The organism is Kitasatospora sp. NPDC058115 (assembly GCF_042884635.1).
GTDB lineage: Bacteria > Actinomycetota > Actinomycetes > Streptomycetales > Streptomycetaceae > Kitasatospora.
In genome coordinates this window covers 1-57671 of the sequence record NZ_JBHVTL010000014.1, presented here as the reverse complement: position 1 = coordinate 57671, position 57671 = coordinate 1, and the positions used below count along the sequence as shown (strand labels likewise).

The 57671-nt window shown below is 74.6% G+C and carries 48 protein-coding genes, 1 rRNA gene, 1 pseudogene and 2 riboswitches (1 of these 52 running past the window's edge); of the genes and pseudogenes, 19 read left to right on the top strand and 31 right to left on the bottom strand.

Features of this window, described 5'->3' with window-relative positions:
- The 3 genes from ACFVVL_RS16765 to ACFVVL_RS16755 all read right to left on the bottom strand — a co-directional run.
- Positions 1-480, bottom strand: the 5' portion of a protein-coding gene (locus ACFVVL_RS16765) for a response regulator (RefSeq protein ID WP_380287749.1). The gene continues 204 nt to the left of window position 1, outside the view; the window shows 480 of its 684 coding nt (coding positions 1-480); its start codon is at positions 478-480; its stop codon lies beyond the left edge, outside the window.
- A gap of 74 nt (positions 481-554) precedes the next feature.
- On the bottom strand, positions 555-1049 hold the full coding sequence (locus tag ACFVVL_RS16760) for a hypothetical protein (protein ID WP_387675711.1): 495 nt from the start codon (positions 1047-1049) through the stop codon (positions 555-557).
- Positions 1050-1174: 125 nt separating this feature from the next.
- The gene (locus ACFVVL_RS16755) at positions 1175-2515 is read right to left on the bottom strand and encodes a histidine kinase (protein WP_387675708.1); all 1341 of its coding nucleotides are present in this window, start codon (positions 2513-2515) and stop codon (positions 1175-1177) included.
- A gap of 180 nt (positions 2516-2695) precedes the next feature.
- On the opposite strand from ACFVVL_RS16755, the gene ACFVVL_RS16750 reads away from it, so the two are divergent.
- Positions 2696-3448 (top strand): (2Fe-2S)-binding protein, encoded by a 753-nt coding sequence (locus ACFVVL_RS16750; RefSeq protein WP_387675705.1) that lies wholly within the window; start codon positions 2696-2698, stop codon positions 3446-3448.
- Positions 3449-3754: 306 nt separating this feature from the next.
- On the opposite strand, the gene ACFVVL_RS16745 is transcribed toward ACFVVL_RS16750, so the two are convergent.
- The 6 genes from ACFVVL_RS16745 to ACFVVL_RS16720 all read right to left on the bottom strand — a co-directional run bounded on the left by ACFVVL_RS16745 (position 3755) and on the right by ACFVVL_RS16720 (position 12119).
- The gene (locus ACFVVL_RS16745; RefSeq protein ID WP_387675702.1) at positions 3755-4528 is read right to left on the bottom strand and encodes a hypothetical protein; all 774 of its coding nucleotides are present in this window, start codon (positions 4526-4528) and stop codon (positions 3755-3757) included.
- A 506-nt stretch (positions 4529-5034) separates the two neighbouring features.
- Complete coding sequence (locus ACFVVL_RS16740; protein ID WP_387675699.1) at positions 5035-6141, bottom strand: hypothetical protein; 1107 nt, start codon at positions 6139-6141, stop codon at positions 5035-5037.
- Positions 6142-6363: 222 nt separating this feature from the next.
- Positions 6364-7998 (bottom strand): alpha-amylase family glycosyl hydrolase, encoded by a 1635-nt coding sequence (locus ACFVVL_RS16735; protein ID WP_380287743.1) that lies wholly within the window; start codon positions 7996-7998, stop codon positions 6364-6366.
- Between the two features lie 265 nt (positions 7999-8263).
- Positions 8264-8947: a bifunctional 4-hydroxy-2-oxoglutarate aldolase/2-dehydro-3-deoxy-phosphogluconate aldolase gene (locus tag ACFVVL_RS16730; protein WP_380287742.1), complete on the bottom strand. Its 684-nt coding sequence runs from the start codon at positions 8945-8947 to the stop codon at positions 8264-8266.
- A 143-nt stretch (positions 8948-9090) separates the two neighbouring features.
- Complete coding sequence (locus tag ACFVVL_RS16725) at positions 9091-10758, bottom strand: amidohydrolase family protein (RefSeq protein ID WP_387675695.1); 1668 nt, start codon at positions 10756-10758, stop codon at positions 9091-9093.
- Positions 10758-12119: an amino acid deaminase gene (locus ACFVVL_RS16720; RefSeq protein ID WP_387675692.1), complete on the bottom strand. Its 1362-nt coding sequence runs from the start codon at positions 12117-12119 to the stop codon at positions 10758-10760. The genes ACFVVL_RS16725 and ACFVVL_RS16720 overlap by 1 nt, the downstream gene beginning before the upstream one ends.
- 181 nt (positions 12120-12300) lie before the next feature.
- Between ACFVVL_RS16720 and ACFVVL_RS16715 the strand changes: the two genes are divergently transcribed.
- From ACFVVL_RS16715 to ACFVVL_RS16700, 4 genes are all read left to right on the top strand, one after another.
- Positions 12301-13509: a sugar kinase gene (locus tag ACFVVL_RS16715; protein WP_380287739.1), complete on the top strand. Its 1209-nt coding sequence runs from the start codon at positions 12301-12303 to the stop codon at positions 13507-13509.
- Positions 13506-14258, top strand: coding sequence for an IclR family transcriptional regulator (locus ACFVVL_RS16710; RefSeq protein ID WP_380287738.1), 753 nt, complete (start codon positions 13506-13508; stop codon positions 14256-14258). Before ACFVVL_RS16715 ends, ACFVVL_RS16710 begins: the two co-directional genes overlap by 4 nt.
- A gap of 49 nt (positions 14259-14307) precedes the next feature.
- Positions 14308-14715 carry a RidA family protein gene (locus tag ACFVVL_RS16705; RefSeq protein ID WP_387675687.1) on the top strand — a complete coding sequence of 136 codons (408 nt, stop codon included), beginning with the start codon at positions 14308-14310 and terminating at the stop codon, positions 14713-14715.
- A gap of 147 nt (positions 14716-14862) precedes the next feature.
- Positions 14863-15591: a DUF2470 domain-containing protein gene (locus ACFVVL_RS16700; RefSeq protein ID WP_387675682.1), complete on the top strand. Its 729-nt coding sequence runs from the start codon at positions 14863-14865 to the stop codon at positions 15589-15591.
- A gap of 102 nt (positions 15592-15693) precedes the next feature.
- Here ACFVVL_RS16700 and ACFVVL_RS16695 read toward each other — a convergent pair whose 3' ends face one another.
- On the bottom strand, positions 15694-17292 hold the full coding sequence (locus tag ACFVVL_RS16695; RefSeq protein WP_387675679.1) for an APC family permease: 1599 nt from the start codon (positions 17290-17292) through the stop codon (positions 15694-15696).
- 357 nt (positions 17293-17649) lie between these two features.
- Positions 17650-18645 (bottom strand): peptidoglycan DD-metalloendopeptidase family protein, encoded by a 996-nt coding sequence (locus ACFVVL_RS16690; protein ID WP_387675676.1) that lies wholly within the window; start codon positions 18643-18645, stop codon positions 17650-17652.
- Positions 18646-18647: 2 nt separating this feature from the next.
- Positions 18648-18808: riboswitch (cyclic di-AMP (ydaO/yuaA leader) on the bottom strand.
- 210 nt (positions 18809-19018) lie between these two features.
- Between ACFVVL_RS16690 and ACFVVL_RS16685 the strand changes: the two genes are divergently transcribed.
- Entirely contained in the window at positions 19019-20647 is a 1629-nt protein-coding gene (locus tag ACFVVL_RS16685) for an MFS transporter (RefSeq protein WP_387675673.1), read from the top strand.
- A 67-nt stretch (positions 20648-20714) separates the two neighbouring features.
- Here ACFVVL_RS16685 and purB read toward each other — a convergent pair whose 3' ends face one another.
- Positions 20715-22145 carry an adenylosuccinate lyase gene (gene purB, locus ACFVVL_RS16680; protein WP_387675670.1) on the bottom strand — a complete coding sequence of 477 codons (1431 nt, stop codon included), beginning with the start codon at positions 22143-22145 and terminating at the stop codon, positions 20715-20717.
- A gap of 181 nt (positions 22146-22326) precedes the next feature.
- Between purB and ACFVVL_RS16675 the strand changes: the two genes are divergently transcribed.
- Positions 22327-24534, top strand: a complete 2208-nt coding sequence (locus tag ACFVVL_RS16675) for a HelD family protein (protein WP_387676002.1) — start codon at positions 22327-22329, stop codon at positions 24532-24534.
- Here ACFVVL_RS16675 and ACFVVL_RS16670 read toward each other — a convergent pair.
- The 3 genes from ACFVVL_RS16670 to ACFVVL_RS16660 form a co-directional block, all read right to left on the bottom strand.
- Positions 24528-24971, bottom strand: a complete 444-nt coding sequence (locus tag ACFVVL_RS16670) for a MarR family winged helix-turn-helix transcriptional regulator (protein ID WP_380287731.1) — start codon at positions 24969-24971, stop codon at positions 24528-24530. The genes ACFVVL_RS16675 and ACFVVL_RS16670 overlap by 7 nt on opposite strands.
- Before the next feature lie 93 nt (positions 24972-25064).
- Complete coding sequence (locus ACFVVL_RS16665) at positions 25065-25451, bottom strand: DUF3037 domain-containing protein (RefSeq protein ID WP_387675999.1); 387 nt, start codon at positions 25449-25451, stop codon at positions 25065-25067.
- 125 nt (positions 25452-25576) lie between these two features.
- Positions 25577-26332 carry a HipA family kinase gene (locus ACFVVL_RS16660; RefSeq protein ID WP_387675666.1) on the bottom strand — a complete coding sequence of 252 codons (756 nt, stop codon included), beginning with the start codon at positions 26330-26332 and terminating at the stop codon, positions 25577-25579.
- 205 nt (positions 26333-26537) lie between these two features.
- On the opposite strand from ACFVVL_RS16660, the gene ACFVVL_RS16655 reads away from it, so the two are divergent.
- The gene (locus ACFVVL_RS16655) at positions 26538-27896 is read left to right on the top strand and encodes an NAD(P)/FAD-dependent oxidoreductase (RefSeq protein WP_380287729.1); all 1359 of its coding nucleotides are present in this window, start codon (positions 26538-26540) and stop codon (positions 27894-27896) included.
- Between the two features lie 210 nt (positions 27897-28106).
- Here ACFVVL_RS16655 and ACFVVL_RS16650 read toward each other — a convergent pair whose 3' ends face one another.
- Complete coding sequence (locus tag ACFVVL_RS16650) at positions 28107-29471, bottom strand: aminotransferase class I/II-fold pyridoxal phosphate-dependent enzyme (RefSeq protein ID WP_387675662.1); 1365 nt, start codon at positions 29469-29471, stop codon at positions 28107-28109.
- A gap of 35 nt (positions 29472-29506) precedes the next feature.
- On the opposite strand from ACFVVL_RS16650, the gene ACFVVL_RS16645 reads away from it, so the two are divergent.
- From ACFVVL_RS16645 to ACFVVL_RS16620, 6 genes are all read left to right on the top strand, one after another.
- Positions 29507-30190, top strand: coding sequence for a pyridoxamine 5'-phosphate oxidase family protein (locus ACFVVL_RS16645; protein WP_387675659.1), 684 nt, complete (start codon positions 29507-29509; stop codon positions 30188-30190).
- Positions 30191-30202: 12 nt separating this feature from the next.
- A complete protein-coding gene (locus ACFVVL_RS16640; protein ID WP_387675656.1) occupies positions 30203-30856 on the top strand; it encodes an FMN-binding negative transcriptional regulator in 654 nt (217 codons plus the stop codon).
- 119 nt (positions 30857-30975) lie between these two features.
- On the top strand, positions 30976-32388 hold the full coding sequence (locus ACFVVL_RS16635; RefSeq protein ID WP_387675653.1) for a sugar porter family MFS transporter: 1413 nt from the start codon (positions 30976-30978) through the stop codon (positions 32386-32388).
- Between the two features lie 78 nt (positions 32389-32466).
- Positions 32467-33168, top strand: coding sequence for a dienelactone hydrolase family protein (locus tag ACFVVL_RS16630; RefSeq protein WP_387675650.1), 702 nt, complete (start codon positions 32467-32469; stop codon positions 33166-33168).
- An 84-nt stretch (positions 33169-33252) separates the two neighbouring features.
- Positions 33253-34530: an MFS transporter gene (locus tag ACFVVL_RS16625; protein WP_387675647.1), complete on the top strand. Its 1278-nt coding sequence runs from the start codon at positions 33253-33255 to the stop codon at positions 34528-34530.
- 109 nt (positions 34531-34639) lie between these two features.
- Complete coding sequence (locus tag ACFVVL_RS16620; RefSeq protein ID WP_387675644.1) at positions 34640-35170, top strand: HAD domain-containing protein; 531 nt, start codon at positions 34640-34642, stop codon at positions 35168-35170.
- Here ACFVVL_RS16620 and ACFVVL_RS16615 read toward each other — a convergent pair.
- A complete protein-coding gene (locus ACFVVL_RS16615) occupies positions 35148-35936 on the bottom strand; it encodes a CPBP family intramembrane glutamic endopeptidase (protein ID WP_387675641.1) in 789 nt (262 codons plus the stop codon). The two genes, ACFVVL_RS16620 and ACFVVL_RS16615, sit on opposite strands and share 23 nt — an antisense overlap.
- A 141-nt stretch (positions 35937-36077) precedes the next feature.
- Entirely contained in the window at positions 36078-37583 is a 1506-nt protein-coding gene (locus ACFVVL_RS16610) for a glutamate--cysteine ligase (RefSeq protein WP_380287720.1), read from the bottom strand.
- A gap of 365 nt (positions 37584-37948) precedes the next feature.
- Between ACFVVL_RS16610 and ACFVVL_RS16605 the strand changes: the two genes are divergently transcribed.
- Positions 37949-38563 (top strand): hypothetical protein, encoded by a 615-nt coding sequence (locus ACFVVL_RS16605; protein WP_380287719.1) that lies wholly within the window; start codon positions 37949-37951, stop codon positions 38561-38563.
- 341 nt (positions 38564-38904) lie between these two features.
- Complete coding sequence (locus ACFVVL_RS16600) at positions 38905-39096, top strand: DUF5999 family protein (protein ID WP_266273201.1); 192 nt, start codon at positions 38905-38907, stop codon at positions 39094-39096.
- Positions 39097-39199: 103 nt separating this feature from the next.
- Here ACFVVL_RS16600 and gcvP read toward each other — a convergent pair whose 3' ends face one another.
- On the bottom strand, positions 39200-42100 hold the full coding sequence (gcvP, locus tag ACFVVL_RS16595) for an aminomethyl-transferring glycine dehydrogenase (protein WP_387675636.1): 2901 nt from the start codon (positions 42098-42100) through the stop codon (positions 39200-39202).
- Between the two features lie 237 nt (positions 42101-42337).
- A riboswitch (glycine riboswitch) is annotated at positions 42338-42441 on the bottom strand.
- A 216-nt stretch (positions 42442-42657) separates the two neighbouring features.
- Between gcvP and ACFVVL_RS16590 the strand changes: the two are divergent.
- The 3 genes and pseudogenes from ACFVVL_RS16590 to ACFVVL_RS16580 form a co-directional block, all read left to right on the top strand.
- Positions 42658-43032 (top strand): annotated as a pseudogene (locus ACFVVL_RS16590) (PRC-barrel domain-containing protein); the annotation flags it as partial.
- Positions 43033-43368: 336 nt separating this feature from the next.
- Positions 43369-44013 (top strand): DUF2382 domain-containing protein, encoded by a 645-nt coding sequence (locus ACFVVL_RS16585; RefSeq protein WP_387675996.1) that lies wholly within the window; start codon positions 43369-43371, stop codon positions 44011-44013.
- A 140-nt stretch (positions 44014-44153) separates the two neighbouring features.
- Positions 44154-45647, top strand: coding sequence for an MFS transporter (locus ACFVVL_RS16580; protein ID WP_387675635.1), 1494 nt, complete (start codon positions 44154-44156; stop codon positions 45645-45647).
- A 144-nt stretch (positions 45648-45791) separates the two neighbouring features.
- Here the strand turns inward: ACFVVL_RS16580 and ACFVVL_RS16575 are convergent, their stop codons facing one another.
- The 12 genes from ACFVVL_RS16575 to rrf all read right to left on the bottom strand — a co-directional run.
- A complete protein-coding gene (locus tag ACFVVL_RS16575; RefSeq protein WP_387675632.1) occupies positions 45792-47255 on the bottom strand; it encodes a DNA polymerase IV in 1464 nt (487 codons plus the stop codon).
- A gap of 51 nt (positions 47256-47306) precedes the next feature.
- Positions 47307-48011, bottom strand: coding sequence for a vancomycin high temperature exclusion protein (locus ACFVVL_RS16570; protein WP_380422775.1), 705 nt, complete (start codon positions 48009-48011; stop codon positions 47307-47309).
- A gap of 138 nt (positions 48012-48149) precedes the next feature.
- Positions 48150-48812: a MerR family transcriptional regulator gene (locus ACFVVL_RS16565; RefSeq protein ID WP_380422774.1), complete on the bottom strand. Its 663-nt coding sequence runs from the start codon at positions 48810-48812 to the stop codon at positions 48150-48152.
- 261 nt (positions 48813-49073) lie between these two features.
- The gene (locus tag ACFVVL_RS16560; RefSeq protein ID WP_030062493.1) at positions 49074-49550 is read right to left on the bottom strand and encodes a bifunctional nuclease family protein; all 477 of its coding nucleotides are present in this window, start codon (positions 49548-49550) and stop codon (positions 49074-49076) included.
- A gap of 86 nt (positions 49551-49636) precedes the next feature.
- Complete coding sequence (locus ACFVVL_RS16555; RefSeq protein WP_380297167.1) at positions 49637-50332, bottom strand: MerR family transcriptional regulator; 696 nt, start codon at positions 50330-50332, stop codon at positions 49637-49639.
- Between the two features lie 179 nt (positions 50333-50511).
- Complete coding sequence (locus tag ACFVVL_RS16550; RefSeq protein ID WP_030303564.1) at positions 50512-51054, bottom strand: FHA domain-containing protein; 543 nt, start codon at positions 51052-51054, stop codon at positions 50512-50514.
- 451 nt (positions 51055-51505) lie between these two features.
- Positions 51506-52444 carry a DUF881 domain-containing protein gene (locus ACFVVL_RS16545; protein ID WP_387675993.1) on the bottom strand — a complete coding sequence of 313 codons (939 nt, stop codon included), beginning with the start codon at positions 52442-52444 and terminating at the stop codon, positions 51506-51508.
- 178 nt (positions 52445-52622) lie between these two features.
- Positions 52623-52955, bottom strand: a complete 333-nt coding sequence (locus ACFVVL_RS16540; protein WP_344340336.1) for a small basic family protein — start codon at positions 52953-52955, stop codon at positions 52623-52625.
- Positions 52952-54100, bottom strand: coding sequence for a DUF881 domain-containing protein (locus ACFVVL_RS16535; RefSeq protein ID WP_387675625.1), 1149 nt, complete (start codon positions 54098-54100; stop codon positions 52952-52954). The genes ACFVVL_RS16540 and ACFVVL_RS16535 overlap by 4 nt, the downstream gene beginning before the upstream one ends.
- A 141-nt stretch (positions 54101-54241) precedes the next feature.
- On the bottom strand, positions 54242-56737 hold the full coding sequence (locus ACFVVL_RS16530) for a sugar phosphate nucleotidyltransferase (protein WP_387675622.1): 2496 nt from the start codon (positions 56735-56737) through the stop codon (positions 54242-54244).
- A gap of 124 nt (positions 56738-56861) precedes the next feature.
- Positions 56862-57482 carry a CDP-alcohol phosphatidyltransferase family protein gene (locus tag ACFVVL_RS16525; RefSeq protein WP_380297159.1) on the bottom strand — a complete coding sequence of 207 codons (621 nt, stop codon included), beginning with the start codon at positions 57480-57482 and terminating at the stop codon, positions 56862-56864.
- Positions 57483-57579: 97 nt separating this feature from the next.
- A 5S ribosomal RNA gene (gene rrf / locus ACFVVL_RS16520) occupies positions 57580-57671 on the bottom strand; the annotation flags it as partial.

Sequence of the window (57671 nt, the reverse complement as noted above, 5' to 3'; positions counted from 1 at the left end):
CGACGCCGGGGCCGACCGGCGGTCCACCCGCCGGGGCGCGTTCACGTGCTGCAGCAGCCGCACGGTGACCGACGGGCTGATCAGACTCTCGCCGCCCGCCGCCGCCCGGACCGCCTCGGCCAGCAGCGCCGGGCCGGACCGCTTCAGCAGGAACCCGGAGGCCCCGTGCCGCAGCGCCGGGTAGACGTACTCGTCGAGGTCGAAGGTGGTCAGCACCACCACCCGCACCGGCGTCGCCGCCCCGGGCGCGGCCAGCCGCCTGGTCAGCTCCAGCCCGTCCATCCGGGGCATCCGGATGTCCACCAGCGCGACGTCCGGGCGCAGTTCCGCCGCGAGTTCGAGCGCGGCGACCCCGTCCGCCGCCTCGCCGACCACCGTGATGTCCGGCTGGGCCTCCAGGATCCGCCGCACGCTCCGGCGCACGGCCTCCTGGTCGTCGGCGATCAGGGTGCGGATGGGCTCCGGGTTCGGACTCGTCACGCACGGCAGTCTCGCACGACGCCGAGGGCGGGCCGCACTCGGGCGGGACCGGGCACTCGGCCGCGCCCGGGCGCTCAGGCGGGCCCGGCGCCCTTGAGGTCGGTCGCCCGGCCGTCGCGCAGCACGGTTATGTGCGGCGGCACCTCGACGCGGAACCGCGCGTCACAGTTGGCGAAGCCCGAGCAACTCGCCTCCAGGGTCAGCGTGTCGCCCTCCAGCTCCCACCCGGTCCGCTCCCTGCCGATCCCGTCCGCCTTGAACCAACGCGTCACCTTGACGTCCTGACGGTCCGTCGCGACGAGATCGGTCGGCACGTGGTGCCTGGTCACCACGTTCAACGTGCTGCCGCTGTAGCCGAACACCGTCGATTCGGGCGTGGCGTCGGCGGCCTTGGCGCAGCCGACCACGGTGGCCGGCAGGACGGCCAGGGCCAGGGCCGCGACGGCGGCGGGCATCCGGCCCCGGGGCCGCCGCGGGACACCGGGCGCGGCGCGTGCGGCGAGATCGACGGGTACGGCGAGTTCGGCAGGTACGGCGAGTTCGGCGGGTACGACGGATACGGCGGCCATGGCGGCTCCTCCTTCGACGGGCGCGTCGGTCACGGCTATGAGCATCGCCTCCCGCCACCCCGGTGCCATCTGCCGATCGGCAGATCTTCGGCGCCGGATTCCGCCCGCCACCCCTGCCGATCGGCCTACCGCACGGGCAGTTCGCAACCGACCCGCCACCCCGCCGGGCGCAGCGGCCCCGCCTCCAGCGCGCCGCCGTGCGCGGCGAGCCGTTCGGCGAGCGCCACCAGCCCGGTGCCGCCGCTGCCCGCACGGCGCCGGAGCAGCCCCCGGACGCCGGATCCGCCGCCGTCGTCGCTCACCGACACGACCACCACGTCCGGCCCCGCCACAACCCGCCCCGCCACGGCCGCCGCCCCCGGCCGCACCTCCACCCGCACCACCACCTCGGCGGCACCCGGAGCGTGCCGCCGCACATTGGTGAGCGCCTCCAGCACGGCCGCGTACGCGGTGGCCCCGGCCTCCCCGCCGAGCAGCCCGACGGCCTCCGGCGCCGCCTCCAGCCGGGCACGGGTCGGCCCGGTCCCGCTGAACCGGCCCACCAGCTCCGGCAGATCCGCCAGCCCGTACACCCGGGTGGCACCGACGGCACCAGTGACACCAGTGGCATCAACGGCGTTGGCGGCACCGGCGGCACCCCCCGGAGAATCCGCCCCGTCCCCCTCCTCGCGCGGCTCCCGCAGCGCGCCCACCATGGCGTCCATCGAGTCCAGCGCGCGCAGCCCGGCCTCCTCCAGCCGGCGCAGCAGCGCTGCCGTCTCCTCCGGTTCCTGGCCCGGCAGTTGCCCGGCCTGCGCCTCCAGCACGATGCCGGTGATCTCGTGCGCGACGAAGTCGTGCAGCCCGCGCGCCACCTCCAGCCGCTGCTCGCGCCGGGCCCGGGCGACGGCGCGCTCGCGCCGGGCGTCCAGCACCCGCAGATAGAGTCCGGCGCCGACGACCACCGCCAGCGGCACCAGCGAGAGCAGCACGACGATGGCCGAGCCCGTCCAACTCCCCTGCGGCGTCCGGAGGGTGAACCGCAGCGGCACGGCCGGAACCGCCAGGACCGTCAGCACGCCGGCCGGACCCGCCCAGCGACCCCGGGCGCGCCGGGCCGCCCGCCCCGCCAGCACCAGCAACGCCGTCCACTCGAACGGCAGCCAGAACGCGGCCAGCCGGTACGGGCCCGCGTAGCCGAGGTCGAGCAGCAGCGAGAGTGCGGCCACTCCCCCGGCCGCCTGTGCGAGCGTCGCCCGCCGCCAGGGCCACGGCACCACGGCCACCAGGACCGTCAGGGCGGCCTGCGCCGCCAGGAGCAGCGCGGCCAGGTGCTGCCCCGAGTGCGCCAGCACGACGGGCAGGAGGACGACCAGCGCCGCCACCACCCCCACCGGCCGACGGAACCGCGCACGGAACCGCGCGCCGGTACCGGAGGACGCGCCGGACGGGGAGGGCACCGGACCGGGGCCGGACTCGACAGGCATGCCCCGAGCCTACGGTCCGGCCGTCCCCCGCCCTCCCGGGGTCCTTCCCGTCCCGCAGGGGCCGGGATGCCTGCGACCGCCGTGCCGCGCCGACGCCGCCGCACGGTAGCGTTCGTCCGGCCGGCACCGACGCCCCCGCCCCGCCGCCGCAGCACGGAGACGACAGAACCGGAGGACCCGATGAGCGACGCGCCGCCGCCCGACCACCGCCGGCTCGCCGCCCTCGGCCCGTACTTCGCCCTGGACGCCGCCACCACGCCCGGCGAGGTCCCGCCGCCGGGCTTCCGGCCGCTGCGGGAGTTCTACGACCCGGCCCCGGACGGCGCGTTGGCGCGGCGCGTGCGGGGGGTGGCCCGGCGGCTGGGCACCGCCGAGCCCCGGGTCGCGGCCTCCGTCCTGCACCTCGGCCTGGCCGCCCGGTTCTGCTCGGTCGGCCTCGGCGCGGCCGTTCTGCTCGGCGAGGTGCCCGACCTGCACCCGGACCGGGCCTGGATCCGGGTCCCCGAACAGGGGCCGGTCGGCCTGTGGCTGCCGTACCCGAACCCGGGCGGGCCCGCGCGGCCCGACCGGGCCCCGCTCCCGGACCGCTTCCGGCGGACCGTCGTCGAGGGACAGTTGGCGGATCTGGCGGCAGCGGTCCGGTCCGTGGTCCCGCTCGCGGACGGACTGCTGCGCGGCAACGCCGCCTCCGCCCTGGCGGGCGCACTGCGCGTGCTGGACGCGCAGACCGCGCACGCCGCCCCGCACGGCACCGCCCGCGCCCTCGTCGCCGAAGTGCTCGGCCACCCGCCGCTGGCCGGGACCGGAACGCTCACCGCGACGCCGGCCGGCACGGCGTTCCGGCGCACCAGTTGCTGTCTGTACTACCGGCTCGGCCCGCAGGCGGGCGTCTGCGGCGACTGCTGCTTCACCCGCGCCCCGGCCCGCCGCTGAACCGGCCGAGCCCTCGAACCGCCCACGCGGCAGTGTCCGCGGCACGGAGCGGCCCCTGACGGGCCTGCGTGCGGCCGACAGGCAGGGGCGCACGACCCGGCTGAAGAGCGTGAGCACCCCGACCAGACCACCCCCGGCCCCGGACGAACGCGACCCGGACTCCCACCGAACCCGCGAAACCGTCCAGCGGACCGCGACGCGCCACAGACACGCCACGCGCCCCCACCGCCCACCGCCTACCGCCCACCGCCCACCGCCCACCGCCCACCGCCCACCGCCCACCGCCCACCGCCCACCGCCTACCGCCTACCGCGCCAGCGTCGCGGCCAGCAGGTTCGGATCGGTCAGGGTGAAGAACGCGGCACTCGGCACGTACACGGTGTCCCCGCCGATCGCGACGGAGGTGGGGTTGGAGAGCCCGTCCGCCGCGTCGAGGACGGTGTGCCAGGTGCCGTCCGGACCGACGTGGACGACCCGGCTTGAGGGGTTGAGCGCCGCGAGCAGGTCGTCTCCGGCCCCGACGAAGGCGAAGTCGTCGAGCCCCTCCAGGCCCTCGGCACGAACCTCCGCCTGACCCGCGGAACCGTCCGGGCGGACCGGGATGCGCAGCAGGGACGCCGTGTCGGTGTTGCCGACCCACACCGAGCCCCGGTGCACCTTGAGGCCGTTGGCGCCGAAGGCGCCGACCGGCTTGAGCCGGGCGTCGTCCGACCAGACCGCCGGGGCGCCGCCGTGCAGCGGGACGACCCGGATCAGGCCGAGCGCCGAGTCGGCGGAGTAGAGCACGCCCGCGTGCTCGTCCAGCGCGAGGCCGTTGGGCAGGCTGTCGGCGGGGAACGCGGCGATCCGCTCGGGCGCGCCGCCCGGGCAGAGCCGCCAGATGCCGGTGAGGTCCTCGGTGCCGGTGGCGTAGGCGAAGTACAGGGTGCCGTCGTGGGCGCGGACCAGGCCGGAGACGACGGCCCGGCCGAGCAGCGGGGTCGCCGGGTGCGCGGGCGCGGGCATGGTGGCCAGCACGATGAGCCGGCCGTCGGTGGCGACCCGGCCGACCTGGCGGGCGTTGGAGAAGGTGAGGTCCACCGCGCGCCGTCGGGCTCCAGGGCGATGTTCTCGGGCTGGAGGCCCTGGGAGACGTCGAAGTGGGCGACGATCCGGGGGTCGGAGAGCGGTGGCGCCACGGCCACGGCGGGACTGCCGGCGAGCAGCGCCAGCGCGAGGACGGCGACGGCCGGGGCACCGGAGCGCAGGGCGGCGGGGGCCGGACGACGGGCGGGGCGGCGGAACGGTCGGGGCACGGCGGCACTCCTCGGAGGACGGCGGACGGCGGGTGGCGGCCCCCGTCAGCAGAGCACGCCGTGCAGCCGCCCCGGCGGTGCCGCTCGGCGCCGCCGCGAGGATCCCCCGGTCGGCCGCGCCGACCGCCGCGCCACGCACCTCCACGCACCTCCGCGCACCACCGCACACCGCCGGGCATCGGCAGCGCGGCCCGCGACCGGCTTGTCCGGGGCCGGTCGCGGGCCGCCGATCCCCACCCGGCGCCGATGCCCCCGGCACCCGGTGAAGCAGTCCCCCGAGTCGACGGCCGGTCAGACCGCGACCGCCGACTCCTCCATCTCCTCCTCGGCCCCGGAACCGGCCCCGGAACCGGCCGCGGAACCGGCCTCGGCGCCCGGCCCGGAACCGACCCCGGCCGCCGCCACCCGGCCACGCTTCTCGTACAGCGCCGCGGCGGTGACCAGCGCACCCGCGGCCACCAGCCAGAGCACCAGCACCAGCAGGTTCCCGCCGAACCCCGCCCCGCCGTCGAAGTACAGCAGGCTGCGCGCGCCCTCCAGGAAGCCGGCACCGGTCCAGAAGGAGTGCAGGCCGCCGAAGAAGCCGTTCTGCAGATCCGGCCGGTAGACCCCGCCCGAGCTGGTGAAGTTCAGCATCACGAACAGCACCATCATGGCCAGCGTGGTCCACCGCTTGAGGAAGCTGTGCAGGCCGATGCCGATGCCGATCACCCCCGCCGAGTACAGCCAGCCGAGCGCCCAGACCGCGGCGAGGTCGTGATCCACGACGTGGAAGACCGGCCCCGCGGTGACGATCCCGATCAGGCTCACCGCGAGCGACACGGCGAGGCCGGTCAGCACCCGGATCCGCATGCTCATCGCCGCACCGGCCGCGCCGATCACCGCGACGCTGCCGTAGGAGCCGATGCTGAGCGCGACCAGCAGGAAGAACAGGCCCTGCCCCGTCGGGTCGCCCGTGCTCGGGGTGGTGAGGTCGGTGACGGCCAGCGGCACGCCCTGCTCCGTGGCGACGCGCTGGAACACCCTCTCGGCCGCCATCGCCGAGGTGTCCGAGTCGGCCTTCGCGACGAGCAGCTCCGGGCGGCCGGCGGCCGGCACGAACGCGCCGACCAGCTCGCGGTCGAGCAGCCGCTGCTCGGCGGCCGCGCGGTCGGGCAGCGTCGCGACGTCCAGCGCGTCGCCCGCCGCGCCCTGCACGGCCGTGGCCAGCTCCCGCGCCTGCGCGGTGGTGCCGACGACGGCGACCTTCAGGTGGTGCGGTTCGGGCTGGTGGAAGGCGCCCTGGTAGGCGAGCGCCATGCCCAGGCACATCAGCAGCGGGGTGAGCAGGTGGAGCGCCAGGTGCTTGAGCGCGTGCCCCGACGGGGGCGCTGCGACGGTGGTCCGGGGTGTGCTCATGGGGGAGTTCGGTCCGTCCTCCGACGAGGTTGCCCAGGATCGATCGGCTCGATCAACTCGATCGGCCGGAGCGGCTCGATCAAGCTCGACCGGATCGACCACCGGGCGACAGTCGGGTGGTAAATGCAACTATCTGGATGCAGTCTACAACCACTTCGGGGGCGGACCGAAGTCCGCCCCCGGTGACCGAGGCCTCACACCTTCCGCGCGCCCCCGACGGCGCTACCCGAGCTCGAACACGCCGTACGAGAACCCGTCCGCCCGCAGCTCACCCTCCGCGCCGATGCGCACGCCCTGGACGTCCAGCGGCCGCGCCCGACCCGACCCGCCGGGCCCACCGGAGCCTCCCGTCCCGCCCGGCCCGCCGAACGCCACGTCCGCCGGGACGACCGCCGGCTCCCGCCGCGGGTTGACCACCACCAGGTAGCGCCCGGACCGGGTGTACACCAGCGGGTACCCGGCGTGCCGCACCTCCACCGAGCCCCGCGCGCCCAGGCCGCGGTGCGCCCGGCGCAGCGCGATCAGCCGCCGCACGGTGTGCAGCAGCGAGGTCGGATCGGCCCGCTGGGTGGCGACGTCCGGGCGGTGCGGGTCCGGGTCGACCGGCAGGTAGAGCCGGTCGGCGGGCGCGGTGGAGAAGCCCGCGTTCACTCCGGGCGCCCACTGCATCGGGGTGCGCGAGCCGGCCCGGTTGTACGTCGCGCCGAGCCCGCTGCCCTCGGTGTCCGGCAGGTCCGGCACGAAGCGCATGCCGATCTCGTCGCCGTAGTAGACCGCCGGCAGGGTCGGCCAGGTGAGCAGCAGGGCGAAGGCCGGGGCGAGCTGGTCGGCGGTGCGCGGCCCGGTGGCCAGCCGGGAGAAGTCGTGGTTGGCGGTGGGCAGGGCGATGTGCCCGGCGCCCTCGGTCAGTTCGGCCGCCGAGCGCCAGGCGTCCAGGAACACCTGCGGGGTGCCGCGCCCCTCGGCCTCGAAGTAGCACGGGCCCTGCTTCCAGTACTCCTTCACCGTCCCCGCGTTGTTGTTCCACAGCGAGCGCAGCGGCAGGCCGTCGCCCGGTCCGCCGAACTGGAGGAAGAAGTCGGCGTGGAAGCCGGCCGTGACGGCGGCGGCCGGGTCGCCCCACTCGGCGAACAGGGCGGCCTGCGGATGGTCGCGGTCGAGCCAGTCGCGCAGTTCGGTCCAGAGCTTGCCGGTCTCGACGAAGCCCGGGTCGTCCTTGACCAGCGAGGACGCCATGTCGACCCGGAAGCCCGCCACGCCGAGGCCGAGCCAGTGGGCCATGACGGCCTTCAGCGCGGCGCGGTTGGCGCGCGGGCCCTCGGCGTCCACCGGCTGGCGCCAGGGCTCGTCCGGGTTCTCGCGCGCGTAGCCGAAGTTGAGCGCCGGCTGGCAGTCGAAGAAGTTCGGCCGGTACCAGCCGGCCCGGCTGCCCGGGGAGGCGACGAAGCCCTCCAGCGGCTGTTCCGACCAGATGTAGCGGTGGTCGGAGGGGTCCTGCGCCGACGCCCGGAACCAGGGGTGCTGGTCGGAGGTGTGGCCGGCGACCAGGTCCAGCAGGATCCGGATGCCCCGCCGTCGCGCCGCGTCGACGAGGGCGGCGAGGTCGCCGGCGGTGCCGTAGCGCGGGGCGGGGGTGAAGTAGTCGGCGACGTCGTACCCCGCGTCGCGGAACGGCGAGGCGAAGCACGGGTTCAGCCAGACCGTGTCCACGCCCAGCCAGGCGAGGTGGTCGAGGTGCTCGGTGATGCCCGCGAAGTCGCCGATGCCGTCGCCGTCGGAGTCGGCGAAGGTCTGGGGGTATATCTGGTAGAGCACGGCGTCGGTCAGCCACTCGGGGCCGGGGCGGGTCGAGGTCATGGGTGGATCCTCCTGCCGGGTGCCGGGGGGCTACCGATTCTCGTCGAATCCCGGCCGCCCCAACAGCCCGGCCCGGCCACTCCCGGTGCCTCGCGACGCGGTTCCCGGAAGCAGCCCCGGGCCGTGCCGCGCGCCCTCCCGAGCCCCTTCCGCTCCCCCGCGCCCCTGGCGCCCTCCCTCTCCCCTCCCGGCCCGAGCCGGCCGGGAGGGCCGGAAGGACCGGGAAAGGAGAGGACCTGACCGGAGCCGGGCCCGGCAGCGACCGCTACCGGGCCGCGCAGGCCTCGGTGAACGCCCGTGCCCGCCGGGTGATCTCGGCCCAGTCGCCCGCCGCGACCACCTCGGGCGCCACCACGTCCGTCCCGGCGCAGACCGCGAGCGCGCCGTGCGCCAGGAACTCCGCCGCGTTGCCCGCGTTGACACCGCCGGAGGCGACCAGCGGGACGTCCGGGTACGGTCCGCGCAGGTCCTTGAAGTAGCCGGGGCCGAAGGCCCGGGCGGGGAAGATCTTCACCGCGGCGGCGCCGAGGTCGACGGCCTGGGCCACCTCGGTCGCGGTGAGCGCGCCGAGCACCACCGGGACCCGGGCCGCGTGCGCGGCGTCCGCCACCTCGGGGCGCAGACCGGGGGTGACCAGGAACGACGCGCCGACGGCGAGCCCGCTCTCGGCCTGTTCGGCGGTGAGCACGGTGCCGACCCCCACGCGGTGGCCGGCCTGCGCCGCCTTGCGCAGATGGGTCGTCACATCGGGCGTGGTGAAGGTGAATTCGGTCCAGGTGATGCCGCCCTCGGCCAGTGCCGCGCAGAGCGCGGCGGCGTCCGGTATCCGCGGGGCGCGGACGACCGCGATCACCGGCTCGGCGGCGAGCGCGGCCCGCGCCGACGCCGCCACGGCCTCGGCGGACGCCTTCCGGTTCACCGGGCGCGCGTTCGCAGGGTTGGGGTTCACAGGGCATTCATCCATTCACTCGGAACTACGGGAGCGGGCACGAACACAGGCCCGGGGGACGAGGACGAGGACGGGGACGAGGACGGGGGCAGGAACAGCACCAGCACCAGCACCGGAGACGACCGCAGGACCGGCCCCGCGCCTCACCCGGCCTCCACCCCCCGCCCGGTCCGGCGCAGCGCCCGGCCGGGCCGCGCACCGGTGACACGGCCGTGCTCGACGACGGCGGTGCCGTTCACCACGACGTGCTCGATGCCCGTGGCCGGCTGCCTGGGCTGCTCGAAGGTGGCGGTGTCCTGGACGCGTTCGGGGTCGAACAGGACGAGGTCGGCGTGATACCCGGCGGCGATCCGCCCGCGCCGGTGCAGCCGCAGCCGGGCGGCCGGGCGGCCGGTCATCCGGGCGATCGCCTCCTCCAGCGTCAGCACGCCCAACTCCCGGACGTAGCGGGCAAGGTAGCGCGGGAAGGTGCCCCAGGCGCGCGGGTGCGGCCGGGCGCCGACGAGCAGCCCGTCGCTGCCGACGGTGTGCGCGCGGTGGCGCATGATCGCCCGGACGTTCTCCTCGTGGCCGACGTGCTGGAGGATGGTGGTGGCCAGCCCGTCCCGGATCAGCAGGTCGAGGAAGACCTCGGTGCCGCTGCGGCCCTCGGCGGCGGCGAGTTCGGCGACGGTGCGGCCGACCGCGTCGGCGAGCTCGGGCGAGCCGACGCCGGAGAGCTGGATGGTGGCCCAGTCGGTGACCACGCCGTGGCAGCCGTCGCTGCCCTTCTCCTCCACCTCGTAGCGGATCCGCTCGCGCGCCGCCGGGTCGCCGAGCCGGGCCAGGGTGGCCTGCGGGCCGCCCTCGGTGGCCCAACTGGGCAGCAGGGCGGCCAGGGTGGTGGAGCCGGGCAGGTAGGGGTAGCTGTCCAGGGTGAGGTCGACGCCGTCGTCGAGCGCCCGGTCGACGAGGTCCAGCAGCTCGCCGGCCCGGCCCTGGTTGACGCCGAAGTTCATGGTGGCGTGGGTGAGGTGGAGCGGGCAGCCGGACCGCCGGGCGATCTCGACCATCTCCGCGTACCCCTCCAGCGCGCCCGCGCCGTAGGAACGCTGGTGCGGCGCGTGGAAGCCGCCGTACCCGGCGACGACCCGGCAGAGCTCGACCAGCTCCTCGGTCCCGGCGTACATCCCGGGGGTGTAGGTCAGGCCGCTGGACATGCCGACCGCGCCCTCGGCCAGGCCCTGCGCCAACAGCTCGCGCATCCGGTCGAGTTCGTCCTCGCTCGGGGCCCGGTTCTCCCAGCCCATGGCGAGCATCCGCAGCGAGCCGTGCGGCACCAGGTAGCAGGCGTTGACGGCGGGGCCGGTGCGGTCCAGCCGGTCCAGGTAGCCGCCGACGGTCCGCCAGTCCCAGTCGAAGCCGTCCGGGTCGCCGTTCCAGCCGGCGATCTGGCGGCGCAGCGCGGGCAGCGTGGTGTCGTCGACGGGCGCGTAGGACAGGCCGTCCTGGCCGAGCACCTCGCAGGTCACGCCCTGGGTGACCTTGGCCGGGTGCTCGGGTTCGCGCAGCAGGGCGAGGTCGGAGTGGGCGTGCATGTCGATGAAGCCGGGGGCGAGCACCAGCCCGTCGGCGTCCACCGTGCGGGCCGCGCCGCCCGCCGCGGCGCCCGGGTCGGCGACCTCGACGATCACCCCGTCGGCGACCCGGACGTCCGCCCGGTACCGCCCGGCGCCGGTGCCGTCGACGACCGTCGCGCCCCGGAAGACCGTGCCCCGGCCCGCCGCGGCCGGACTCGCCGCGCCCCTGCCGTCGGTCCGTGCACCGCTCATCAGAAGAACGTCCTGACCAGTCCGGTGACCTTCGGCTCGGCGGCCGAGGCGTCGTCCAGCACCGGGATCAGCGCCCACTTGTCGAAGGCGGTGCAGGGGTGCGAGATGCCGAGCCGCAGCACGGCGCCGACCGGGGCGAGGTCGCCCGCGTCGCGCAGGAAGGCGTGCTGGTCGTTGAGCGCCGTGATCCGCGCCGCCGTCCCGGCGAACTCCGCGACGCCCGCACCACCCGGCTCCGCGCCGTCCGGCCCCGCGCCGTCCGGCCCCGCACCGCCCCGCACGAGCTGCGGCTCCGGCAGCCCCTCGTCGAACGGCAGATCGCGCTTGCCCGCGTCCAGCAGCGCCAACTGAGGCTCCGGCCGGGACACCACCCTGGCCCAGCCGTGCAGCGCCGCCCGCAGGGCGCCCCGCTCGCGCCCGGCCCCGCGGCCGAGCGGCGAGATGCCCCGGTAGAAGCCGTCGTCGTGCGCGATGTACGCGCCCGAGCGCAGCACCACGAACGCCTCCGGCAGCGCGGCCAGCTCCTCGGCCACCAGGTCGAAGTAGGCGCTGCCGCCGGCCGTCACCACCGGCGCCGCCCCGTCCGCGTACCGGCCGGCGAGCCGCCCGTGCAGGTCGGCCAGCGAGCGCAGGTAGCCGCGCACCGCGCCGAGGCCGCCCTCGCTCGCGTCGTGCGCCAGCGCGCCCTCGTAGCCGCCGATGCCGGCCAGCCGGAGGGTCGGCGCGCTGCGGACGGCGTCGGCGATCTCCACCGCCGCGTCGACGGTGCGCGCCCCGGTGCGCCCGCCCGGGCCGCCGAGCTCGACCAGCATCTCGACCGGGCGCTCGGCACCGGCCGCGCGCAGCGCCCGGTCCATCAGCCGGACGCTCTCGACGGAGTCCACCCAGGAGGCGAACGCGAAGTCCGGGTCGGCGGCCAGCTCGCCCGCCAGCCAGCGCAGGCCGGCCGGGTCGAGCAGCGCGTTGGCGAGCAGCAGCCGCCGCACGCCGAAGGCCCGGGCGACCCGCAGCTGCGGCAGGTTGGCGAGGGTGATGCCGTGGCTGCCGGCCTCCAGCTGCGCCTGCCAGAGCGCGGGCGCCATGGTGGTCTTGCCATGCGGCGCGAGCGCCACGCCCGCGTCGGCGCACCAGCGGGCCATGGTGCGCAGGTTGTGGTCCAGCGCACCCGCGTCGAGGGTGAGCAGCGGGGTGCCGAGGTCGGCGAGGGCGGGCCCGGTGGCCAGGTACTGGCTGACGGTCAGGCCCGCGGCGGCCGGCGGCAGCGCTTTGAACCGCCAGTCGAGCACCTCCTCGGCCAGGGCCGCCACCGCCCGGGTGTCGAGGCCCGGGCCGGTGCCACTGCTTGCGAAGGTCTGGTCCACCGTCTTCCTCCATCTGCCATGTTGCAACATGCGCAATGAGGGTTGCACATGCTGGCAACACGGTTCTAGCATCGGCGCCGGACGAAGGTCAACGACAGCCGCCCGCCGCACGGCGGGTCAGGCAGGCTCGCCACAGCACCCCCCACCCGGCCGGGCCGCAGCACTCCGAGGAGCCCAGCAGATGCCACGCCAGGACGCCGCCGTGAGCCCGGGCACCCCACCGCCCGGCCGTCCGGCGGCCGCCCCGCCCGCCCCCGGCCCGACGCCCGCCGCCCCGGTCGCCGTCTGCGTGGGCGAGTCGATGGCCGTCCTCCTGCCGGACCGGCCCGGGCCGCTGGAGTCGGTGGAGAGCTTCCGGCTCTCGGTCGGCGGCGCCGAGTCCAACGTGGCCGGCGCGCTCGCCGCCCTGGGGGTGCCGAGCGCCTGGCTCAGCCGGGTCGGCGACGACGGCTTCGGCCGCCGCCTGCTCGGCGAACTGAGCGCCCGCGGGGTGGACGTCTCCGCGGTCGCCGTCGACCCGCACCGCCCGACCGGCCTCTACCTCAAGGAGGTCGGCGGCACCACCGGCGACCGCCACGACCTCGGCCCGGGGCGCAGCCGGCTGCACTACCACCGGCGCGGCTCGGCCGCCGCCGCCCTCTCCCCGGCCCTGCTGACGGACCCGGCCGCCGCCCGGCTGCTGGCCGGGGCCCGGCTGCTGCACCTGTCCGGCATCACCGCCGCGCTGTCCGACGACTGCCTCGCGCTGCTGCGCGCCCTGCTCGCCGACCGCCGCCCCGGCCGGCTGGTCAGCTTCGACCTCAACTGGCGCCCCGCGCTCTGGCGCGAGCGCGACCCCTCGGTGCTGCCGCCGCTGCTGGACGCCGCCGATCTGCTGCTGCTCGGCGCCGACGAGGCGGAGACCGCCTTCGGCACCGGCGACCCGCAGGAGCTGCGCCGGCGCTTCCCCTCCCCCGCGACCCTGGTGGTCAAGGACGCCGCCCGGCTGGTCACCGCGGTCGGGCGCGACGGCAGCACGGTCGGCGAACCGGCGCTGGCCGTCGAGGTGGTCGAGGCGACCGGCGCGGGGGACGCCTTCGCCGCCGGCTACCTGGCCGGCACCGTCCGCGGCCTCGACCAGCGCCGCCGCCTGCGGCTGGGCCACCTGAGCGCGGCCTGCGCGCTGACCGCCCACGGCGACCAGGCCGAGCTGCCGCCGGCCGCGGTGGTCACGGCCCTGCTCGACGCCTCGCCCGAGGACTGGGCGGCCACCCGGGTCTCGGCGGATGGCATCGTGTCTCCTGTCCTGTCCGCACCGGCCGCCCCCGCGCCCACCGCGGAGACCGCCGCCCCCGGGGGCGGTGCCGCCGACCCTCGACCGGCCGCCGCCAAGGCCCTTGGAGCACCATGAGCCAGACCGTGACCCGCGCCCTGCGCATCCTCGCCGAGCTCGGCGAGGGCGAACGTTCCCTGGACCAGCTGGCCGAGGTGCTCGGCGTGCACAAGACGACCGTGCTGCGGCTGCTCCAGTCCCTCGAAGAGGAACGATTCGTCTACCGGGACGCCGGCTACCGCTACCACCTGGGCGCCGGCCTGTTCGCCCTCTCCGGGCTGGCCCTGGAGCAGCGCGGGGTGCGCCGGATCGCCGCCCCGCACCTCGCCGAGCTCAACTCCGCCACCGGCCAGACCGTGCACCTGGCCGCGTACGAGGGCGGCGAGGTGGTCTACATCGACAAGTACGACTCCCGCCACCCGGTGCGGATGTACTCGCGGATCGGCCTGCGGGCCGCCCTGCACAGCGCCGCCGTCTCCAAGGTGCTGCTCGCCGACCTGCCCGCCCCGGAGCGGCGCCGGGTGGTGGCCGGGATCGACTTCGTCCCGCACACCCCGCGCACCCTGGCCACGCCCGAGGCGCTGCTCGCGGAGCTGGAGAAGGTCGCCGCCCAGGGCTGGGCGCAGGACCACGCCGAGCACGAGGCGTTCATCAACTGCGTGGCCGCGCCGATCCGGGACGCCAGCGGCCGGGTGGTGGCCGCCGCCTCGATCTCCGTCCCCGACGTCGTCCTGCCGTACGAGCAGGTGCTGGAACTGCTGCCGCAGCTCCTCGCCACCACCAGGGCGGTCTCCGCCGACTGCGGCCAGGTCCCGCACCACCCCTGAAGCCGATCCCCCGACCCCCGACCGCACCCCACCGAGGAAGCGAAACCGCATGAGCGACAAGACCGAGATCCGCACCGACGGCGCCCCCGCCCCGGCCTGGATGTTCTCCCAGGGCGTCCGCAAGGGCCCGATCCTCCAGGTCTCCGGCCAGGGCCCGCAGGATCCGGCCACCGGCGAGTACCTGTACCACGGCGACGTGAAGGCGCAGACCCGGCGCACCCTGGAGAACGTCAAGGCGATCGTCGAGGCGGGCGGCGCCACCATCGAGGACGTGGTGATGTTCCGCGTGTACCTCACCAAGCGCGCCGACTTCCCGCTGATGAGCGAGGTCTACGCCGCTTTCATCGAGGAGAACATCAAGCCGGGCGGCGTGAAGCCGTGCCGCACGACGATCTTCGTCGAGCTGCCGCAGGAGCCGATGCTGGTGGAGATCGACGCCCAGGCCGTCGTCGCCTGACCTCCCCCGGCACGACCCGAAGGGCCCGGACCGCGCGTCCGGGCCCTTTCGCATCCGTCCCGAAGGCGCCTTGCCCTCCCTCCCACAACTCATTAGGTTAGGCTCACCTAACCAACAGGCAGGCAGCCCGCCGGAGGTCCCGCACCCATGAGCCCGCACCCCCACGACGCCGAGACCGCCGTGCCCTCGGAGCCGAGCGCCGCCGAGCGGATCGCCGGTGTGCTCACCGCCGCCTCCTCGGTGGTCGTCCGCGCCCTCGGCGAACAGCACGAACTGACCACCCCCGTCTCGGTGCACGGCTCCCGGCTGCGGCTGCGCGCCCCGCTCGACGCCCCGCTGACCGTCGCCGCCGCCCACGGGCCGGACGGCCTCGCGGTCGTGCTCGACCTCACCGACATCGCCCCGGTGGCCGTCCGCGACCGGGTCCGCGGCCGCCTCACCCTGGCCGGCCGGCTCGACCTCGCCCACCTCGCCGACGACGGCCTCAGCGTCCACCTCCGCCTGGACGTCGCCCACGCGGTGCTCTCCACCCCGTACGGCACCACCGCGATCACCGGCGCCGACCTCGCGGCCGCCGCGCCCGATCCGCTGGCCCGCTACGAGGCCGGCCTGCTCACCCACCTCGCCGACGACCACCGGGACGCGCTCACCGTGCTCACCCGGCTGCTCGACCCGGCGCTGCTCGCCGCCCGCCCCGCCGTCCGCCCGCTCGCCCTGGACCGGTACGGCCTGGTGCTCCGCCTGGACCACCCGCACGGCCACCGCGACGTCCGCCTGGTCTTCCCCGAACCGGCCCGCGACGCCGACGAGTTCGGGCACCGGATGCACCAGCTGCTGACCGCCGCCGAGCAGGAGCTGCCCGCCGCCCGCCCCTGAACCGCCCGCCCTGACGGCCCGCCGCCGAGCCACCCGTCCCGGAACCGCCGCCGCCGAACCGCCCGTCCCTGTACCACCGCCGCCGAACCGCCCGGCGGGCCGTCAGGCACCCACCGGCTCGGCCTCCCCGGAGCGCTCCGCCGCGTCCTCCAGGACGATCCGCCCCATCCGGGCGTACCGGTCCGGCCGGCGGGCGCGCATCCACAGCGCCAGCCCGAGGCCCCCCAGGAAGGTGCCGGTCACCAGGTACGGCATCAGCCGGAAGAGCAGCGTGCCGGCGGCCGCGCCGGCCGCCGCGTCCCGGTGGACCACCAGCAGGGCCACCACCCCCGCCATGCCCACCCCGCCGGCCAGCGGCGCCACCAGCGTCCGGAACCAGTGCCGGGTCCCCGGATGGCGGCCCTGCACGTGGAACCAGCCGACCACGGCGAACGAGCAGAGCGTCTGCACGATCAGGATCGCCATCGTCCCGAGCAGCGCCAGCAGCGTGTACAGGTGCGCGTAGGGGTCCATCCCGGCCAGCAGGAACCCGGCCACCAGCGCCGCCGCGACCACCGACTGGGCCGCCGAGGCGACGTGCGGCGAGCCGTGCCGCGGATGGGTGCGCCCCAGCGCCGGGTGGACGAACCCCTCGCGCCCGATCGCGTACAGGTACCGGGCCGCGCACTGGTGGAAGGCCATCGCGCAGGCGAAGGAGCCGCTCACCACCAGCCACTGGAAGACCGTGACCGCCCAGCCGCCGAGGTGCGCGCCCAGCGGGTCGAAGAACAGGCTGTTGCCGTCCTTGCCGGGGACCGCGCCGCGGGCCACCTCCACCGCGTGCCGCGCGCCGTTGCCGGAGACGATCATCCAGGACACGAAGACGTAGAACAGCCCGACCCCGACCACCGAGATCAGCGTCGCCCTCGGCACCACCCGCTTCGGGTCGCGGGACTCCTCGCCGTACATCGCGGTGGACTCGAAGCCGACCCAGGAGCAGAACGCGAAGAACAGCCCCAGCCCCGCGCCCGCCCCTCCGCCGTCCCCGCCGTCCCCGCCGGCGCCGCCGACGCCGCGGAAGGCGTTCAGCGGATCGAGCGCCTCCCCGGCCACCAGCCCGTCCGGCCCGCCGCCGGTGACCAGCACGGCCAGCGACACGGCGCCCAGCACCGCGACCTCCAGCACCAGCGCCACCCCGAGCACCCGCGCGGTCAGGTGCAGGTCGAACCAGGCCATCACCGCGATCACCAGCAACCCGAGCCCCGCGTACCAGCCCCACGGCAGCACCACCCCCAGCTGCGCCGCGACCAGCGCGCGCAGCGCGTACGCGAAGAAGCCGAGGACGGCCGCCTCGAAGACGACGTACGCGAGCAGCGCCAGCAGCCCCGAGGCCATCCCGACCACCCGGCCCAGCCCGTGCGAGATGTAGCCGTAGAACGCCCCGGCCGCGGTGATGTGACGGGCCATCGCCACGTAGCCGACCGAGAAGACGGTGAGCACCAGGGTCGCGAACACGTAGGCGGCGGGCGCCCCGGCGCCGTTGCCCTGGCCGATGACGATCGGGAGGTTGCCGGTCATCGCGGTGATCGGCGCCGCCGTGGCGACCGCCATGAACACCACGCCCGGCAGGCCGACCGAGTCCGCCTTCAGCCGGTCCACCCCGTCCCGCCGCCCCGCGCCCGCGGTCACGTCCCCGGTCGCGTCCCCGCGCTGGATGGCCATCCGGCCCCCTTCACCTGCCGTGGCTGCGCCGCCCGCCGGAGCGGACGGGCGATGACAAGCCGACAGCATCGGCGGGCCGCACCCGGGCCCGCAAAGCGGGGTGACCCGGCGTCAGCACCGCCGGGTTGACGCCCTGTTCGAGCCGCGGGCCGGCCCGTTCGACCGGGGGACGACGACGGCCGGCCCGGATCGCGAGGGAGGTCTCGCGAACCGGGCCGGCCGGACGGGCGTGTCCCGCGCCCGTCGATCCGCTGGAGGTGCGGTGCTCACCCGGTCGAGCGGTCACCCGACATGACCATCCCGGGGGAGCCGTCTCGCCCCGCACCCAGCGGTGGCGGAGGTGATCCGACCGGAGGGTCAGATCGCGACGCCGTGCGCCCGCAGGTAGGCGATCGGGTCGATGTCCGAGCCGTACTCCGAGCCGGTGCGGATCTCGAAGTGGAGGTGCGGGCCGGTCACGTTGCCGGTCGCACCGGAGAGGCCGATCTGCTGGCCGGCGGTGACGGTCTGGCCGACCTTCACGCCGATCGAGGACAGGTGCGCGTACTGGGCGTACTTGCCGTCGGCGAGCTTGATCTCGACCTCGTTGCCGTAGGCGCCGCCGTTGCCGGCCTTCACCACGGTGCCGTTGGCGACGGCGCGCAGCGGGGTGCCGGTGGAGGCGACGAAGTCGGCGCCGGTGTGGTGGCCGGAGGACCACATCGAGCCGGCCACGCCGTAGGCGGTGCCGAGCTTCGGGTTGGCCAGCGGGGCGACGTAGCCGGAGGTGGCGGCGACGACCGGGGTCGCGGTCACCGGGGCGACGGTGGTCTGCACGGCGGGCTTGGCGGCCGGGGCGGCCGGCTTGGTCGCCGGGGCGGCCGGCTTCGCGGCCGGGGCGGCGGGCTTGGTCGCCGGGGCGGCGGGCTTGGTCGCCGGGGCGGCCGGCTTCGCGGCCTGCTTGGCGGCGGGCGCGGCCTGCTTGGCCGCCGGGGCGGCGGGCTTGGCGGCCGGGGCGGCCTTGGTGCCGAGCGCGAGCTGCTGGCCCGGGAAGATCAGGTTCGGGTTGGCGCCGACGACCGAGCGGTTGTGCTCGTACAGCGCCTGCCAGCCACCGGTGACGTTCTTGGCGTCGGCGATCTTCGACAGGGTGTCCCCGCCGACGACCTTGTAGCTCTCCTCGGCCTGGGCGGCGGGAGCGGCGGCCTGAGCGGCCGGCGCGGCCTGGGCGGCGGGCTTGGCGGCCGGAACCTCGTGCGCCTGGGCGGAGACGGTGGTCACCAGCGGGAGGGCGAAGGCGGCACCGGTGACAGCGGTGGCGATGCCGATGCGGGCGGCGCGGGGCAGGGCGATACGACGAGCCTGTGCGGGCATGGAAATGTCCTCTCCGACGCCTGCGAGGTGAGCTGTCGGGTTCGGGCTGGAGTTGCCCGGCCGCAAAAGGCGGCTTCACCCCTAGCCGGACCGCGAATTCGGGTCCGGCGACTTACCTGTGGGTCCCCCGCTCCTGCCGTACAGAGTTCGTTGCGTACCACCGGGCAGCGGCAGGACTAGGCGTTCCACCCGGTGGCCACCCGGGCTGACGCCGGGCGGTCGCTGAACTAAAACTCATCCGTTCGGGTGAAGCAATGTCGATCTCCGCGGCCCGGGACCAAAGTCCGCCCCACCGTGACGCTGCGCAGAAAAGGCATGCACAGTACGCACACAATCCATTCACCGCGCGCACGTGATCCGCAACCCTGCGCCAATGCCGGAACCAGTGCGTACACGATCACTCACGGAAAGGACATCCCCCGACACACCCCCGGTGACCCTTGTCACGTGGGCCCCGCCGGACCGACCATGGGCCGTGGCCACCTCCGAGGCCGGCACCCTGCGGTTGGGCACCGCGCAGGGTCGCTGGGTACTACTGGCGACGGTGCTCGGCTCCAGCATGGCGATGCTCGACGGGACCGTCGTGAACGTCGCGCTGCCCAGGATCGGCGCCGACCTCGGCGCCCAACTCGACGCCCTGCAATGGACACTCAACGCCTATCTGCTCACCCTGGCGGGCCTGATCCTGCTCGGCGGAGCGCTCGGCGACCGGTACGGCCGGCGCCGGGTCTTCCTGCTCGGCGTGGTCTGGTTCGCCGCCGCCTCCGCGGCCTGCGCCGCCGCGCCCACCGTCGAGGTGCTGATCGTCGCGCGCGCCGTCCAGGGCGTCGGCGGCGCGCTGCTCACCCCGGGCTCGCTGGCGATGCTCCAGGCCGTCTTCCACCCGGAGGACCGCTCGGCGGCGGTCGGACTCTGGTCCGGCCTCGGCGGGGTCTCGGCGGCGGTCGGCCCGCTGCTCGGCGGCTGGCTGGTGGACGGCCCGGGCTGGCGCTGGATCTTCCTGCTGAACCTGCCGCTGGCGGCGCTGGTGGTAGCGGTCTCCGCCCGGCACGTGCCGGAGAGCCGCGACGAGTCCGCGACCGGCCGCTTCGACGTGCTCGGCGCGGCGCTGGCCGCCCTGGCGCTGGGCGCCGTCACCTATGCGCTGACCGCCGCCGGGAAGGGCCTGTCCCCCGCGGTCTGGGTCACCGGGGCGGCGGGCCTGCTGCTCGGCGCCGCCTTCGTGGCGGTCGAGCGCCGCACCCCGGAGCCGATGCTGCCGCTGGGCCTGTTCTCCTCCCGGCTGTTCACCGCCGTCAACCTGGTCACCCTGACCGTCTACGCGGCGTTCAGCGGCGTCTTCTTCCTGCTGGTGGTGCAGCTGCAGATCGTCTCCGGGTTCTCCCCGCTGGTCTCCGGGCTGGCCCTGGTGCCGATCACCGTGATCATGCTGGTGCTGTCGGCCCGGGCGGGCCGGCTCGGCAAGCGGATCGGCCCGCGGCTGCCGCTGACCGTCGGCCCGCTGCTCTGCGCGGCGGGCGTCCTGCTGATGCTGCGGATCGGCCCCGGCGCCTCGTACTGGACGGACGTGCTGCCCGCCGTCGCCGTGATGGGCAGCGGCATGGTGCTGCTGGTCGCGCCGCTGACCGCCACCGTGCTGGCGGCGGTGGAGGTGCGTCACGCGGGCATCGCCAGCGGGGTCAACAACGCCGCCGCCCGGGCGGCCGGGCTGCTGGCGGTCGCGGCGCTGCCCGCACTGTCGGGGCTGAGCGGCGACGCCTACCAGGTGCCGGACGCGGTCGACTCCGCCTTCCGCACCTCGATGCTGATCTGTGCCGGGCTGCTGGTGGCCGGCGGGCTGACCGCGCTGGTGGCCGTCCACGGCAATGTGCTGGCCCCCGAGGACGCGCACCCGGTGGCGGAGCCGGACTGCCGCTACGCCTGCGCGACCAACGGCCCGCCGCTCGACCCCGGCCACCCGGCCCCGGTCGCGGCCGAACGCCGCGAGGGCCCCGCCGCCTGACCGGCGACGGGGCTGCGACCCGGCCGTCCGCCCGCCGGAGCGGCGGGCGGACGGGTGTGACGTTCCGTCAGAGAATGTCGCCCGGCGCGTACTTGGCGGCCTCCGGGTACGCGGCCGCGACGGCCTCGACCTGGCGGACGACCTCGGCGACCTGCGCCCCGGCCGCACCGGTGAAGGACAGCTTGTCGGCCAGCAGCGCGTCCAGCGCGGCCCGGTCCAGCGGGATCCGCTCGTCGTTCGCCAGCCGGTCCAGCAGCTCGTTCTCCCGGGCGCCGGCCCGCATCGCGAGCGCGGAGGCGACGGCGTGCTCCTTGATGACCTCGTGACCGGTCTCCCGGCCGACGCCCGCCCGCACCGCGCCCATCAGCACCTTGGTGGTGGCCAGGAACGGCAGGTAGCGGTCCAGCTCGGCCTCGATCACGGCCGGGAAGGCGCCGAACTCGTCGAGGACGGTCAGGAAGGTCTCCAGCAGGCCGTCGAAGGCGAAGAAGGCGTCCGGCAGCGCGACCCGGCGGACCACCGAGCAGGAGACGTCGCCCTCGTTCCACTGGTCGCCGGCCAGCTCGCCGGTCATCGACGCGTAGCCGCGCAGGATGACGGCCAGGCCGTTGACGCGCTCGCACGAGCGGGTGTTCATCTTGTGCGGCATCGCCGAGGAGCCGACCTGGCCCTCCTTGAAGCCCTCGGTCACCAGCTCGTGGCCGGCCATCAGGCGGATGGTCTTGGCCAGGCTGGACGGCGCGGCGGCCAGCTGGACGAGCGCGGTCAGCACCTCGAAGTCCAGCGAGCGCGGGTAGACCTGGCCCACGCTGATGAGCACGTTCTCGAAACCGAGGTGCGCGGCGACCCGGCGCTCCAGCTCGGCGAGCTTGTCGGTGTCGCCGCCGAGCAGGTCGAGCATGTCCTGCGCGGTGCCGACCGGGCCCTTGATCCCGCGCAGCGGGTAGCGGGCGATCAGCTCCTCCAGGCGGCGGAAGGCGACCAGCAGCTCGTCGGTGATCGACGCGAAGCGCTTGCCCAGGGTGGTGGCCTGCGCGGCCACGTTGTGCGAACGGCCGGCCATGACCAGCTCGGCGTGCTCGGCCGAGAGCCGGCCCAGGCGCACCAGCACGGCGACGGTGCGGTCGCGCACGTGCTCCAGCGACTGGCGGATCTGCAGCTGCTCGACGTTCTCGGTCAGATCCCGGGAGGTCATGCCCTTGTGGATCTGCTCGTGGCCGGCGAGGTCGCTGAACTCCTCGATGCGGGCCTTGACGTCGTGCCGGGTGACCCGCTCGCGGGCGGCGATGGAGGCGAGGTCGACCTGGTCGATCACCCGCTCGTAGTCGGCGACGGCGGTGGCGGGCACCTCGACACCGAGGTCCTGCTGGGCCTTCAGGACGGCGAGCCAGAGGTGGCGCTCAAGCACCACCTTGTGCTCGGGGGACCACAGCTGGGCCAGGGTCGCCGAGGCGTACCGGGAGGCCAGGACATTGGGGATCTGGGGCTTCGCGCTCACGCTTCGCAAGCCTAACAGCCGAGGTCAGCCGGAACGGCCCGGGCTCGGGTAGGCTGGGACACTTGAGCAGTCAAGGCAACGAGTCCAATAAACTCCTCACCGCAAGGATACCACACCCGTGAACGGATCTCCAGCGGTTCCCCCTCCTCCGACCGGACCGGACGCCTCCCTGGCCGAGGCCCTGCGCACCGAACAGGCCCACCTGACCAGCCTCTACGCCCAGTTGGACGCCGCCCGCGAACGCGCCCGCCGGACCCTCGCGGCGGCCGGCCGCGAAGCCGGCCCCGGCGGCACCCACCAGGCCCGGCTGGAGCGCGAGCTGCACGCCGCCGAGGCCGTCCGCCGCGCCGCCCGGCTGGAGGCCGTCGAGCGCGGACTCTGCTTCGGCCGCCTCGACCACCGCGACGGCACGGTCCGCCACATCGGCCGGATCGGCCTCACCGACGAAACGGCCGGGACGTACGAGCCGGTGCTGATCGACTGGCGCGCGCCGGCCGCCCGCCCGTTCTACACCGCCACCCCGGCCGACCCGGGCGACCTCCTCCGCCGCCGCCACCTGCGCACCAGCGGCCGCACCCTGACCGGACTGGACGACGAGGCGCTCGACCTGGCCGGCCTGGACGAGGGCGGCCGGCGCGGCCTCGTCGGCGAGGCGGCGCTGCTGGCCGCCCTCGACCGCGAGCGGACCGGCCGGATGGCCACCGTGGTCGCCACCATCCAGGCCGAGCAGGACCGGGTGATCCGCGCCCCGCTGCCCGGCGCACTGGTCGTCCAGGGCGGCCCCGGCACCGGGAAGACGGTCACCGCGCTGCACCGCGCCGCCTACCTGCTGTACACCCACCGCGCGGTCCTGGAGCGGCGCGGCGTCCTGGTGGTCGGCCCCAACCCGGCGTTCCTGCGCTACATCGACCAGGTGCTGCCCGCGCTCGGCGAGAGCGAGGTGGTGCTGAGCACCGTCGGCGAACTGTTCCCCGGCGTCCGGACCGCCGTCGAGGACGCGCCCGCCGCCGCGGTGGTCAAGGGCGGCCCGTGGATGGCGGACGCGGTGCGGCGCGCCGTCGAGGCCCACCAGCCACTGCCCGCCGGCGACCTCCTGCTCGGCGAGCACCTGCGGCTGCCGCACCGGGCCTGCGCCGAGGCCAGGACGGCCGCGCGCGGCCTGCGCCTGCCGCACAACCGGGCCCGCGGGTTCTTCCTGCGCACCCTGCTGGACGCCCTCGCGGTGGCGCAGGCGCTCTCCCTCGGCCGTCCGTACGACGAGGAGGAGGCCCGCTACGCCCCGGGCGAACTCTGGGCGCAGCCCGGGGTCCGCGCCGCACTGGACGCCCTCTGGCCGGTCCTGACACCGGGCCGGTTGATCGACCGGCTGCTCTCCGACCCCGCCCTGCTGGCGACCGCGGCCCCCGGCCTCTCCCCCGCCGAACGCTCCGCCGTGCTGCGCCCGGCCGGCACGCCGTGGACCACCGGGGACGTCCCGCTGCTGGACGAGGCCGCCGAGCTCCTCGGCGAGGACGGCGCCGCGGTCCGGGCCCGCTCCCGCGCCGCCGCACGGGCGCTGGACGAGGAACGGGCCTACGCCGAGGGCGTGCTCACCGTCACGGACCAGCACGCCGCCCTGGACGCCGGGCTGCTCGCCGAGCGCTTCCGCGACACCGGCCCGGAGCGCACCACCGCCGAGCGCGCCGCCGCCGACCGCACGTGGGCCTACGGGCACGTGGTGGTCGACGAGGCGCAGGAACTGTCCGCGATGGCCTGGCGCACCGTGCTGCGCCGGGTGCCGACCCGCTCGCTGACCATCGTCGGCGACCTCGCCCAGACCGGTTCGCCGGCCGGGGCCCGGGCGTCCTGGGCGGAGGTGCTGGACCGCGAACTGCCGGGCCGCTGGCGCGAGGAGAAGCTCACCGTCAACTACCGGACGCCGGCCGCGATCATGGCGCCGGCGGCGGCGGTGCTGCGCGCCCACGCCCCCGGCCAGGAGCCGCCGCGGGCCGTCCGGGAGACCCCAGCGCGCCCGCGGCCGGTGCCCGTTCCGGACGGCGACTACGCCGCGGCCCTGGCCGCCCTGCCCACCGGCCCCGGCACCCGCGGGGTGATCGCCCCGGACGCCCTCGCCGCCGCGCTGGGGGCGCTGACCGTCCGGGAGGCCAAGGGCCTGGAGTACGACGAGGTCGCGCTGGTCGACCCGGCCGCGCTGCTCGCCCAGGGGCCGGCGGACCTCTACGTCGCCCTCACCCGCGCGACCCGGCGCCTCACCCTGCTCCACCACACCCCGCTGCCGCCCGCCGTCGCATCGGCCCTGACGGTCCGCGGTGGTCCCGGACCGGCGGACCCGGCGGACCCGGCGGACCGGGCGGACCGGGCGGGCGGTCCCGGCGACCGGGCCTACTGACGCCCGCTGAGCACCGGCAGCACGTGCAGGCAGATCGAGTGCAGCGCGGCGCGCTGCTCGCCGCTGAGGCTCTCGAAGGCCTGGTGGGTGCGGCCCATCTCGCCGCGGATCAGCGCCAGGATCTCCCGGCCCTGCTCGCTGATGACGACGATCTTGACCCGCCGGTCGCCCGCCGAGGCCTCCCGGCGGGCCAGGCCCAGCGCCTCCAGCCGGTCGACGATGCCGGTCACGTTGGAGGCGTCACAGCCGAGCCGCCCGGCCAGCGCGCGCATCGGCACCGGCTCCTGGACGGCGCCGAGCGCCTTGGCCTGCGAGGAGGAGAGACCGTGCCGGGCGGCGGCGGCCGCGAAGTCCTGGAAGTACGCACCGCCGACGGCGGCCAGCGCCTCCATCAGCTCGGCGTTGGTCGGTACGGTCGTGGTCGTCGTCGAACCCATGGGGTCAGCCTACGACCGACTGCTTCACTTACTCAAGATTTGAGGACGGCAAAGGTCCGGCGGCCAAACCGCCGGACCCGGGAAGCCCCGTGCTCAGAGCACCAGCTGGTCGAACAGCCGCCGCAGCTCCGCCTCCGGATCGGCGGTCAGCCCGGTGTGCACCGGCCCCGGCTGCACCACCGCGCTGCGCGGGGCGGTGAGCCAGCGGAACCGCTGCCCGGGGGCGTCCGCCGCGGCCGGACCGGCCTGCGGACCGCCCGCGCAGACCAGCTCGATCCCGTGCAGCGCCCGGCGCACCGCCGACACGTCGGCGACCGGGTCCAGCGCCAGCAGCCGCGCCTGGTCCAGATGGGTCCGCGCGGCCAGGTGGGAGCCCTGCCGGCAGTACAGCAGCACGCCCACGTTGACGCACTCGCCGCGCTCCACCCGGGGCACCGCCCGGATCACCGCGTACTCGTACTCGCGCAGCTCGGCCCGCAGCGGCGTCGCCGAGCGCGCCGACTCTCCCGTCCGGAGCTCGGCCGGCCCGGTGTCCGCCGCCCAGGACAGGCGGGACCCGGACAGACGGGACTCCGACAGCCCGAACTCCTCGAAGCCCGACTCGCTCATGCGGACACCTCCGGCAGCCAGTCACGCGGACCGGCCAGTCGCGCGGACAGCTGGGCGCGGTACGCCTCGCGCACCGCCCCGGGCGAGTCGAACCCCGGCTCGTCCGCCAGCCAGACGTCGGGGATCTGCGCCACCGCCTCCGCGATCGCCGCCTCGGCGAGCGGTGCGAGCGCCTTGTCGGCCGCCGCCAGGTCCGGCCCCGCGCCCAGCAGCGCGTGGTCGGAGGCGTCGTAGGGACGGCGGGTCCAGCCGGCCGCGCCCGCCCAGTTGTGGTGGAAGATCAGGCTCGCGCCGTGGTCGATCAGCCGCAGGCCGCCGGTGGCGACCAGCAGGTTGGGGTTGCGCCAGGAGCGGTCGACGTTGCCGATCAGCGCGTCGAACCAGAGCACCTGCCCGGCCAGCCCGGCGTCCACCTCGAAGCAGACCGGGTCGAAGTTGAGCGCGCCGCTGACGAAGGCCATGCCCAGGTTGAGCCCGCCGCTGGCGCGCATCTGGTCCTGGATCTGCGGCTCCGGCTCGCTGCGGGCCAGCACCGGGTCCAGATCGACGGTCACCAGCGCGGGCACCGGCAGGCCGAGCCGCCGGCCGAGCTCGCCGGCCAGCACCTCGGCCACCAGCGCCTTGCGGCCCTGGGCCGCGCCGACCCACTTCAGGGCGTACAGACGCCGGTCGTCGGCCTCGACCAGGCCCGGCATCGAGCCGCCTTCTCGCAGTGGCGTCACATAACGGACCGCCGTCACCTCGGGGAGCACGGCGGACAGCCTATCGGGCATATGCACGGGGCGGGTGTCGCTCGGCACGCTCGCCCGCCCGGGTCGTCTCCGGTGGCAGCCCCGGCTGCTCCGTGCGAGTGTGGCGGACAGTGATCGGGGCACCCGACGACCACGACCCGCGGCACGCCGGCCGCGCCGTGGGGCAACCGCCCGCACCGGTACCGACTGCACTGTGAGGGACGCGATGGAACGAGCCCGGATCCTGATCGTGGGCGGCGGCTTCGCCGGACTGGAGTGCGCGCGCCGCCTGGAGCGCAGGCTCTCCCCCGCGGAGGCGGAGATCTCCCTGGTCACCCCGTTCAGCTACCAGCTCTACCTGCCGCTGCTGCCGCACGTGGCGGCCGGCGTGCTCACCCCCCAGTCGGTGGCCGTCTCGCTGCGCCGCTCGCTGCGCCGCACCCACATCGTCCCCGGCGGCGCGATCGGCGTGGACCCGGCCTCCAAGGTCTGTGTGGTCCGCAAGATCACCGACGAGGTGGTGGCACAGAAGTACGACTACCTGGTGCTGGCCCCCGGCAGCGTCACCCGCACCTTCGACATCCCCGGCCTGACCGACTACGCGCGCGGCATGAAGACCCTCGCCGAGGCGGCCTATGTCCGCGACCACGTGATCGCCCAGCTCGACCTCGCCTCCGCCAGCCCGGACCAGAAGGAGCGCGAGTCGCGGCTCCAGTTCGTGGTGGTCGGCGGCGGCTACGCGGGCACCGAGACCGCCGCCTGCCTGCAGCGGCTCACCACCGCGGCCGCCCACCGCTACCCGCGGCTGGACGCCCGGCAGATCAAGTGGCACCTCATCGACATCGCGCCGAAGCTGATGCCCGAGCTGGGCGACGCCCTCGGCACCGCCGCCCTGGAGGTGCTGCGCGAGCGGGGCGTCGAGGTGTCGCTGGGCGTCTCGGTGGCCGAGGTCGGCGCCGAGTCGGTCAAGTTCACCGACGGCCGGGTACTGCCCTGCCGGACGCTGATCTGGACGGCCGGCGTCGCGGCGAGCCCGCTGATCGCCACCCTGGACGCCGAGACGGTGCGCGGACGGATCGCGGTCACGGCGGAGATGCGGGTGCCGCAGTACGAGGGCGTCTTCGCGCTCGGCGACGCCGCCGCCGTGCCGGACCTCGCCAAGGGCGACGGCGCGGTCTGCCCGCCGACCGCCCAGCACTCGGCCCGCCAGGGCCGGGCGGTGGCCGGCAACGTCATCGCGGCGCTGCGCAACCAGCCGCTGGAGCCGTACTACCACAAGGACCTGGGCCTGGTCGTGGACCTCGGCGGCAAGGACGCCGTCTCCAAGCCGGTCGGGGTGGAGCTGCGCGGGGTGCCCGCCCAGCTGGTGGCTCGCGGCTACCACCTGATGGCGATGCGCACCAACGTCGCGAAGTTCCGGGTGGGCGCCAACTGGATGCTCAACGCCACCGCCGGCGACGACTTCGTGCGCACCGGCTTCCTCGCCCGCCAGCCCGCCCGGCTGCGCGACTTCGAGTACACCGACGCCTATCTGACCAAGGACCAGGTCAGGGAGCACGCCCAGGCGCTGCTCGCCAAGGGCTGAGCGGCCGCGGCCGGCGCGCCACCCCCCCCCCCCCGGGGGGGCGCCCGCCCTCCCGCCGCCCAAGAGAGACCCGCCCGGGCCCCCCGCCCAGCGCCCCCCCCCCCGCGGGCCCCCCCCCCCCCCCCCCCGCCCGGCCCGGGGGGGGGGGGCGCGGGCGCGGCCCCCCCCCCCCGCGGGGGGGCGGCCCCCCCGGCCGTCCGGCGGCCTTCGTCAGACCGGCCGGGACGCCGCGCCCTGCGCCCCCGGCCCGGCGGTCCCCTCCGCCCCGCCGAGCACCGCGGCGAGGTCCCCCGCCAGCCGCCGGGCGTCCGCCGGGTCGAGCCGGGCGACGGTGATCCGCAGCCCGGGCGGCGACTGCAGCCGGAAGCGCGCCCCGGGCGCCGCCACCCAGCCCCGCTGGAGCAGCGCGGCGAGCGCGACGGCCTCGTCCGCCACCGGCACCCAGACGTTCAGCCCGCTCGCGCCGTGCGCCGCGATCCCCCGCTCGGCCAGCGCGCCGATCAGCGCCTCCCGGCGCTCCCGGTAGGCGCCGGCCACCCGGTCGGCCGGCGCCGCGTCGGTGCGCCACAGCTCGGCCACCGTGTGCTGGAGCAGGTGGCTGACCCAGCCCGTCCCCAGCCGCTGGCGCCCGAGCACCCGGCCGACGGTGTCCGCGTCCCCGACCGCGACCGACAGCCGCAGGTCCGGCCCGTACGCCTTAGCCGCCGAGCGCACCACCGCCCAGTGCGCCGCCCCCGCCCCGGCCAGCGGGTGGTAGGGCAGGTCGACGATGCCGTGGCCGTGGTCGTCCTCGATCAGCAGCACGTCCGGGTGCCCGGCCAGCACCGCGCGCAGCTCGGCGGCCCGCCCGGCGGTGAGCGCGGCACCGGTCGGGTTCTGCGCCCGGCTGGTGACGATCACCGCCCGCGCGCCGGCCTCCAGCGCCCCGGCGAGAGCCTCCGGCAGCGGGCCCGCGTCGTCGAGCCGGACCGGCACGGTGCGCAGGCCGAGCGCCGGCAGCAGGTCGAGCAGGCTGCCCCAGCCCGGGTCCTCGACGGCGACGGCGTCGCCGGGGCGCAGCCGGGTGACCAGGATCCGCTCGATGGTGTCCAGCGAGCCGGAGGCGACGGCGACCGGCCCGGACGGCAGGCCGTCGGCGGCGAAGCCCGCGCCGGCCAGCGCGAGCAGGCCCGGGTCGGCGGCCGGGTCGCCGTAGCGGACCGGGGTGCGGCGGGCGGCCTCGGCGGCGGCGGCCAGGGCCGGGGTGAGGTCGGGCAGCAGCGCCGGGTCGGGGTTGCCGTCGGAGAGGTCGCGGGCGTGCGGCGGGACGGGCAGGCGGATCTGGTCGCGCGGGGTGTGGGCGGGGCGCGGGCGGATCCGGCTGCCCTTGCGGCCGGCGGTCTCGATCACGCCGCGGTCGCGGAGCAGCCGGTAGGCGGCGGCCACCGTGTTGGGGTTGACGCCGAGGTCGGCGGCGAGGTCGCGCAGCGGCGGCAGCGGGGTTCCGGGGGCGAGCCGGCCGTCGCTGACGCCCCGCTCGACCTCGGCCGCGATCTCGCTGGCACGCCGACCGGTGATCCGATAGTCTCCTAGCACAAAAGAGATTATGCACTAGTACATAGAGGTTTGTCATGTCGACCACGCCGGACAGCGACACGTCCTACCCCCGCACCCCGCGCACCACCCCCACCCGCTACAAGGAGCGCGCCACCTGGGAGCGCGAGGCGATCCACGCGATCCTGGACGCCACCTACCTCTGCCACCTCGGCTTCGTCGCCGACGGGGCGCCGGTCGTGCTGCCCACCATCCACGCCCGGGTCGGCGACCGCCTCTACGTGCACGGCTCCACCGGCAGCCGCCCGCTGCGCGGCACCAGGGGCGGGCAGGGCCTGCCGGTCTGCGTCACCGTCACCCTGGTGGACGCCCTGGTGCTGACCAAGTCGGCCTTCAACCACTCGGTCAACTTCCGCTCGGTGGTCGCCCACGGCACCGCGCACCAGGTGACCGACCCCGAGGAGCTGACGGTCGCGCTGGACGCGCTGGTCGACCAGGTGGTCCCGGGCCGCTCCGCCGAGGTCCGCCCGGCCAACGCCAAGGAGCTCGCCGCCACCGCGGTGATCCGCCTCGACCTCGACGAGGTCTCCGCCAAGACCCGGGCCGACCTCGCCGACGACGACCCCGAGGACCTCGCCCTGCCGTACTGGGCCGGCGTCGTCCCGGTCACCACCGGCTACGGCGCCCCCGAGCCGGACGCCTCCACCACGGTGCCGCTGCCCGCCAACCTCGCCGCCCTCACCGCCCCGCGCGCCGTCTGACCGGAGACCCCGATGCTGATCCGATCCTGGGACCGCGGCGACGAGGACGAATGGCGCGCCTGGCTCGCCGAGGGCCGCGACTTCGGGCTGCTCGCCGCCAACGGCGGGCCCGGCCACGGCCCGGTCCTGGTGCCCACCCACTTCCTGCTGGACGCCGACCGGGGCGAGATCCTGCTCCACCTGGCCGCCCCCAACCCGCTGCTCGGGGCCGTCCGGGCGGATCCGGAGGTCACCCTCGCGGTCACCGACGACTACGCCTTCGCCCCCGGCCACTGGCGCGGCGAACCCGGCACCCCGACCAGCTTCTACGCCTCGGTGCAGTTCCACGCCACCGCCGTGCCGGTCGAGGACGCGGCCGGCAAGGCGGAGATCCTCAACCGGCAGCTGGCCCACTTCCAGCCGGAGAGCCCGCAGCTGCGGGTCGCCCCCGGCGAGGGCGAGCTCGGCCGGCTGCTCCCCGGCCTGACCGGGCTGCGGCTGACGATCCGCGAGGTGCGGGCCAAGTTCAAGTACGACGACAAGAAGCCGGCCGCCGAGCAGTACGCGCTGGCCGAGCGGCTCGCCGGGCGCGCCCGCCCGCTGGACGCCGGCGCCCGCACCCAGCTGCTGCGCCGCAACGCCCGCCGGACGGCACCCGCCGTGCCGGGGAACCGCGCGCCGAGCTGACGCCCCGTCACCCGTTCGGCCCAGCCGCCGCGACGCGAGGCCCCCCGCGCTGATCGAATGTGAGACGAACCCTGCCCGCCCGGCCGTGCGGGCGGGACCGTCGACCCCGGGGAGCGCGCGTGTCCAGGACCCACACCCATCCGGCTTCCGGCGAGGCGCACCTCGGGCACGTGGTGTTCATCTCGGCCGCCGCCGCGATGGGCGGTTTCCTGTTCGGCTACGACAGCGCGGTGATCAACGGCGCGGTGACGGGCATCCAGAAGCACTTCCAGGTGGGCAACGGCACCACCGCGTTCGTGGTGGCCATCGCCCTGCTCGGCTCGGCCGCCGGGGCGGTCGTGGCCGGACGGCTCGCCGACCACCTGGGCCGGGTGCGCACCATGCTGCTGGCCGCGTTCCTCTTCGCGGTCAGCGGCATCGGCTCGATGTTCCCGCCGAACATCGAGGTGCTGGCCACCTGGCGGGTGGTCGGCGGCGTGGCGATCGGCATCGCCTCGGTGATCGCCCCGACCTACATCGCCGAGGTCGCCCCGACCGCCTACCGGGGCCGGCTGGCCTCCTTCCAGCAGATGGCGATCGTGCTCGGCATCACCGTCTCCCAGCTCGCCAACTGGGCGCTCAACCAGGCCGCCGGCGGGGAGTCCACCGGCCACCTGGGCGGCGTCCAGGCCTGGCAGTGGATGCTCGGCGTGGAGGCGATCCCGGCCCTGGTCTACGGTCTGATGGCGCTGGCCATCCCGGAGTCCCCGCGCTACCTGATCGCCGACCACCGGGAGGCGCAGGCGCGCCGGGTGCTGCGGGAGGTCGAGGGCGAGGACGTCGACCTCGACGCGCGGGTGGCCGAGATCCGCGCGGTGCTGGAGTCCGCCCGCAAACCCCGTCTCAAGGACCTGCTCGGCGGCCGGTTCGGCCTGCTGCCGATCGTCTGGGTCGGCATCGGCGCCTCGGCGTTCCAGCAGTTCGTCGGCATCAACGTGATCTTCTACTACTCCTCCTTCCTGTGGCAGTCGGTCGGCATCAACGAGTCCAACTCGCTGCTGATCAGCCTCTCCACCTCGATCATCAACGTGATCGGCACGGTGATCGCGATGGCCCTGGTCGACCGGATCGGCCGCAAGCCGCTGGCACTGGCCGGCTCGGCCGGCATGGCCGCCGCGCTGGGCACCGCCGCCTGGGCCTTCTCCTACCGGGAGGGCACCGGCGACGCCGCGACCCTGGACAACACCCACGCCACGGTCGCGCTGATCGCCGCGCACGTCTTCGTGCTCTGCTTCGCCTTCTCCTGGGGCGTGGTGGTCTGGGTGCTGCTCGGCGAGATGTTCCCGAACCGGATCCGCGCGCTCGCGCTGTCCGTGGCCGCCTCCGCCCAGTGGATCGCCAACTGGGCGATCACGGTCAGCTTCCCCGACCTCGCCGACTGGAACCTGTCGGCGACCTACGTCATCTACGCGGCCTTCGCGCTGCTCTCCATCCCCTTCGTGGCCTTCTGCATCAAGGAGACCAAGGGCCGCGCCCTGGAGGAGATGGGCTGACCCACCGGCCCCGCCGTTCCACGCCCCCGGCCACCGACCCGCCGCCGCGCCCGGCGGCCCGTCCCCCGAGAGGAAGCCATGCCTGACCAGGGCGGCTCCCGGCAGAACGTCACCTTCCCGAGCAACGGCCGCGAGGCCCACGGCTACCTGGCCCGCCCGCCGCTGGGCGTCGGCCCCGGCCTGGTGGTGATCCAGGAGTGGTGGGGCCTGACCCCGTACCTGGCCGGCGTGGCCGACCGGTTCGCCGCCGAGGGCTTCACCGTCCTCGCGCCGGACCTCTTCGGCGGCGCGACCACCCACGACAGCGCCGAGGGCGCCCGGCTCAAGCGCGAGCTCCCGGTCGAGCGGGCGATGCGGGACCTGCGCGGCGCGGTCGACCTGCTGCTCGGGCTGGACGGTGTGGTCGGCGACGCGGTGGGGGTGGTCGGCTTCTGCATGGGCGGCGGCTTCGCCCTGCTGCTGGCCACCGCCGAGGGCGACCGGGTGGCCGCGGTGGTCCCGTTCTACGGGCTGCCGCCCGACCCGGACTTCGAGTACCGGGGCCTGACCGCCCATGTGCTCGGCCACTACGGTGAGCACGACCGCGCGATCCCGATGGCCGCCGTCGACGAGGCCGCGATCCGGATCGGCGAGGCCACCGACGTCCGCCCGGAGATCCACTTCTACCCGGCCGGGCACGCCTTCATGAACGAGGAGAACCTGCTCGGCACCTACGACCCGCTGCAGGCCGAGATCGCCTGGCGGCGCACCCTGACCTTCCTCCGGGGCCACCTCGGCTGACCCCCGGGAGCACCCCGTCGGCGCCCGTCCGGCGCCCCCCGTAATCGGATGGACACGGACCATCCGCCCCGGCATAGTCACGGGGTGCAGAGCCAACCGCCACCCTCCCCCGCCGGCCGCCTCGCCTGGGCGAGCCGCAACTTCCGGATCCAGACCACCGCCACCGTGGTCAGCGGCCTCGGCAACGCCGGCGCGCCCATCGCGACCGCCTTCGCCATCCTGGACGGCGGCGGCTCCACCACCGACGTCGGCTACGTCACCGCCGCCCGGCTGCTGCCCACCGTCCTGCTGCTGGTGGTCGGCGGCGCGCTCGCCGACCGGCTGCCGCGCCACCACGTCATGGTCGCCGCCAATGTGTTCAGCGCCGTCGCCCAGGGCGCCCTCGCCGCCCTGGTGCTGGCCGGCGATCCGGCCCTGTGGCAGCTGATGCTGCTGTCGGCCGGCGCCGGGGCGGGCTACGCGTTCTACACCCCCGCCGCCGGCGGCATGATCATGGAGAGCGTCGCCCCCGAGCACGCCGCCCGCGCCTTCTCGGTGTACCGGATGGGCTTCAACGGCTCGCAGATCGGCGGCGCCGCGCTCGGCGGCGCGCTGACCGCCGGGGTCGGCGCCGGCTGGGTGCTCGCCCTGGACGCGGTCTGCTTCCTGGCCGCCGCCGCGCTGCGCTTCCTGCTGGAGCCGCAGGCCCCGGCGGCCCCGGCCGGGGGCGGCGGGCTGCTCCGCGACCTGCGCGAGGGCTGGCAGGAGTTCTCCGCCCGCCGCTGGCTCTGGGTGGTCGTCCTCCAGTTCTCGGTGCTGGTCGCCTGCGTCGGCGCGGTCGAGGCGGTGTACGGCCCGGCCTTCGCCAAGGAACGGCTCGGCGGTGCCCGGGACTGGGGCCTGGCGATGGCGGCCTACGGCGTCGGTCTGGTCGCCACCGGCGTGCTGATGACCCGCTGGCAGCCACGGCGGATCCTGCTGGCCGGCAACTGGGGCGTCTTCCTGTTCGGCGTGCCCGCGCTCGCCCTGGCGGCGTCCGCCCCGCTGCCGGTGCTCTGCGCGGCGATGTTCCTCTCCGGCGTCGGCGTCACCGTCTTCGGCGTCAACTGGATGATCGCGCTGCAGCAGGAGATTCCCCCCGAGGCGTTCTCCCGGGTCATCGCCTACGACGAACTCGGCTCGCTGTCGCTGGCACCGCTCGGCACCGCGCTGGCCGGCCCGGTCGCCGACCGGCTGGGCCTGTCCGGTGCGCTCTGGGCCTGCGCGGTGATCTCGCTGGTGCTGAGCGCCGCCGTGCTGCTGGAACCGGAGGTCCGCCGCCTCTCCCGGCGCCCGGCCGCCCCGGCCGCCGACGCGCTCCCGGTCCCCGCCACCACCGGCTGAACCGCCCGGCGCACCCCGTGCGCCCCCGTGTGCGCCCTCCGGCGGGCAACCACCGGAGGGCGCGGCACGTCCGTCCCGGTGACGACGGATGAGACCTGGGAGACCCCCGATGCCCAAGCCACTGCTGTTCCTGGACGTCGACGGTGTGCTCAACCCGGTCTGCCCCGCACCCGAGGCCGACTTCGACGCCCACACCCTGTTCGGCTACACCGTGCTGCTCTCCGCCCGGCACGGCACCTGGCTGCGCGAACTGGCCGGCAGCTACGAACTGGTCTGGGCGACGACGTGGGAGGAACACGCCAACACCCACATCTCCCCGGCGATCGGCCTGCCCGAGCTGCCGTTCGTCCGCTTCACCGGCGACGTCCCGCAGCCCGGCGACCCACGCGTGCCGCTGATGGAACTGCTCTCCGCCCGCAAGTGGGCGCCGCTGCTGCGGTACGCCGCCGGCCGCCCGTTCGCCTGGGTCGACGACGTGATCCCGCCCCGGCTGGTCCGCAACTCGCTCTGGCGCCGCGACCGCCTGCTGCTGGCCGTCGACCCCGGCCAGGGCCTCGAACGCCACCACGTGGACCGGCTGCTGGCCCGCCCGCCGCACCGCGGGGCGGTGCTCCCGGTCAGCCGGTGGGCAGCCAGCTGACGTGCCCGGCGAGCAGCGCGTACCCGACGAACGCCACCGTGTCGATCAGCGCATGCGCCACCACCAGCGGCATCACCCGCCCCCACCGCCGGTACAGCAGGCAGAACACCACGCCCATCACGATGTTGCCGACCAGCCCGCCGACGCCCTGGTACAGGTGGTACGAGCCGCGCAGCAGCGAGCTCGCCGCCAGCGCCGCCGGCCACGACCAGCCCAGCTGCCCGAGCCGGCGCAGCAGGTAGCCGAGGACGACGACCTCCTCCAGGATCGCGTTCTGCCAGGCCGACAGCAGCAGCACCGGGATCCGCCACCAGACCTCCGGCAGCCCGGACGGCGCGACCGTCAGGTTGTAGCCGGCCGCCTGCGAGGCCAGGTAGAGCGCCAGCCCCGAGCCGCCGATCGCCGCCGCGACGGCCGCGCCCCGGCCGAGGTCGCCCAGCTTGCGCCCGAGGTCGAAGCCCAGCACCCGCAGCGTGGTGCCCTCGCGCACCAGCAGGTAGCCGACCAGCACGACCGGCATCAGCCCGCGGCCGATGTAGTAGAGCTGCCAGACCAGGTCCAGCCAGGGCCGGCCGGGGGCGCGCGAGCCGTTCAGGGTGGCGACCTGCTGGCCCAGCTTCAGCGTCTCGGTGAGCGAGCCGGTGAAGCTGATCAGCGCGCTGATGCCGCTCGCCCCGAGCGAGAGGCCGAGGACGGTCAGCAGCTCCACCCCGAGCAGGCGGCGGGTCGGCTTCGCGGTCTCCGGTACGGTCGGAACGGTCGTCACGGGGGTGCTCCAGCACGGGCGGCGGCGGACGGGCGGCGCTCCGGGCGCCGGCGGGCGGCCGTCGGCGGACCGGAGCGATCATCCTTCCACAGCGCGCCCGGCGGGCCGGGGGTCCGGGTCCGGGGGTCCGGGGCCGGGGGCCTACCCCACCGGCCAGGTGTGCACCGGCTCGCCGCCGCGCATGTGCTCCATGTACCGCCGGGTCATCGCCGCCAGCGCGGCCGGCCGCTCCATCCCGTACTGCTCGCGCAGCCGATGGAAGGTCGCGCTCTGCCAGGACGCGCCGTTGACCCGGCGCAGGCAGCGCTGCTCGATGATGCCGAGGTAGCGGTCCCGGTCGGCCGGCTCCACCCCCCAGGCGTCCAGGCCCTGGTAGGCCATCGGCAGCAGTTCGTTGAGCACCAGGTCGACGGCGGGCACGGTGGTCAGCCCGCCGGCGCGACCGGCCCGGCCCTGCTTCGGCCACTGGAACACCGCGTCCACGCCGTACCGGGCGGCCTGCTGGAAGTTCTCGTCGGCCCGCTCGAACGGCAGCCTGGTCCAGATCGGCCGGGACTGCTCGGCCAGCACCCGCACCACGCCGTAGTAGAACGCCGCGTTGGCGAGCGTGTCGGCCACCGTCGGCCCGGCCGGCAGCGCCCGGTTCTCCACCCGCAGGTGCGGCACCCCGCCGCTGACGTCGTACACCGGCCGGTTCCAGCGGTAGATGGTGCCGTTGTGCAGCCGCATCTCGGCCAGCCGGGGCACGCCGCCGGAGGCCAGCACCTTGGCCGGGTCCTCGTCGTCGCAGATCGGCAGCAGCGCGGGGAAGTACCGCAGGTTCTCCTCGAACAGGTCGTACGCCGAGTCCACCCAGCGTTCGCCGAACCAGGTGATCGGGCGCACGCCCTGCGCCTTGAGCTCCGCCGAACGGGTGTCGCAGGCCTGCTGGAAGAGCACCGGCCGGGTCTCGCGCCACAGCTCCCGCCCGAACAGGAACGGCGAGTTGGCGCCGAGCGCGAGCTGCGGCCCGCAGATCGCCTGGGCCGCGTTCCACACCGAGGAGAAGCGCTGCGGCGTCACCTGGAGGTGCAGTTGGAGCGAGGTCGCGGCGGCCTCGGCGACCATGGTGATCGACTCCAGCTGGAGGTGCTCGACGCCCTCGATGTCCAGCGTGATGTCCTCGCCCCGGGCGGCCAGGATCTGGTCGCTGAGCAGGCTGTACCGCTGGTTGTGGGACATCGCGTCGAGCCCGGTGTGGTCGAGCTCCAGGGTCGGCAGGATGCCCACCATGACGATCCGCGCGCCGGCCTCGGCGGCCCGCCGGTCGGCGTAGCGCAGCCCGGTGTCGATCTCCTCGCGCAGTTCCTCGAAGACGTGCCCGAAGAGCCGGTGCGGTGCGATGTTGACCTCGATGTTGAAGCGCCCCAGCTCGGTCTGGAAGTCGGCGGAGCCGATCGCGGTGAGCACCTGGGCGTTGTTCAGCAGCGGCAGGCCCTGTTCGTCGGCCAGGTTGAGCTCGATCTCCACGCCGATGACGCCCTTGGGGCGGTCGAACCGCTCCTCCCGCAGCATCCGGCCGAGCGCGTCGAGGCAGGACTGGAGCTTTCGCCGGTACATCTGCCGGTCCGAAAGGTCCGCCCGGGTCGCCACGACCTTCTCGCCCATGGTCTCCTCCTCCTGAGCCGGCCGGCCCCCGACCGTGCAAGCATCATGCCCACCCCGAAGATCGATACCCGAACGCTTCGATTGGCTTGCATTGCAAGGAAACTGATGCCGTTTCAGCGCAACTACCGACTTGCCCGGGGCCACCGCCTGTGATAAACAGGTCACCCTGTGCACCTGTTCGAGTAGAATTCGCACTGCGCCACGGCCCGGCCCGCCATCGCCCGCGAGACCCCGGCGACGACGGCCGCGCCGGCACCGCGATCCTGCCCAACCGGACAAGGCCCAGGTCCCGTCACCGTCGACGCACCAGCCATGCCGGTATGCCGCACTCGCACGCCGATCTCGCACGGAGAGGCGACCTTGCCATGACTCTGCAGACCCCCCAGCCCCCGCCCAGTGCCCTGCGCGCGGTCCTCGCCGCGCTCGACTCGGAGACCGCGCTGCGCCAACCCGCCGCCGCCGCGCTGCGTCACCCGACCGGGCCGCTCCTCCCCGCGCACCCGCTCGCCGTCCACGTCCTGGAGGGGCCGCGGGCCGAACTCGCCGCCGCCCGCCGCACGGGGTGGCGGTTCCTCATCAAGGACGGCACCGAGGTGGCAGCCGCCGCCGAGGTGGTGCAGGGGGCGGAGGGCCACACCTTCTCCCACTTCACCGCCGGGCCGTACCTCGACTCCACGCTCCGGGCGCTGCGCGAGGCCTGGCAGCTCACCCAGTCATCGCGGTCCCGCTGCCAGCCCCGGCTGCTGACCTTTCCCGGCCAGTACGCGACGGCCCTGTGGCTGCACAGCCCGGACGGCGGGGCGGACCTGCTGATCCCGCTGGCCCCGGCCCCGATGGGCGTCACCGCGCACCGCGCCCACCCGGCCGCCGAGGTGCTGCCGCTGCTGGCCCGCACGCCCGTCGCCCGGACCCAGGCCGCCCCCCGGCCGCTGCTGCTGGGCACGACGGACGGCGCCCGGCTCCCCTCCGGGGCGCTCTGAGGTCCCGGCCGCCGTCCGGCCCGCCACCCGGTCGGGCCATCCGGCATGGCCCGACCGGGCCGTGCGCCGGATGGCCCGTCCGGCACGGCCCGCGGCGCCCGACCACCTGAACGGGTGATCTCTGCCCGGGGGTTGTGGCGCATGTCACGAAATCGCTGCGCGCGCGTCCGCAGATGCCGACACTGGGAACCAGCGTGGAAGGACCTCCTGTCCTACCCACTTGAGCGCTGGTCCACACCCGGCCCGGCGCCGGACAGAATCCGACCACCGCGGCGGCGGCCGCCGGCCACCGGCGCCACCGCACCACGGGGAGGATCGCAGAGCGAAGCGAGGGTACGTGTATGTGCCAGCACCGTCCTGAATGCCCGTCGGCCGAGTCCGAGGACCGCGAGGCCGCCGTGCCGGTGGCCTGCCACCCGGAGCAGGGCTGGAGCCTGCTCTGCAACGGCGTCCTGCTGTTCGAGGACACCGGTGAGCTGCTGCCCGACGGCCGGGTGATCGCCCCGCGCCGCCCGGCCGCGAGCGCAGTCTGAGCCGCCGGGCGTCCACGGGGGAACGCGCGCAACGGGCAGGGCCCCGGCGGAGTGATCCGCCGGGGCCCTGTCGCGTGCCGCGAGGCCGTGCGCCGTGCGTCGGTCAGACGCCGTACTCGTCCAGCGGCGGGCAGGAGCAGACGAGGTTGCGGTCGCCGTACGCGCCGTCGATCCGGCTGACCGGGGGCCAGTACTTGTCCGCCGGGTTCACGCCGGCCGGGAAGACCGCCTCCTGCCGCGTGTAGCCGTGCGCCCAGTCGCCGGCCAGCGTGGCGGCGGTGTGCGGGGCGTTGCGCAGCGGGTTGTCGTCGGCCGCCCAGGCGCCCGAACCGACCTTGTCGATCTCGGCCCGGATCTCGATCATCGCGTCGCAGAACCGGTCGATCTCGTGCAGGTCCTCGGACTCGGTCGGCTCGATCATCAGCGTGCCGGCCACCGGGAAGGACATCGTCGGCGCGTGGAAGCCGTAGTCGATCAGGCGCTTGGCGATGTCGTCCACCGTCACGCCGGTCTCCTTGGTGAGCGGGCGCAGGTCGATGATGCACTCATGCGCCACCAGGCCGCCGGGGCCGGTGTAGAGCACCGGGAAGTGCGGGGCCAGCCGCTTGGCGATGTAGTTGGCGTTCAGCACCGCGACCTGGGTGGCGCGCTTGAGGCCCTCGCCGCCCATCAGCCGGACGTACGACCAGGAGATCGGCAGGATGCCCGCCGAGCCCCACGGGGCGGCCGAGATCGGGCCGACGCCGGTGGCCGGGCCGGCCTCCTCCTGGAGCGGGTGGTTCGGCAGGTACGGCGCGAGGTGCGCGCGCACCGCCACCGGGCCGACGCCCGGGCCGCCGCCGCCGTGCGGGATGCAGAAGGTCTTGTGCAGGTTCAGGTGCGAGACGTCCGCGCCGAACTTGCCCGGCTTGGCGAGGCCGACCAGCGCGTTCAGGTTGGCGCCGTCGACGTACACCTGGCCGCCGGCCTCGTGCACCAGGCCGCAGATCTCGGTGATCTGGGTCTCGTACACGCCGTGGGTGGACGGGTAGGTGACCATCAGCACGGCGAGGCTGTCGCGGTGCTGCTCGATCTTGGCCTTGAGGTCCTCGACGTCGACGTCGCCGTCGACCAGGGTCTTGACCACGACCACGCGCATGCCGGCCATCACCGCGGAGGCGGCGTTGGTGCCGTGCGCGGAGGACGGGATCAGGCAGACGTCGCGCTGGGTGTCGCCGTTGGCGTGGTGGTAGGCGCGCACGGCCAGCAGACCGGCCAGCTCGCCCTGGGAACCGGCGTTCGGCTGGATGGAGACGGCGTCGTAGCCGGTCACCTCGACCAGCTGGCGCTCCAGCCCGCGGATCAGGGTGAGGAAGCCCTCGGCCTGGTCGACCGGCGCGAAGGGGTGCAGCTGGCCGAACTCCGGCCAGGTCACCGACTCCATCTCGGTGGTCGCGTTGAGCTTCATGGTGCAGGAGCCCAGCGGGATCATGCCGCGGTCCAGCGCGTAGTCCCGGTCCGACAGGCGGCGCAGGTAGCGCAGCATGGCGGTCTCCGAGCGGTGGCTGTGGAAGACCGGGTGGGTCAGGTACTCGTCCTCGCGCAGCAGCGCGGCGGGCAGCGCCTCGGCGTCCTCCGCCACCTCGACGCCCTCGACGCCGAACGCGGCCCACACGCCCGCCAGGTGCTCGCGGGTGGTGGTCTCGTCGGTGGAGACCGAGATCCGGTCCGCGCCGTCCTGGAAGACGTTGATGCCCTGGGCGCGGGCGGCGGCGGCGATCTCCGCGGCGCGGCCGGGGACGACCGCGGTGACGGTGTCGAAGAACTCGCCGTGCAGCAGCTCCACGCCACCGGCCTGCAGGCCCGCGGCGAGGGCGGCGGCGTAGCGGTGGGTGCGGCGGGCGATGTCGGCCAGGCCGTCCGGGCCGTGGTAGACCGCGTACATCGAGGCCATCACGGCGAGCAGCACCTGGGCGGTGCAGATGTTGCTGGTGGCCTTCTCGCGGCGGATGTGCTGCTCGCGGGTCTGCAGGGCCAGGCGGTAGGCGCGGTTGCCGTCGGCGTCGACGGAGACGCCGACCAGGCGGCCGGGCAGCGAGCGGGCGTACTCGGCGCGCACCGCGAGGTAGCCGGCGTGCGGGCCGCCGAAGCCCATCGGCACGCCGAAGCGCTGCGAGGTGCCGCAGGCGATGTCGGCGCCGAGCTCGCCCGGGGACTTCAGCAGGGTGAGGGCCAGCAGGTCGGCGGCGACGGCGACGATCGCGCCCAGGCCGTGGGCCTGCTCGATCACCGGGGCGAGGTCGCGGACCACACCGGTGGCACCGGGGTACTGGAGCAGCAGGCCGAACACGCCGCGCTCGGCGATCTCGGCCGGGATGCCCTCGGACAGGTCGGCGACGACGACCTCGACGCCGGTCGGCACGGCGCGGGTGTTGATCACCGCGACGGTCTGCGGCAGGGTCTCGGCGTCGACCAGGAAGACACCGCCCTTGACCTTGGTGACGCGGCGGGCCAGCGCCATCGCCTCGGCGGCGGCGGTGCCCTCGTCCAGCAGGGAGGAGCCGGAGGTGGGCAGGCCGGTCAGGTCGGCGACCAGGGTCTGGAAGTTGAGCAGCGCCTCCAGGCGGCCCTGCGAGATCTCCGGCTGGTACGGCGTGTAGGCGGTGTACCAGGCCGGGTTCTCCATGACGTTGCGCAGGATCACCGGCGGGGTGAAGGTGCCGTAGTAACCCAGGCCGATCATCGAGGTGAGGACGGTGTTGCGGCCGGCCAGCTCACGCAGCTCGGCGAGGACCTCGGCCTCGCTGCGCCCGGCGGGCAGGTCGAGCGCGGTGATCGAGCGGATCGCCTCGGGGACGGCGGCGGTGGCCAGCTCGTCCAGCGAGCCGTAGCCGACCTGGGCCAGCATCTTCTCCTGCGCGGCGGCGTCGGGGCCGATGTGGCGGTTCTCGAAGGGGCTGGCCTGTTCGAGCTCGGTGAGGGTCGCGGGGGTGGTGGGGCGTCCCGAGTTCGGCTGGGCGTTCATGGTGGTCGAGGCCTCCTGGTCACGGACCGGCGGGGGTGCGCACGCCGGCGCCTCACCGCTGCGGACAACAGCGGGGGCCCGGTCGGACGAACCCGACAGGCCTCCCCCTCTGTCATCGGGACCTGAGAGCTTCGCCCGCGCGGAGCGCCGTGGGACGCCCCGCCGGCTTGCACCGTCGGTGAGGGTGGGGTCCGCCGGCTCCCTCGCCCGCGATCCTGCCCTGCTTTCCAGAGTGACCTATCCCGCACGGTACGGATGCCTGAGAGATTCCGGGGAGGAGTTGCTCCTTCGGCGCCCCGACCAGCGGTTTCCGCTGTCGGGGACTCTCCCGAGCGGGCTCGGCGGTCGCGCCCAGGGTACCAGCGGGAGGCACCCCGATCACGGGTGCGTCAGGCCCGACCGCGACTTCGCGGCTGACACCCCGCGGTGACCCGGTCGGCGCAGCCCCGGGCCCGTCCGGCCGCACCCCGGTCGCGCCCGCCCGATTCATGGCATTTGGTGTGAAGTGCCGCTGTCCTGCGGGCGTTTCCGCGACCTCACCGCACTGGAGGAAAAGAGTGCAGACCGACATCGACCCCCGGGACCTCATCGGCCACAAGGCGGTCGACCGCAACGGGGACAAGATCGGCACCATCGACGAGGTGTACCTGGACGACGCCACCGGCCGTCCCGAATGGGCCGCCGTCCGGACCGGCATCTTCGGCCGGGACGCCTTCGTCCCCCTCACCACCAGCGAGTTCTCCGGCGACGAGCTGCGGGTGCCGTACGACAAGTCCCTGGTGAAGGAGTCACCGGACTTCGGCGTGGGCCAGCACCTGTCGCCCGCCCAGGAGCTCCAGCTCTACCGCTACTACGGACTGGACACCCCGGCGCAGGACCGGCCGCGGGCGGGCGGGGGCCCGGCGGCGGAACCGGACGACCTCGACTTCGGCACCACCACCGCCGGCACCACCACCGCCGGCACCGGTGCCGCCGCGGCGACCGCTCCCGCCGCCCACGGAACGCCCGCGACCAACGGAACGCCCGCGACCAACGGGACGGGCGCCACCAACGGGACGGGCGCGGCCTCCGGCACCAACGCCTCGCGCCCGGCCAAGGCGCTCACCTTCCACCGGGCGGCCGACCTCGACAAGCCGTCCGGCCCCGCCCCGGAGGTTCCCGCGCGCCCCCTCGCCACTCCCGCACCCGTCACCCCCGCGGCCCCCGCCGCCCCGGCGCCCGCGCCCTCCGCCGCGGCACCGGCCGCCCCGCCCGTCCCGCCGCCCGTCGTGCCGCCCACCGCGCAGCCCGCAGCCGCGCAGCCGGCCGTCACCCCGCCCGTCCACGCGCAGCCGGCCGTCGAACCGCAGCCCCAGCCCCAGGCACAGGCACAGGCACAGGCACAGGCCCAGCCACCGTCCCAGCCCCAGCCGCGGTCCGCGCGCCCGGAGACCGGTCCGGCCGCCCCCTCCCCCACCGGCCGGCTGGAGATCACCTGCCGCGAGGAGCGCCTGGACATCACCACCGAGTGGCACGTGATCGGCACCGCCAAGCTGCGCAAGTACGTCACCAGCGAGCAGGTGGAGCGCCGGGTCCCGGTGGTCCGCGAGCGGGTCCGGGTCGAGCGGATCCCGGTCGGCGAGGCCGAACGGGCCGCGCTCGACGAGAAGGAGATCGCCGAGGCGGTGGAGGAGGTCACCCTGCGCGAGGAGCGCCCCGTGGTCCGCAAGTACCTGGCGCCGCTCGAAAGGGTCCGCCTGGTGGTCGAGCGGTACACCACCGAGGAGGTGGTCCGCGAGGAGCTGCGGCGCGAGCAGGTCGAGGTCCACGACGACGTCACCGCCGCCCCGGCCGCCACCTCGTCACCGCCGCCCGCCGCACCGCCCGCCGCCCAGGCCCCGGCCCGCCCGGAGCCGGCCCGGCCGCTGGTCTGACACCTCCGGCACCGGACCCCGGCCGCCCCGGCCGGGGTCCTTCCTTTTTACCAAGGCTTAACCAATGAATATTTGACATGCTGAAGTATCTCTCGGCATGGTTACTTCAGTTCATTCACTATGTACGGGAGGAAGCAACCGTGAGTGAGGCACCACAGCCCACCACCGCGGCCGAGAAGAAGCAGAGCAGCGCCCGGGTCCTGCCGGCCCTCATCCTGGCGATGCTGTCGTTCAGCGTGGTGCAGACCGCGGTCGTCCCGATCCTGCCCTCGCTCGCCAAGGAACTGGACGTCTCCGGCTCCAGCATCACCTGGCTGATGACCGCCAACCTGCTGTCCGCCGCCGTGCTCACCCCCCTGCTGGGCCGCTTCGGCGATCTGCGCGGCCGCAAGCCGATGCTGCTGATCTCGCTCGCCGGCCTGGTCGCGGGCTCCGCACTCGCGGTCTCCACGCACTCCTTCACCTGGCTGGTCGTCGCCCGCGTGCTGCAGGGCGCCGGCGGTGGCGTGCTGCCGCTCGCCATCAGCATCGTCCGTGACGAACTCCCCAAGCAGAAGGTGACCGGCGGCGTCGCCGCCATCAGCGCCTCGATGGGCGTCGGCAGCGGCCTCGGCCTGGTCGCCACCGGCCTGCTGCTGGAGCACTGGAGCTACAAGTCCATCTTCTGGATGGGCCTGGTCTTCGGTCTGATCGCGGTCGCCCTGGTCGCCCTGCGGGTGCCCACCGACCCGGTCACCGACAAGGACGGCGGCGCCGACCCGCTCGGCGCGCTCACCCTCGCCGGCTGGCTCTCCGCCCTGCTGGTCGCGGTCAGCCAGGGCAACACCTGGGGCTGGACCTCCACCAGGACCCTCGGCCTGTTCGCCGTCGCCGCGGTGGTCGCCCTGATCTGGGGCATCATCGAGGTCAAGGTCGCGCACCCGCTGGTCGACATGACGATGATGTCCCGTCCGGCCGTCGCCTTCACCAACCTGGCCGGCCTGCTGATCGGCTTCGGCATGTACGGCTCCTTCATGGTCATCAGCAACTTCGCCCAGACCCCGGAGAAGTTCGCCCACTACGGCTTCACCGCCACCGTGCTGCACGCCGGTGTGATGCTGCTGCCCTCCGCCCTCGGCTCGATGGTCGCCGCCCCGCTCGGCGCCCTGCTGATCGCCCGCCGCGGCCCGCGCCTGCCGCTGGTCCTCGGCGGTGTCCTCGGCGCCGTCGCGATGGCCTACCTGGCCCTGCGGCACAGCCACGAGGGCGACATCTACCTCTCCTCGGCGATCTTCGGCCTCGGCATCGGCCTCGCCTTCTCGGCGATGCCCGCCTACATCAACGGCGCCGTCCCGGTCGAGCAGAGCGGCATCGCCAACGGCATGAACGCCGTGCTGCGCACCGTCGGCGGCGCGATCGGCACCGCCGTCATGGCCGCCATCCTCACCGGCGACACCATGAAGCTGCCGATCCCGGTCGCGCTGCCCACCCTGGACGCCTACCGGCACGCGTTCTGGACCGCCGCCGTGGTCTGCGTCGTGGCCGGCGCCGTCCCGTTCCTCATCCGCACCGTCAAGCCGGTCGTCAGCGTGACCACCGGCAACCGGGTGGCGGACCCGATCCCCGGCCGGGAGCCGGTGAAGACCGACGCCTGACGAGGCGTCCGCCCCCGCGCCCAGGGACAGGGCGCGGGGACCGGACCCGGACGGCCGCCGAGGGCATCGCGGCCGTCCGAGCCCGGAACCGCACGCGGCCCCGCCCGGCTCCCCCGCCGGGCGGGGCCGCTTCGCGTCCTCGTCCTACTCCCGCTCCCCGCCCACGCCGTCCCCGTCGGCGGCGTCCCCGTCGGCGGCGGCGTCGGCGTCGTCGTCCGGCGCGACCGGCCACCCCTCGCGCAGCGGCAACGGCCCGGCCGGCTCCAGCGCCGGATCCTCGACCGCGAAGGTCCGCACCCGCCCCGGCCCGCTCCACGGCGTCTCGAAGCGCACCGTCACCCGCCCCACCCCGCTGCCCTGCACCCACCCCGGCCCGTACTCCGCGTGCTGCACGTCCTGCCCGGGCAGCCAGCGCCGCACCACCGCGGCCTCCTCCTCGACCGCCTCGGGCTCCTCCTGCGCCCCGGCCCCGGGCGCCGCCGCGGCGGCCTCCGCCTCCGCCTCCTCCCGGACGGCCTGCGCGAAGAGGTCCTCCTGGGTGTAGTCGGCCAGCTGCGCCACCCCCACGCCCAGCAGCCGCACCCCGCCCGTGATGTCCACCTGCGAGGCCAGCCGCCGGGCCGTCTCGACGATCACCGTCTCGTCGTCCGTCGGGCCCCGCAGCGTCTCGGAACGCGTCAGCGTCGAGAAGTCGAAGCGCCGGACCTTCAGCACCACCGTCCGCCCGGAGCGCCCGGCGCCGCGCAGCCTGCGCGCGCAGCGCAGCGCCAGCGCCTCCACCTCGCGCAGCACCCGGTCCCGGTCGGCCAGGTCCACCTCGAAGGTGTCCTCCACCGACACCGACTTGGCGTCCTGGTCCGCCACCACCGACCGGTCGTCCAGGCCCAGCGACATCTGGTGCACCCCGGCCCCGTGCGCCTTCCCGAGCAGCTGCACCAGCTCCGCCTCGCCCGCCTCGGCGAGCTCGGCCACCGTGTTCAGCCCCGCCCGGCGCAGCACCTGCTCGGTCGCCGGACCGACCCCCGGCAGCGCCCGCACCGGCAGCGGCCCGAGCACCGCCCGCTCCTGGCCCGGCTCGATCAGCACCAGCCCGTCCGGCTTGGCCCGCTCGGAGGCGATCTTGGCCATCAGCTTGGACCCCGCCGCCCCGACCGAGGCCGTCAGCCCGGTGCGCCGCTCGATGTCCGCCCGGAGGTCCTCCACCAGGGCCAGCACCAGCCGCTCCCCGGTCCCGTGCTCCGACTCGGTCAGCACCGGCCCGTAGGGACCGGCCTCCAGGTCGACGTACGCCTCGTCCAGGCTCAGCGGCTGCACCAGCGGCGACAGCTCCCGCAACAGCGCCATCACCAGCTCGCTCACCTGCCGGTACGCCTGGAAGCGGCCGGTCAGGAAGGCCGCGTTCGGGCAGAGCCGGCGCGCCTGCGCCATCGGCATCGCCGAGTGCACCCCGAACCGCCGCGCCTCGTAGGAGGCGGTCGCGACCACGCCGCGCCCGCCCAGCCCGCCGACGATCACCGGCTTTCCGCGCAGGCTCGGTTTGGCCGCCTGCTCCACCGACGCGTAGAAGGCGTCCATGTCGAGGTGGATGATGCTCGGCAGTGACCTCACCCGCCGATCATCCCGCACGGGTCCGACAACACCGCCGACCCGGCCCCCGCCTCAGCGCGCCCCGCCCTCCCGGCCCGCGTCCGCCAGCGCCCGCGGTATCCCCGGCTCCCGCGGGCCGAGGAACAGCGGGTCCGGCCGCAGCCAGGCGTTCAGCACCGCCTTCCCGGCCCCCGGGATCTCCCGGAACCCGCCGTACAGCCAGGTCGCGTCCCGCACCTCCGGCACCCCCACCGCGTACGACTCGATGCCCGCCGCCTCGCAGAGCGCCAGCGCCCGGCGGACGTGGAAGTCCTGGCTCACCAGCACCGCCCGGTCCACCCCGAAGATCCGGTGCGCCCGGGTGCAGGAGTCCCAGGTGTCGAACCCCGCGTAGTCGCCGACCACCCGTACCTCCGGCACCCCGTGCTCGACCAGGTACCCGCGCATCGCGTCGGTCTCGTCGTAGCCCGCCCGGCCGTTGTCCCCGGTCACCAGGATCGCCCGGACCTTCCCCGCCGCGTACAGGTCCACCGCCGCGTCCAGGCGGTGCGCCAGGTACGGCGAGGGCCTGCCGTCGAACAGGCCGGCGCCGAACACCACCGCCACCGGAGCCGGGGGCGCGCTCTCCACCGTGCCCACCCGGTCCCCCGCCGCGAGCCAGAGCCAGGCGCTCGGCGCCAGCGCCAGCGCGCAGCCGGCCGTCACCAGCTGGAACAGCCGCCGCTGCGCCGGCCGCCGGCGCAGCCGCAGGCCGAGCCGCACCGCCCGGCGCGCCACCAGGCCGGTGATCCCGGAACCGAACCGCACACGCCCTCCCCCGCCCCCGCCCGCCGGGAGTCCCCGCTCACCGGGCACGACGACGCCGTGGGCCCGGACGGTTCCCCGTCCGGGCCCACGGCGTGGTGCGGGAACCCGCTAGACCGCCCGGTTGCGCCGCTGCGCCAGCTCGTCCGCCGGATCGTGGCCGACCACCGTCTCGCCGGTGTCCGTGCGCTCCGCGTGCAGCCGCACCAGGGTCAGTTCCAGCTCCCGCCAGACCGCGCCGACCGCGATCCCGAAGACCCCCTGGCCGCCCTTCATCAGGTCGACCACCTGCTGGGGCGTGGTGCACTCGTACACCGTCGCACCGTCGCACATCAGCGTCAGACCGGCCACGTCGGCGACCTCGGCGGCCTGCAGATGGGCGACCGCCACCCGGATGTTCTGCAGCGAGACGCCGACGTCCAGCAGCCGCTTGACGATCTTCAGCAGCAGGATGTCGCGGAAGCTGTAGAGCCGCTGGCTGCTCGCCGGGTACACCGAACGGACGCTGGGCTCCAGCAGGCCGGTACGGGCCCAGTAGTCCAGCTGGCGGTAGGTGATCCCGGCCGCCGCGCAGGCGGTCGGTCCCCGGTAGCCGATCAGTTCGGACGTCGGCGAGAGCCGCTCCAGGGCCGGCTGGCCGGGTTGTACCGCCGGGAACCTCCCCACCCTCGGCAGCTCCGCCGTCCGGGGCAGTTCGGTCACCGTGCGGGCGGTGCGCGGCAGGTGCACGGCGCACAGGCCTCCCGCGGCCACTTCATCGCCAGTGCCGGTCATGCCTACCTCCGTCCACTCGTGCTGCGGGCCACCCGAACCTCGGGCGTCGGGCAACCCGGGCAGCCCCTCCTGACGGTAGGCAGTCCCCTATGGCCCGTCAACGATCGCCACGCCGAGCCGAACCGACCGCGTCACTCAGGAGAGTGGTTTTTCGTGCCCCTAGTGTGGGTAGGTGGCCGCATTTTGGCAAAACAGCCGCATTCCCTACGGCTCAACGGCCCACCGGCCGGTTCCGCAGCGCCCCCGGGGCCGGTCCGCGCCCTACTGCGGGCCGCCCCCGCCGAAGTCCTCCGGCGACACCTGGTCGAGGAACTCGCGGAACTTCTCGACCTCGTCCTCCTGCTCGTCCGGGATCGCGATGCCCGCCTCGGCGAGCACCTCCTCGCTCCCGTAGATCGGCGTGCCGGTGCGCAGCGCCAGCGCTATCGCGTCGGACGGCCGGGCGCTCACCTCCACCCCGCCGGCGAAGACCAGTTCGGCGTAGAAGACGCCCTCGCGCAGATCGGTGATCCGGACCTCGGTGAGCTGCTGGCCGAGCGCCTCCAGGACGTCCTTGAACAGGTCGTGCGTCAGCGGGCGCACCGGCGTCATGCCCTGCTGGGCGAAGGCGATCGCGGTCGCCTCGCCGGGGCCGATCCAGATCGGCAGGTACCGATCGCCCCCGACCTCCCGCAGCAGCACGATCGGCTGGTTGGAAGGCATCTCCACCCGGACACCCACGACGTCGAGCTCATTCACACAGGCAACCCTATGGCTCCCGACCCGGATATGAAAGCGCAGCGCCGACGCCGCTGGTCAGCGCCGTGGGGCCGGAGCGGTCGGTGCTATGAACGGACCCGCAGGCCGGCCTGGACCATCGCCGCGTGCAGCCGCACGGAGAGCGTCGCGAGCTCCCGGGCGGTGGCCTCGGCATGAGCCCTGGTCTGTGGGTTGCGGTGCCGCCGCAGCGGTGCCACGACCTGCTCGACCAGGGCGACCTCCCGCTCCGCGGCGGCCTTCATGGCCCGCAGGTGGCGCGGCTCCAGACCGTACCGGCCGAGTTCGGCGACCAGCCGGGCGACCTGCAGCGCCTCGCCGTCGTAGCCGCCGTCCGGCCCGGGCAGGACGAGCCCGTAGGACTCCCACTCGGCCAGTTCGGCCTCGCCGGCCTCGGCGGCCGCCAGCAGCTCGGCCCGGCCCAGCCGGACCCCGGCGGAGGCCTCGGCCGAGGCGGTCAGCTCGCGGTCCGCCTCCTCCAGCGGCCCGGGCCGGCTGTCGGCGGGCCCGGGCAGCGCCGGCGGGGTCTCGCCGCGTTCGATCGCGTCGAGGTGCTCGCGGATCACCCGCAGCGGCAGGTAGTGGTCGCGCTGCATCCGCAGCACGTAGGCCAGCCGCTCGACGTCGGCCGGGCTGAACTTGCGGTACCCCGAGGGCGTCCGCTGCGGCTCGACCAGCCCCTCCGCCTCCAGGAAGCGGATCTTGGAGATGGTGACCTCGGGGAAGTCGTCGCGCAGGAAGGCCAGCACGGCGCCGATGCTCAACAGCTCGTCACCAGCGCGCCGCCGCCCGGCGGGCCGGTCCGGACGGACCGGCTGCCTGGGGGCCGCGACCACCCCCCGCGTGCCGTGGTCCGGCCGGGGGCCGGACGGCGCGGGGGTGGCCGCCCCGAGAGGAGAGGAAGGGGTGTTCGGACTCACTCGGGCTCCTGCCGACGTTGGTTTCAGTACCCCCGGTTGTGGCTGGCGAAGAAGACCAGCCGGTACTTCCCGATCTGCACCTCGTCGCCGTTGTTCAGCGCGACCTCGTCGATCCGCTCCCGGTTGACGTAGGTTCCGTTCAGGCTGCCGACGTCGGCGACGGTGAAGCCGCCGCCCGGCGTCCGGCGGAACTCCACGTGCTTGCGGGAGACCGTCACGTCGTCCAGGAAGATGTCGCCCTGCGGGTGACGCCCGGCCGTCGTCTTGTCCGAGTCCAGCAGGAACCGGCTGCCGGAGTTCGGGCCGCGCTGGACGATCAGCAGCGCCGAGCCCGGGGGCAGCGCGTCGATCGCCGCCAGCACCTCGGCCGAGAGGGCCGGCGTACCGGTCCCGGTCGTGGTGTTGGGGTCGTAGGACTCCAGGCCGGAGATCGAGATGGTCGAGGTGGTCTCGGCCGATCCCTCGGGCAGCAGCCCGCCGCGCAGCGCCGTACCGCAGTTGGAACAGAACCGGGCCGAGGCCGGGTTCTGGTTGCCGCACCTGGGGCACGGAGTGGGGCCAGCCATGTTCACAGCCTCCTGGCGCGGCACACCCGACGGGTTGTGCCCGGCGTACGGGTCCGGAGCAAACCCTCCACCAGAGGTTGAGGGTCCTGTCGGGAAACCTATGCGCGGGGCCCCGGAGGGGTCAACCGACGCGCCGTAGCCCGCCTGATTCCCGGCGTACTGGGCGCCGGCACCGTCCCGGAACAGCGGACGCTCGGCATACTCCGCGCCCTCCGGGGCGGAGCGCATGCCCGGCACGGCGGGCTCGTCGTCCCGGCGGTGCAGCGCGGTGGGCGCCTCCGCCGCGGCCGCGTTGCGACCCTTGTTACGACCGAACAACTTCGAGAAGAAACTCACGGGCGAATCCCCTTGCGTGTGACAGACCCGCCCGTGGGGCAGGGTGAGAACCTCGGACAGGGTGCGGGACCGGTCGTGGACCGGGCCGGCTGGAGTGGCACTCCGAACGTGACGGTCACTTCGGAGCCGGCTTGGCGTACTGCGGCGTCCTGGGGTCGACGAGGGCGTCGACGACCACCTTCTGCTGCTGGGAGATGGTCGCGCGCGCCTGGTGACTCTCCAGGGTACGGACCACACCTCCCGGAATGTTCAACGCGGGCGTGAGGTCCTGCGGATTCCCCACGACGGTGAAGCGGTAGGGCGCCGAGACCTTCTTGCCGTCGATCTGCACACCGCCGCCGGACACGTCCGTGAAGTAGGTGTTGACCACCACGCGCACATCGTTGATCTGAATCGCCTCCGCCCCCGCCGCTCGGAGTTCCTGCAGGGTGTCCAGCAGCATATCTGCCTTCACCTGCCCTTGGGGATCATCGACCGTCAGTACGATGCCCGGACCGGTGGCCTGGACGGTCCCGGCGAGGACGCCGAGTTCCGTCACCTTCTTCCTGGTCTGTTCCTGGGCCTCCTTGGCCTGGTTGGAGCTGTTCTCCAACTTGGCCAGGGACTGCTCCAACTCCGCCTTCTCCTGCTGGAGACGCTGCTGACGGCTGTCCAGTTCGTCGAGGATGCGGACCAGGTCCTCCTGGCGCGCGCCGCGCAGCTGGCTGTGGTGGTCGTTGGTCGAGCGGACCTGGATCGCCAGCCCCAGACCGAGCGAGAACAGCAGCAGGGCCACCACCAGCTGACCGCGCGACACCCGCGGCGGCCACAGCGCGGCCATCAGCCGCCGCCGTCCGGCGTGCCGGTCCTCGGTGTGCGCGGAGACCGACATCGGCGGGTGCTCGGGCTCCTCCAGGTCGTCCTCGGGCTCCGGCTCGTCGTCGGGTTCCGGCGTCCTGGAGTCCGCCCCGGGGGCCTCCGCCGTCACTTCCGGCGCACGCGCGGGCGCAGGCGTCACCGCGGGGGCGCGCCGGGCGACGGGCGGAGCGGCCTCGGGGCCGGGCTCGGTCGGCAGGGCCCCGGCCGGCCGTCCGGGCGCCTTCCCGGCCGTCTCCTCCGTCGGGGCCTGGGCGGCCGGCGAGGCCGGCGCGGTCACCGCCCCGTCCGCGGTCCCTTCCCCGTGCTTCTCGTCCTGCACGACTTCTCCCGCCGATCCGTCCGACTTCTCCTCCGCCGCGCGCCCGCGGCCCGGCTCAGGCACGGAAGACATGGCGCCGGATCGCCGCGGCGTTGGAGAAGATGCGGATGCCGAGGACGACGACCACACCCGTGGACAGCTGCGAGCCGACGCCCAGCTGGTCGCCGAGGAAGACGATCAGGGCCGCCACCACCACGTTCGACAGGAACGAGACGAAGAACACCTTGTCGTCGAAGATGCCGTCCAGCATCGCGCGGACGCCGCCGAACACCGCGTCCAGCGCCGCCACCACCGCGATCGGCAGATAGGGCACCACGGCGTCGGGCACCTCGGGCTGGACGAAGAGTCCGACGACGACCCCGATCACGAGACCCAGTACGGCAATCACGGTGTAGCGGCTCCTGTCGCTGCGGAGGACGACCCGGTGGTGGTCGTGGTGGTCGGGCGGGGGGAGGTCGTGGTTCTGGTGGCCGGGGCGCTCGGCGAGCGCTTGCCGCTCGGCTTCGCCGACGGCGAGGCCTCGGCGGACGGGCTCCCCGACGGCGTCGCACCGGCGGCGGGGCTCCCGCTCGGCGATCCGCTCGGTGACCCGCTCGCGGCGCCACTCGCCGTGCCGCCCGGACCCGTGGTCCCGCTCGCGCTCGCGGTCGGCGAGGGCTCGGGAGTGACGGGCTGGGCGGTCCGCAGCGTGACACCGACGGCCGCGGGCAGTGTGAGGCTCTTCTGGGCCGAGATGCTCGACTTGATGCCGTACTTCTCCTGCAGCAGCCGCAGGTACTGGCCGGCCATGGCGCTCTCGAACGCGTTCACCAGCCGCGTCCCGTCCCCGAGCGCCTGCACGGTGTACGGCGGCACCAGCGGCCGGTTGTCCACCAGGACGGCCTCGCCGGCCGCGCGGATCGCCGAGAGCGCGGTGAGCCGCTGCCCGTTGATCGAGACCGCCTCCGCGCCCGAGGCCCACAGCCCGTTCACCACCAGCTGCAGATCGCGGTCCCGCAACCGTCCGCTGTTGGAGAAGCCCTGCCCGGCGCGCGGATCGACGTTCCCGCCCGCACCGGTGCCGGGCGCGTCCTCCACCACCAGCTTCACCCCGGGCCCGGTCACCTCGCCGAGGCCGACCTCGCCGGCCACCGCCGCCGAGTCGTCGCCCGAGGCGAGCGCCTGCTGCTGGGTGCTCTCGACCTTCCGGCGCAGGTCCTGGACCTGCTGCTGGAGGCGGTCGGCGGAGCCGTTGGCGTCGTTGATCCGGTGGATCAGGGCGTCGCGCTCCTTGGCGAGCGTCGGCTCCGCCTTGTGCGCGTTCACCGCCCCGACCGTGACCACCGCGCCGACGAGCGCCAGCCCGGCCCCCAGCGTCAGCAGGCCGCGCGTCGTCCCCGGTATCCGGTACGGCCCGTCGCCGCCCCGTGCGGCCGCCGCCTCGGCGTAGCCCTCGTCCAGGCTGTGGTCCATCACATTGGTCAGCAGGGACATCGAGGCGTCCGGACGGTTGTACCGTCCATGGCTGGCACCCTGCCCCGGCGTCGCTGACATGCGGACCATCGTCCCATGTCGCGGGAGGGCCCCGCGCACGCCCCCTGAGCTGCAGACATGCCAAATCCGGCGGACCATGACCAACCGCCCGAAACGGACAGCGGGGCGGGGCGGCCGGTGCCGCCCCGCCCCGCCGCGGGCTCAGCGCCCGGCGCTGTCGACCACCGCCGCCCACTCGTCGAGCAGGGCCTCGCTCGCCGCGTCGTCCGGGCCCTCGGCCCACAGGTGGGTGACCGCCTCGGCCGGGTCCGGCAGGACCAGCGTCCAGCGCCCGTCCGCCTCGACCACCCGGACGCCGTCCGTGGTGTCCAGCCGCCGGCTGCCGGCCGCCTCCACCACCGAGCGCATCACCATGCCCTTGGCCGCCCACGGCGTCGCGATGTCCCGCCGGCGGATGTGCGCCTGCGGGATCCGCGCGTCGATCTGGCTCAGGGTGAGCTGGGTGCGGGCCACCAGGCCCACCAGCCGGACGAACGCCGCCGCCCCGTCCAGCACCCCGCTGAACTCGGGCACCACGAAGCCGCCGCGACCGTCGCCGCCGAACACCGTGCCCTCGGCGGAGGCCGCCTTGGCCAGGTCGTCCGGCGTCGTGGTGGTCCAGCTGACCTGCGTGCCGTGGTACGCCGCGACCTGCTCGGCGATCCGGGTCGTCGTCACCGGCAGCGCCACCTGCCCGCTCCGCCGCTCGGCCGCGACCAGGTCCAGCAGGACCAGCAGCGCCCGGTCGTCGTCGATCACCCGGCCCAGCTCGTCCACGAAGGCCACCCGCTCGCCGACCGGGTCGAAGCGCACGCCGAAGGCCGCCCGCGAGGAGGCGACCAGCTCGCCGAGCCTGGCCAGCCCGGCCCGGCGCTCCTCGGCGTCCTCGGTCGGCCGCGCCTCGTCGAGCCCGCTGGAGACGGTGAGCGCCTCCACCCCGAGCCGGCCGAGGATGCTCGGCAGGACGAGCCCCGCACTGCCGTGCGCGGTGTCCACGACCACCTTCAGCCCCGCCTCCCGCACGCCCGTGGTGTCCACGGCCCGCAGCAGGTTGCCCGCGTAGGAGTCGAAGACGCTGGACGGGAAGGTGAGGTCGCCGATCTCGCCGGGGAAGGCGCGCCGGTACTCCTGGCGCGCGTAGACGCGGTCGAGCTTGCGCTGACCGGCCTGCGAGAGGTCGGCCCCGCGTTCGTCGAAGAACAGGATGTCCAGCGAGTCCGGCACCCCGGGGGTGGTCCGCAGGAAGATCCCGCCCGCGCTGCCCCGCGCCGTGTGCTGACGGGCGACCGGCATCGGGACGTTCTCCAGGTCCCGGACGTCGATCGCGCTGGTCTGCAGGGCGGAGATCATCGCCCGCTTGAGCGCGCGCGCACCACGCGAGTGGTCACGCGCGATGGTGACGGTCGCCCCCTTCTTCAGGGTCGTCGCGTACGCCCCGGCCAGCCGGACGGCCAGCTCCGGGGTGATCTCGACGTTGAGGATGCCGGAGACACCGCGCACCCCGAACAGGTGCTCCTGGCCCCGGGACTCCCAGATCACCGAGGTGTTGACGACCGCCCCGGCCTCGATGGTCTTGAACGGGTAGACCCGGACGTTCGCCGCGATGATCGACTCCTCGCCGACCAGGCACTCGTCCCCGATCACCGCGCCGTCCTCGATCCGCGCGGCCCGCATCACATCGGTGTTCTTGCCGACGACGCAGCCCCGCAGATTGCTCTGCGGCCCGACGTAGACGTTGTCGTGGACGACCGCCTTGTGCAGGAAGGCCCCGCGCTTCACCACGACGTTGCTGCCGAGCACGGTGTGTTCGCGGATCTCCACGCCGGCCTCGACCTTGGCGTAGTCCCCGATGTACAGCGGGCCGCGGAGCACCGCCTCCGGGTCCACCTCGGCGCCCTCGGCCACCCAGACGCCCGGGGAGATCTCGAACCCGTCGAGCTCGACGTCGACCTTGCCCTCCAGGACGTCCGCCTGGGCCTTGCCGTAGCTCTCGTGGGTGCCCACGTCCTCCCAGTAGCCCTCGGCCACGTAGCCGTAGACCCGCTTGCCCTCCTTGAGCAGCTGCGGGAACACGTCACTCGACCAGTCCACCGACTCGCCGGCCGCGACGTAGTCGAAGACCTCCGGCTCCATCACGTAGATACCGGTGTTCACCGTGTCCGAGAAGACCTGCCCCCAGGTCGGCTTCTCCAGGAAGCGTTCGACCCGGCCCTCGTCGTCGGTGATCGTGATACCGAACTCCAGGGGATTCGGAACCCTGGTGAGGCAGACGGTGACCAGTGCGTTCTTACTGCGGTGAAACTCGATCAATTCCGAGAGGTCGAAGTCCGTCAACGCGTCGCCGGAGATCACCAGGAAGGAGTCGTCCTTGAGGGCGTCCTCGGCGTTCTTGACACTCCCCGCAGTGCCGAGTGGGGTCTCCTCGTTCGCATAGGTGAGATGCATGCCCAGCTCTTCGCCGTCACCGAAGTAGTTCTTCACCAGTGAGGCCAGGAACTGGACGGTCACGACGGTTTCGGAGAGACCGTGCCGCTTCAGCAGCCGAAGTACGTGCTCCATGATCGGCCTATTGGCGACCGGAAGCAGCGGCTTCGGCATGCTGGAGGTCATCGGGCGAAGTCGAGTGCCTTCGCCCCCTGCCATAACAACGGCTTTCATTACGGGTGCGTCCTCCTTCGCGGTGGTGGGCCCTGCGGGTCCATCAAACCGTTCCAGAGGTGGTCTACCCGGAAGCTATCGTCCGACGCACCGTGGCGCCGTGGGGATTCTCTCAGATCACGTCTCAGACGGTGGACACGGAGGAGCCCGCGCCGCCGCGGATGATCTGCCGTGCCTGGACCGCGTAGAGAATGGCGGCCCACCAGTAGAGGACGGTCCCCCACCAGATGAACGCCCAGCTCACGATCTCGGCCGGCTGGGCGATCCAGCTGTCACCGGAGCCGAGCAGCAGAAGCGGAAAGGCGTACATCAGATTGAATGTCGCGGCCTTCCCCAGGAAACTCACCTGCAACGGTCCGTAGCCGTGCCGGTTGAGAATCGGCAGAAGCGCCGCGATAAACACCTCACGGGCCAGCAGGATGCCGGTCAGCCACCACGGCAGGATCTCACGCCAGGTCAGGCCGACGAGGGTCGAGAACACATAGAGCCGGTCCGCCAGCGGGTCGAGCAGCTGCCCCACCCGGCTGATCTGGCCCCACCGCCGGGCGAGTTTGCCGTCCAGGTAATCACTGATGCCACTGAGCATCAGAATCAGCAAGGCCCAACCGTCATTGTTCGGTCCGTCGAACACCGGCCAGAGGATCAGCCAGAGGAAGAGCGGAACACCGACCAGCCGGCCCATGCTCAGCAGGTTGGGGATGGTGAGGACGCGATCGGTCTGGACCCGCGTCTCCTGGACCTCCACCCGGGGGCCTCCTGTCACATCTGGCAACTACTGCACGTCGACCTTACAACAGAGAAGCCCCCGACCGATGACCGGCGGGGGCTTCTCCAGAAAGTTTGTTCGGCGGCGTCCTACTCTCCCACAGGGTCCCCCCTGCAGTACCATCGGCGCTGTGAGGCTTAGCTTCCGGGTTCGGAATGTAACCGGGCG

What these genes read in the sequence shown, in the direction of transcription:
- ACFVVL_RS16750 (WP_387675705.1), top strand. Translation starts at nt 2,696, where the DNA reads ATGAGCGACGCGCCGCCGCCCGACCACCGCCGGCTCGCCGCCCTCGGC.
- ACFVVL_RS16670 (WP_380287731.1), bottom strand. Translation starts at nt 24,971, where the DNA reads ATGGGTTCGACGACGACCACGACCGTACCGACCAACGCCGAGCTGATG.
- ACFVVL_RS16695 (WP_387675679.1), bottom strand. Translation starts at nt 17,292, where the DNA reads ATGGCCATCCAGCGCGGGGACGCGACCGGGGACGTGACCGCGGGCGCG.
- ACFVVL_RS16705 (WP_387675687.1), top strand. Translation starts at nt 14,308, where the DNA reads ATGAGCGACAAGACCGAGATCCGCACCGACGGCGCCCCCGCCCCGGCC.
- ACFVVL_RS16740 (WP_387675699.1), bottom strand. Translation starts at nt 6,141, where the DNA reads ATGAGCACACCCCGGACCACCGTCGCAGCGCCCCCGTCGGGGCACGCG.
- ACFVVL_RS16710 (WP_380287738.1), top strand. Translation starts at nt 13,506, where the DNA reads ATGAGCCAGACCGTGACCCGCGCCCTGCGCATCCTCGCCGAGCTCGGC.
- ACFVVL_RS16735 (WP_380287743.1), bottom strand. Translation starts at nt 7,998, where the DNA reads ATGACCTCGACCCGCCCCGGCCCCGAGTGGCTGACCGACGCCGTGCTC.
- ACFVVL_RS16600 (WP_266273201.1), top strand. Translation starts at nt 38,905, where the DNA reads ATGTGCCAGCACCGTCCTGAATGCCCGTCGGCCGAGTCCGAGGACCGC.
- ACFVVL_RS16715 (WP_380287739.1), top strand. Translation starts at nt 12,301, where the DNA reads ATGCCACGCCAGGACGCCGCCGTGAGCCCGGGCACCCCACCGCCCGGC.
- ACFVVL_RS16755 (WP_387675708.1), bottom strand. Translation starts at nt 2,515, where the DNA reads ATGCCTGTCGAGTCCGGCCCCGGTCCGGTGCCCTCCCCGTCCGGCGCG.
- ACFVVL_RS16620 (WP_387675644.1), top strand. Translation starts at nt 34,640, where the DNA reads ATGCCCAAGCCACTGCTGTTCCTGGACGTCGACGGTGTGCTCAACCCG.
- ACFVVL_RS16725 (WP_387675695.1), bottom strand. Translation starts at nt 10,758, where the DNA reads ATGAGCGGTGCACGGACCGACGGCAGGGGCGCGGCGAGTCCGGCCGCG.
- ACFVVL_RS16760 (WP_387675711.1), bottom strand. Translation starts at nt 1,049, where the DNA reads ATGGCCGCCGTATCCGTCGTACCCGCCGAACTCGCCGTACCTGCCGAA.
- ACFVVL_RS16645 (WP_387675659.1), top strand. Translation starts at nt 29,507, where the DNA reads ATGTCGACCACGCCGGACAGCGACACGTCCTACCCCCGCACCCCGCGC.
- ACFVVL_RS16610 (WP_380287720.1), bottom strand. Translation starts at nt 37,583, where the DNA reads ATGGGCGAGAAGGTCGTGGCGACCCGGGCGGACCTTTCGGACCGGCAG.
- gcvP (WP_387675636.1), bottom strand. Translation starts at nt 42,100, where the DNA reads ATGAACGCCCAGCCGAACTCGGGACGCCCCACCACCCCCGCGACCCTC.
- ACFVVL_RS16605 (WP_380287719.1), top strand. Translation starts at nt 37,949, where the DNA reads ATGACTCTGCAGACCCCCCAGCCCCCGCCCAGTGCCCTGCGCGCGGTC.
- ACFVVL_RS16640 (WP_387675656.1), top strand. Translation starts at nt 30,203, where the DNA reads ATGCTGATCCGATCCTGGGACCGCGGCGACGAGGACGAATGGCGCGCC.
- ACFVVL_RS16565 (WP_380422774.1), bottom strand. Translation starts at nt 48,812, where the DNA reads ATGACCGGCACTGGCGATGAAGTGGCCGCGGGAGGCCTGTGCGCCGTG.
- ACFVVL_RS16530 (WP_387675622.1), bottom strand. Translation starts at nt 56,737, where the DNA reads ATGAAAGCCGTTGTTATGGCAGGGGGCGAAGGCACTCGACTTCGCCCG.
- ACFVVL_RS16685 (WP_387675673.1), top strand. Translation starts at nt 19,019, where the DNA reads ATGCCGGAACCAGTGCGTACACGATCACTCACGGAAAGGACATCCCCC.
- ACFVVL_RS16550 (WP_030303564.1), bottom strand. Translation starts at nt 51,054, where the DNA reads ATGGCTGGCCCCACTCCGTGCCCCAGGTGCGGCAACCAGAACCCGGCC.
- ACFVVL_RS16630 (WP_387675650.1), top strand. Translation starts at nt 32,467, where the DNA reads ATGCCTGACCAGGGCGGCTCCCGGCAGAACGTCACCTTCCCGAGCAAC.
- ACFVVL_RS16700 (WP_387675682.1), top strand. Translation starts at nt 14,863, where the DNA reads ATGAGCCCGCACCCCCACGACGCCGAGACCGCCGTGCCCTCGGAGCCG.
- ACFVVL_RS16655 (WP_380287729.1), top strand. Translation starts at nt 26,538, where the DNA reads ATGGAACGAGCCCGGATCCTGATCGTGGGCGGCGGCTTCGCCGGACTG.
- ACFVVL_RS16535 (WP_387675625.1), bottom strand. Translation starts at nt 54,100, where the DNA reads ATGTCAGCGACGCCGGGGCAGGGTGCCAGCCATGGACGGTACAACCGT.
- ACFVVL_RS16690 (WP_387675676.1), bottom strand. Translation starts at nt 18,645, where the DNA reads ATGCCCGCACAGGCTCGTCGTATCGCCCTGCCCCGCGCCGCCCGCATC.